Genomic DNA, 56,009 nt, shown 5'->3' with positions numbered 1-56,009 from the left:
ATGCCCGCGAAGTCGTACGCCTTTGCATAGTTTGCAATGACGGGCAGACTCTCCTCGCGTGGGATGCAGTCCACCTTGTTCACCGCGAGTAGGACGGGCACGCGCACATTTGCTAGCTGCTTTAGGATATACTGCTCGCCCGCGCCCATCTTCTCCGTCACGTCCACGACAAAGACGACGACATCGACGCCGTGCAGAGCCCCCTCCGTCGCCTTTGCCATATAGTCGCCAAGCTTGTGCTTCGGCTTGTGTACGCCCGGCGTGTCGAGGAAGATGATCTGCGCGTCCTCCTCCGTCAAGATGCAGAGGATGCGGCTGCGTGTCGTCTGCGGCTTGTCGCTCATGATGGCGATTTTCTGCCCGATGAGCGCGTTGATCAGCGTGGATTTGCCGACATTTGGCCGCCCGATCACGGCGGCGAAGCCCGATTTATGTGCATTCATCGTGTGATCCCCAGTTCCTCCATGACCGCGCGCTGCTCCTCCTCCATCTCGAGCCGCTCCTCCGCCTCCATGTGGTCGTAGCCGAGGAGGTGCAGCATCCCGTGCACCGTGAGAAAGGAGAGTTCGCGCAGCTCCGTATGCCCGTACTCCGCCGCCTGTGCCCGCATGCGCTCGAGCGATATGATGAGATCGCCGAGCACTTCATGTTCCCCACCGCCGATAATCTCGGGCTCCTCGCTCTCCGTGAGGGCAAAGGAGATGACATCCGTCGGACGGTCGACATTGCGATATTCCCTGTTGATGACGTGGATGTGCGCGTCGTCCGTGAGTGTTACGCTCACCTCGACGCCCTCCGCCCCGTAGAGGCGTCCGACCGTCTCAATCGCGCGGCGCACCGCCGCCCGCTCCTCCTCGGAGACGGGCAGTTCCTCCGGCTCCGTCCGAATCTCAATCTCCATACTTTTGTCCCCGCTTCTTCTCCCACGCGCCGTATGCCTCGACAATGCGTGTCACGACCTCGTGACGGATGATGTCCACAGGCTCAAGCCGCACAATGCCGACGCCCCGCACACCCTTTAGAATCTGGCACGCCTGCTTCAGCCCCGACACCGTGCCGCGCGGCAGATCGACCTGCTCGAGGTCGCCCGTCACCACCATGCGCGAGCCGAAGCCGAGGCGCGTGAGGAACATCTTCATCTGCGCGCCCGTCGTATTCTGCGCCTCGTCGAGGATGATGAAGGCGTCCTCGAGCGTGCGCCCGCGAATGTAGGCAAGCGGCGCAACCTCGATCAGCTGGCGGCTCATCATCTTCTGATACGCCTCCGCGCCGAGGATGTCCTGCAGGGCGTCGTAGAGCGGCCGCAGGTATGGATTGATCTTCTCCGTCAGATCGCCGGGCAGGAAGCCGAGGTGCTCGCCCGCCTCCACGGCGGGACGCGTCAGGATGATGCGGCTCACCTCGCGATTGCGCAGAGCCGCGACTGCCATCACGACCGCGAGATAGGTCTTGCCCGTGCCCGCAGGGCCGACGCCGAGGGTCACGGCATTGCGTCGGATCTTCGCAAGGTAGTCGCGCTGTCCGAGCGTCTTTGCGCGCACCTCCTTGCCCTTTGCCGTCACAAGCAGCACCTCGGCAAAAAGGGAGTGCAGTTCCTCCACGCGCCCCGCCCGCACGAGCTGCGCGCCGTAGTTCACCTCATGCGTCGTCAGCTTCGCGCCCTGCCTGTGATAGAAGAGCAGTTCCTGTATGAGCACGCGCGCGGCGGCGACATCCTCCTCCGCCCCCGTCACGGCGAGCGCCGTGCCCCGGCTCACGATGCGGCAGGCAAAGACCTCCTGCATGCACTGCAGCAGCGTATCTCGCTCCCCGAGGAGCGCCGCCGCCTCGTGCATATCCCTAAACTCAATCGTCTCCGTCGTCTCCTGCAAGAACAAACCTCCCGTCAAATAAAATACTCGATCGTATCGTCTGCCGTCCGCCTCGTCCGCTCGTCAAAGAGCAGCACCGCCTCACGGCTGTCCACCGCACCGAACGCATAGAGCTCCTGTGTCTCGCGGTTGAACACATCAAAGGGCACGATGCGGTTGTAGCTATGCGGATGCGCGAGCGTCACCGCAATGCCCGCCTGCACGAACTCCGGCTCCGCCTCCGCGAGATAGTAGGGATCGAAAAGATAGATGTGCCCCTCGGACGCACCCGTGAGCAGCGCATAGTGCTCGACCTCGTAGAAGATGCGCACGACCGCAGCACCGCCGCGTACAAGCGCGTCGTTGATATAGCTGTGCGCGCCGATGTGCACCGCGCGCCCCGAGATGTACTGACAGGTGAGCGGGAACTTCGTCGCGCGAGAAAAACCCTCGAGCCAGTTCGCGAGATACATCATCGCCATGCGCGACGTCCCCGCCTTGCACGCCGTTCCGTCCATGCCGTAGCAATCCAAGGTGTAGAGCATGACGCTGCGGATGATCTCGGGCGGCACCTCACGGCGCGGGAAGAGATAGCTCACCGCATTGAGCAGCGCCGTCGGCCCACAATCGTACTCCGACATCTGATAGCGCAGGGGAATCTTCATGTGTACCCCCATTTCCGCAGCACATTCGGCGTCAAAATCGCCGCAATGACGAGCACGATCCCAACGATCTGCATCATGACAAAATGTGTATCAAAGATGAGCCATGCAAAGATGACGCTTGCCACGGGCTCGATTGTCGCCGTGATCGCCGTCTCCTCAGGACTCAGCCAACGCAGCCCGAGGTTGAACGCAAAGAACGCGACAATCGTCCCAAAGCCAATGATGACGAGGAGATCGAGCCACGTCCCCGTCGTAAAAAAAGATCCGACATCAGCGATTGCCTGCGTCATCGGCAGGAGCGAAATGCCACCGATCAACATGCAGACGGCGAGCAGAAAGAAACGATCAAAGAGGCGTAGCAGATGCACGGGATAGAGCATGGCAAAGGTGAAGGTCGCTCCTGAGATGAGGCTCCAAACGATGCAGGACATCGGCACGGAGAGACGCCCGATATCACCGCCCGTCACGAGGAGAAACACCCCCGCCACCGCCACGATGACCGTCCCCGCCTCCGCTGTCGACGGCAGACGCCGCCAGCGCACAGCGAGGTAGAGGATCATCATCGCGGGGCTCGTATAGCCGATGACCGTCGTCGCCGCCGCATCGCCCTCCGCAATCCCCATGAAATAGGAGTACTGCACAATCATGATCCCGAGAATGCCGTGGATCGCCAGCTGCACAAGCAGACGCGGATCACGCCTCAGGAATCGGATGCCGCGCCTGAGTCCCCCGCTCCACCACGAGAGCAGGAAGAAGAGCGCGCTCGAGATGAATAGGCGCACCTGCGTCAGCTCGATGGGGACGTGTGCGGACTGCGTGTAGAAATGCTGTGCTGCCGTGCCACTCGCTGCCCACATCGTCCCTGCGAGCAGAACGAGTAGGACGGCGGAGAGATGCGACATTACGCCTCACCCTGCTCCCGCTTCACAACCTCGACGATCGCGCCGCAGACCTCCTCGAGCTGCGCCTGATCGCTGCCCTCCGCCATAACGCGGATGAGCGGCTCCGTGCCCGAGGGGCGCACGAGCACGCGCCCGTCACTGCCGAGCACGCGCTCGCCCTCCTCGATCGCAGCGCGGATCGCGGGATTCTCCTCCCAGCCCGCCTTCGTCTTCACGCGGACATTGACGAGGAGCTGCGGGTAGGTCGTCATCATCGCGTTCAGCTCCGACGCCTTCTTTCCGCTACGGCGCAGCGCCGCGAGCACCTGCAGCGCCGTGATGAGCCCGTCGCCCGTCGTCGCATGCTCGGCAAAGATGATATGCCCCGACTGCTCGCCGCCGATGCTGTAGCCGTTCGCGCGCATGGACTCGAGCACATAACGGTCGCCGACCGCCGTCACGTCGACGCGCCCGCCCAGCTCTGCGATTGCCTTGTGGAAGCCGATATTCGCCATCACCGTCGTCACGACCGTCTTGTGCGGCAGACGCCCCGTGCGAATCATCTCCGAGGCGCAGGCAACGAGGATGTGATCGCCGTCGATCAGCGCGCCCGTCTCATCGAGGCAGAGGCAGCGGTCTGCGTCCCCGTCGTGCGCAATGCCGATGTCCGCGCCGCGCTCGAGCACAGTGCGCCGCAGGGACTCGAGGTGGGTCGAGCCGCAGCCGTCGTTGATGTTCACGCCGTTCGGGAGCGCATGGATGACCTTCACCTCGGCGCCGAGGCGGCGTAGCACCTTCGGCATCGCCTCATAGGCGGCGCCGTTCGCGCAGTCGAGCACGATCTTCATGCCGTCGAACCGCTCCGTGCATGTGCTCACCACGTAGTCGATATACTGATTAAGGAGATCGTCGCGGTACTCCACGATCCCGATCGCCTTGCCCGTCGGGCGCGCTGCATCGTCATTCGTCTGCAGGCGGCGCACAAGTGCCTCGAGCTCATCCTCCACAGCATCGGGCAGCTTGTAGCCGTCCCCGCCGAAGAACTTGATCCCGTTGTCGGGAAACGGATTGTGTGAGGCGGAAATCACAATGCCTGCCTGCATCCTGTGCTCACGCGCGAGATAGGCGACCGCAGGCGTCGGAACGACACCCGCGAGGAGTGCAACGCCGCCAGCTGAGCAAATGCCCGACGTGAGCGCCGCCTCGAACATCTCGCCCGAGATGCGCGTATCGCGTCCGATCAAGATGCGCGGGCGCACCTCCGACTGCGCGCCGAAATAGAGCGTCGCCGCGCGCCCGAGATGATATGCCAGCTCCGGCGTCAGCTCTGTATTTGCCTCACCGCGCACGCCGTCCGTACCAAAAAGTCTCACCATGAACAGCCCCCTATACTATATTGTCTCTATAATCTACTGTATCTTTCCCAAAAATGCAAGCGCAGCTTTCAGCCCGTCGAGCGCCGCGCTCATAATGCCGCCCGCATAGCCCGCACCTTCACCGATCGGATACAGCCCCGCCGCCGAGACCGATGCCATCGTCTCCGCATCGCGCAGGATGCGGCAGGGCGCGGACGAACGTGACTCCACGCCCGTCATCGGCACATCGGCAGCCCCGAACCCCGGCACGCGCTCCTCCCAAAATGTAAGCGCACGCGCAAGGGATGCCGTGCACGCAGGAGGCAGCAGCGCACGCAGATCCGCGGCGCGCACACCGGGCGCATACGTCGGCGTAACGGCAAAGTCCTGGGTGCCCGTCCGCCCCGCACAGAAATCGCCAACGGACTGCACGGGCGCACAGTAATCCCCGCCGCCAAGGCGATAGGCACGCTCCTCAAGTTCCCGCTGGAAGCGGATGCCGCCGAGTACATCCCCGCCCCAATCCGAGGGGCTGACCTGCACTAGCAGGGCACTGTTCGCCACGCCCGAGTTGCGGCGATAGTTGCTCATCCCGTTCGTCACGAGCCGTCCCTCCTCAGATGTCGCCGCGACCACCATGCCGCCGGGGCACATACAGAACGAGTACACGCCACGCCCGCCCGCCTCGTCGCGGTACGTCATCGCGTAGTCCGCGACGGGGAGCCGCGGACTGCCCGCCGCCGCGCCGTACTGCATACGGTCGATGAACGTCTGCGCGTGCTCGATACGCACACCGACGGCGAATGCCTTTGCCTCCATCATAAGCCCCGCCTCATGCAACATAGCGTACGTATCGCGCGCTGAGTGCCCTATGCCGAAGAAGGCGGCATCGGCGGAAATCCGCTCCGTATCGTTCACAACGAGCGCCGCGAGCCGTCCTGCACACAGCTCCACGCCCGTCACCTGCGCGCCGAAGCGCACCTCGCCGCCCATGCGGATGATCTCGCTGCGCAGATTCTTCACCACGCGGCGCAGCACATCCGTCCCGATATGCGGCTTTTGGAGATATCGGATCTCCTCAGGCGCGCCCGCCGCGACAAATGCCTCGATGATCTCGCGCATGCGCGGGTCATTGCTGCGCGCCGTCAGCTTCCCGTCCGAGAACGTCCCTGCGCCGCCCTCGCCGAACTGCACATTCGATGCAGGGTCAAGCGCGCCCCCCTGCCAGAAACGCGCGACATCCGCCGTACGCCGATCGACATCCTGCCCACGCTCAAGCACGAGCGGTGCACAGCCCGCGCGCGCGAGCGCCCACGCAGCGAAAATCCCCGCAGGGCCGAATCCCACGACGACGGGACGTGTGCTGCTGCACCCGACGCGCGGGATCATCAGCGGCGGATCGGCGGGTACAGGCATAACTTCTTTATCGCGCCTCAGTCGCGAGAGCACCGTACGCTCCTCCTCCACCGCAACATCGAGGGTATAGAGCCACAGAATCGGCGCGCCACGCCTACGCCGCGCATCCAGAGCCTTATGAACGACAATCACCCCGTGCACGGCACAGGGTGATTGCTTGAGGCGCTCCGCTGCGATCTCCGCGAGCGGCCGCGTGCTGTCATAGGGAACGCGCAGATTTTTCACGCGAATCATTGCATTGCTCCAACTTTAATTTCCACCGTCACATTCGGGTCTGCAACCGTCACGCCCTCGGGCAGTGCGAGCTTCACCTGGCGCTTCTCCGTCTCGCGCACATGAGAGAGAGAGAATTCCTCGGTTCCGATGCTCGTGATCTTTCTGATCACATCCTCCGCACCCGCAATCTCGATGCGTGCGGGTTCCACCGTGATGCCCTCGAGCTTCAGCTGCGGCGGGAGATCGCTCTGTGCCTTTGCCTGCACCTCGACCACCTTGCGCGAGAGGCCGCGTGCAAGATTCACCGTCACCTCCATAGAGGACGGTGTCAGCGCGATCCCCGAGACCTCACGGCCATCGGCATTCAGTGCAAAGAGCGTCACATTTGACGTATAGTTACTCGACTGCCCGTTCAGATTGATGTGCCCCACAATGTGCACAACCTGATTCACGAGGCTGCGCGGTCCCTCCACCGTCGCGGCTTCGCTTTCCTGCGCAATCTTATCCACCGTAAAGCCCGTCGCGGGCGAGCCACTGAGTGTCAGCTCAGCCTTGAACGTCTTCTGAATCAGCCGGTCAAGGTTCACTGTAATCTTATCCGGCGAAACACTCACGAGCTCAAAGCCATACGGAATCGCCGTTTCCACAGTGTACTCTTTGTCCCCCTCTGTGAAGTCGGCGAGGTTCATGTGCGCATGGAAATCGTTGCGGTCTGCCGCGACAAAGAGGGAGCGCGGTCCGCGCACGCGGATCGTCACCGTGTCCGCAGCGGCATTCATCAGATAGCCATCCGGCGCATTCTCAATCGTCACAGGCACCGTATAGCTGCCGTCAATCGCGGGGTTCTGATCGTTCATCACATAGAGCCAGAGCACAATCGCCACAATGACCGCCGCAATCTTCACGGGCAGATTATGCTGCACAATACTCCGAAGCCTTGTCATCATTTCTTCCTCCAGCTCCGAACGAGTTCCCAAATGGACGAACGCGAGTTATAGGCAAAAGCGGGTGTCAGGATATGGGTCAGCTCATCCCCATCCAGATGACGGTGGATGCGCCCGTTCTCCGCAATCGAGATCGTCCCCGTCTCCTCACTCACCACGACGACGAGCGCGTCGCACTGCTCCGAGAGTCCGATCGCAGCGCGGTGACGCGTCCCGAGCTCCGTCGAGAGGCTGCGGTTTTCCGTCAGCGGCAGGAGGCAGCCCGCCGCGATGAGACGCTTCCCACGGATCACCGCCGCGCCGTCATGCAGCGGCGTATTTGGGATGAAGACATTCATCAGGAAGTCCGATGTAATGAGTCCGTCGATCTGTATGCCCGTCGCGCTGATGTCGTTCAGCCCCATATTGCGCTCAATGACGAGCAGTGCACCGATCTTGTTCGCCGAGAGGATCTTCACAGCGTTGCGGATCTCACGGATCGTGCTCTGCGCCTCCTCATCGTCGAGGAGTCCGCCCGCACGGAAAAAACGCCCCTGCCCCAGATGCTCGAGCGCGCGTCGCAGTTCCGGTTGGAACACAATCGGCAGCGCAACAAAGAGCAGGGTCACGGACTTCTGCAGGAGCCACGAGATCACATGCAGTTCGAAATAGCTCGCGATCACCGTCACGCCAAGCAGCACGAGAATGCCCTTTGCGAGCGTGATCGCGCGCGTGTCCTCGAGCATGACGTAGACGCGGTAGAGAATGAACGCCACAATCAGAATATCGAGAATATCCAACGGCGTAATCGTCGATAGGATGCCTCGAAACTGCGTCGGCACCGTAAAATCAAGCGGCATAAGAACCCCCAAGGCAAACGCTTCCCTTTGTATGTCGTCTGATACATCCCCGCAGGCAGTGATGCGCTTCCCACGCGCGCACTGCTACTATGTTAGAATTTCTCTCTGAATATCGAAAATCCTTGTGACCTGTCCCACTCTTTCAAAAAAAATTTCGTCCTCCGTCAAAAGGATTCCGAACGCATCGGAATCCCCTTGCAAAGAGAACGAAATCATTATCTGCCTCAGCAGATCTTGCGAATCCAGCCCTCGGGTGCTTCCACCGTGCCGAGCTGAATGCCGCGCAGCGTGTCATAGAGCTTCTGCAAGACAGGTCCCATATGCTCCATGCCACTCGGGAATGCGATCACATCATCGCCGTGCGTCACCGAGCCGATCGGTGAGATCACGGCCGCCGTTCCGCAGAGTCCGCCCTCGGCAAAGTCGCGCAGTTCCGCAAATGCGACGGGACGCTCCTCCACCTTCATGCCGAGGATATGCTCCGCAATATAAACGAGCGAGCGGCGCGTGATCGACGGAAGAATCGAATCCGACTTCGGTGTCACGACCGTGCCGTCCTTCGTCACGAAGAGGAAGTTCGCGCCGCCCGTCTCCTCGACATACGTGCGCGTTGCAGCATCAAGGAACATATTCTCATCAAAGCCCGCCGCATGCGCCACCATATAGGCATGCAGACTCATCGCATAGTTCAGCCCCGCCTTGATGTGCCCCGTGCCGTGCGGCGCCGCGCGGTCGAAATCGCTCACGCAGAGGCGCACCGGCTTTGCCCCGCCCTTGAAATACGGCCCCACGGGCGTTGCAAAGAGACGGAACTGGTAGGCATCCGCCGGCTTTACACCGATCACCTCGCCCGTTGCGAAGATGAGGGGACGCAGATAGAGCGAGGCATCCGAGCCGTACGGCGGCACATAATCACGATTCGCCGTGACCACCGCATCCACCGCCTCGACGAAGCGCTCCTCGGGGAACGACGGCATCTCGAGATACGCCGCCGACGCGTACATACGCGCCGCATTGAGATCGGGGCGGAACGTCACAATATGACCGTCCACCGTCTCATACGCCTTCAGCCCCTCGAAGACCTCCTGACAGTAGTGCAGAATGCCCGCACACTCACTAATCGTCACCGTCGACTCGGACGTGAGTCCGCCCGCATCCCACGCACCGTCCGCATAGTTCGACACATACCGCTCGGGCAGCGCGCGGTACGCAAACCCCAGATTTCCCCAGTCAATATCCGCTCTTGCCATAACTCTGCCTCTTTCCTACAAAAATGTAGTCCTATCATAGTACGATGATACGCACTTGTCAACGACGTAATGTCTCAGTACGAAGCATTCACATGGGACTTGCTCCGTAAACTCATACCGTTGTATTCGTCAGCTCCTTCAACGCACGCGGCAGAAGCTCCAGAATATCACCTGCCACAAGACCGTTGCCGTTGTACTCATACGCGAGATCACCCGCGCGCCCGTGTGCATACACGCCAACAATCGGCGTCATCCCGCTCTCCATCTGCCGCATCAGACCCGCGATCGTGCCTGCGAGAACATCACCCGCCCCCGCCGTCGCCATGCCTGCGTTGCCGCAAGTCGTAAAGAACGCATCCCCGTCGGGATAGACGACGACCGTACACGCGCTCTTCACCACGAAGACCGCCTGATATGCGCGCGCAGCCTCGCGCACCACGCCGAGCAAATCATCCTCGACCGCGTCCACCGTCTTGCCCAGGAGCGCCGCAAACTCTCCGAGATGCGGCGTCAGGATCGGCACCTGCGGCAGATCGCGCAGCGCGTCGAGATGTCCTTGGAACGCCGCAATTGCATCCGCATCCATCACGAGCGGTACCTTGACATCCGCCGCAAAGAGGCGCACAAATTCACTTGTCTCCGCCTTGCGCCCAAGCCCCGGCCCGATGAGCACGGTATCCATATTCTGTGCGAGCGAAAGGGCTGCCTCGAGTGCCTTCATCCCGCCGAAATATCCCGTTCCCGCATCCGGAATAGGGACTACCATGACCTCCGTCAGCTTCGCCGCGAGTACGGGATAGAGGCGCTCGGGCACGGCGAGGGTCACCAGCCCCGCCCCGATGCGCAGCGCCGCCTCCGCCGCAAGTGCCGCTGCGCCCGTCATCCCGAGCGAGCCCGCGAGCATGAGAATGCGTCCGCAGCTGCCCTTGTGCACGTCGCGCGCACGTGCGGGCAGGAGCTTCGCCGCGGCTTCACGCGTAATGAGCGACTGGCGCAGCGCCTCCCCTTCGAGCAGAGCACGGGGGATGCCGATATCATCCACGAGCAGCTGTCCCGCCGCGTTTGCCCCTGCGCCAAGGAGATGCCCGACCTTCGGCAGACCGAGCGCGAGCGTTCTATCTGCACGCACGGCGAGCGAGCCGATCCGTCCTGTATCCGCCTCCACGCCGCTCGGGATATCGATCGCCATCACAGGCCTTCCCGCAGCGTTGATTTCCTCGATAACACGCAGAACGGGCTTACGCAGCTCACCATGCGTCCCCGTACCGAGGATGCCGTCCACGACGGCATCGGTAAAGCGCAGCGAGACACGCAGGCGATCCCAGTCCCGATCACTCACGAGCGGACGGATCTCCACGCCCATTGCACGCAGCGCATCATGCATCGCACGCGCCGCCTCGCTCAGGCGCTCTTCCTCTCCTGTGAAGAAGAGTTTCACCCGCGCGCCCATATTCATAAGATGGCGCGCCGCAGCAAAGGCATCCCCTCCATTGTTGCCGCCGCCGGCAAAGACAGTGAACGTCTTATCCTCCGCGCCGCCAATCATCGCAGCGGCCTCCTCTGCCGTCCGACGCCCGGCATTCTCCATCAGAGCAATGGCGGGCAGACCGTAGTCCTTTACCACAGACTCATCAATTCGGCGCATATCCTCTGCAAACGATACATTCATCGCTGACCCTCCAATATACAATATGCCGTCGCATAGTCGCGCTCATGAGAGAGCGTGATCCACACGTGCTTTACGCCCATATCTGCCGCAAGACGCGCAAAATGTCCACTGAGGTGCACAGTGGGTGCACCGAGTGCATCAGGCAGGATCTCCACATCCTGCATCTGCCCATCGCGTAGCCCCGTGCCAAACGCCTTGAGCACGGCCTCCTTGCCCGCAAATCGCGCGGCAAGACTTGCCGCCATTCCCTTTCCCCGTGATGCAGCGTAGGCGCGTTCCTGCGCCGTGTAGACGCGTTCGAGAAAGCGCGGGGTCTCAATCGCACGCGCGACGCGCGGAATATGGATAATGTCGCTGCCGATGCCCAGAATCATACGCCCTCCGCCTGATGATACAAAAAGGAGCCATTGCGCCCGCAATAGCCCCTTTCAATTCCTTTTTCTCTTACATTCAGCGCTGTAATGGTGCCGGTACCACCCCTGGTGAGTTCGGGGTCGGTCGCTGAGCAGCACCCATGATCTCAGACGAACCTGCCTGTGCCCCCGTGCCCGTCGAGGTCGGCATTGCATTCGACGGCGCATTTGCACTCGTCTTTACCTGCCCGTCAGAGGCGCTGATCGAGTCGTCCTGGCTGAAGCGCATGCTGCGCGCAATGAAGACCTCAACACGACGATTCTGCGCACGCCCCTCCTCCGTATCATTCGATGCAATCGGACGATATTCACTATAGCCCAGCGCACTGAACCGCGCGGGATTGAGTGACGGCTGTGCGCCCATGAGACCGCGCATGAGATTCACGGCACGCGAGGAGCTCAGCTCCCAGTTCGACGGGAACTGCGCCGTAGAGATCGGCACATTATCCGTGTGTCCCGAGATGGTCACGCGCTCCGGCAGAGAGGAAAGGAGAGCCGCGATCACAGGCACAATCTGCTCCGCCTGCCCCTGCAACGATGCAGAGCCGGAGGCAAAGAGCGCCTTTTCCTTCAGTCGGATCATCAGCCCGTCCTCAGTGAGCTCCGTACTGACCTGATCCTCAAGATTGTTCTCCTTGATATACTGCTCGAGTTTCTCCTGCGCCTCACGCAGATTCTCGTTTTCTTCCATGTACGCACTGTTGGAGCTCTCAGCTCCTGAGCTCGGTGTCGACGGCATCGACATGGAGGGTCCCATACCGGAGAAGAAGGATGGCCCGCCCATATTGAACGCCGCAGTGAACGCCTGCGCGAGGGCCTGCATCTTCGACGAATCCGTCTGGGACATTGCAAAGAGAGCAATGAAGAGAGCCAGGAGCAGCGTCATTAGATCCGAATACGGGAGGAGCCAGGCCTCGCCTGCTTCTTCTTCATGCGGCTTCGCATGCTTCTTTCTCGCCATATCAGCCCTCTCCCTTCAGCGCCTCACGCTCCGTCTGCGGGATGAAGACCATGAGCTTCGCCTCGATCGCCGTTGGGGAGTCGCCCGCCTGCAGCGAGAGAATGCCCTCGATGATCATACGCTTCTGACTGACTTCCTGCTCGGACATGATCTTGAGCTTATTTGCGAACGGCATCCAGAGAACGTATCCGGTAAAGATACCCAGAATCGTCGCAACGAATGCAGCTGCAATGGAGTGACCGAGTTTATCGATATCGTTCAGGTTACCCAGAGCAGCAATCAGGCCGACAACGGCACCCAGAACGCCCAGCGTTGGTGCATACGTGCCCGCCTGTGTGAACATCGAACGCCCCTCGGCGTGGCGCTCCTGCATGATCGCCAGCTCTGCATCCAGAACATCGCCTACGAAGTCCGGATCCATGCCGTCGATGACCATGCCCAAACCCGTGCGGAAGAACGGATCCTGAATCTCCTGCGCCTTGCTCTCAAGGGCAAGGATGCCCTCACGGCGCGCAATCTGCGACAGCTCGATGAACTGCTGCACGAGCTGCCCCTTTTCCTGAAGCTGCGGAACTTGGCAGGTCTTCTTGATCAGGTTGATGAAATTTCCCAGCTGCTCCATGCGAAAACCAATGAACAGGCACGAGAACGTACCGCCAATGATGATGAGGAACGCCGCCGGATTGTTGAGCGCCGTGAGCGGTGCTCCCTTTAGGATCATGCCGACAAAGATCGAGATGACCCCCATGATAAGCCCGATGACTGTTGATTTTTCCAAAACAAAAGCCCCCATTCCATTTCTCTCGATCAGCGAACGCACACATATCCGCTCCGTCAGATACACGTCCACATCTTCCTATATTATTCCATAATTCCCTAAAAAATCCTACCTATTTTTTAAAAAAACTCAAGAAATTTTTCCAATAAATTTGCATTATCCTATCATACATTCACCGAAAATATGGTATAATAGAAAGCGCATAAAAAAAAATTATTAGGAGGATGGTCTCATGGAACTACGGCAGTTGGAATATTTCCAGATGGCGAGCCGCCTGAAAAACATCACGCGCGCCGCCGAACGCCTCCGCGTCTCCCAGCCGAATATCACTGTTGCGATCAAAAAACTGGAGGGCGAACTTGGCATACAGCTCTTTGACCGCAGTCAGAAGCAACTCTCCCTAACGCCTGAGGGTGCAGTCTTCCTCGGGCGCGTCGAGGTAGCGCTGCGCAACATACAGGACGCCGTGCTCGAGGTCAACGACTACAAGCAGCTGCAGAAGGGCACAATCAAGATCGGCATCCCGCCAATGATGGGTGCCTACCTCTTCCCAAAGATCTTCTCGAGCTTTCAGCGCCGCTATTCCCATCTCGACGTATACCTGCATGAGGAGGGTTCCGTCGCAATCCGCGAGCAGCTTGAGCGCGACGAACTGGACTTCGGCATCATCATCATCCCCGACACCTCGCCGAATCTCCAGCTCCTCCCGATGGCGCGCAGCCAAATTGTCTGCTGTGTCCCCGAGGACAGCGATCTCGCTGCACGCAAGGCGATCACGCTTCAGGACATTGAGGATCACAACCTCATCATGCTCAAAGAGGGTTCCTTCCTACGACAGACCATGCTGCAAAAGATGAAGACAGCAGGATTTACGCCGAACATTGTACTCGAATCCAATCAGGTCGTCACCATCATGGGGCTCGTCGCGAGCGGCGTCGGCAATGCCTTCCTGCTCGACATGATCGTGCGCGACACGCCGGGTATTCGCGCCATACCACTCGCTACGCCCGTATACGTCGACGTCGGTCTTGCGTGGAAGCGCGACCGCTACATTTCGCGCGCCGCGCAGTCCTTCATCGAATTCAGCAAGAACATTCTCAGCCACCAACCCGATCATACGATGCTCTGATATAGACAGAGCAAGCCTCCTCCGCAGCAAACGGAGGAGGCTTTTCTATGCGCAATTTATACTGCTCAGAAAATCAGATGTGCTACGACGTAGCCGACGCAGCAGCCCGAAATGACGCCGATCAGCCCTGGAATCATGAACGAGTGGTTCAGGATGTACTTGCCGATGCGCGTCGTGCCCGAGCGGTCAAAGCCGATGCACGCGAGGTCGGACGGGTAGGTCGGCAGGAAGAAGTAGCCGTAGCATGCCGAGATGAACGAGAGTACGAGGATCGGATCCATGCCCACATTGATCGCCATCGGCACAACGATTGCAATTGCCGCGCCCTGCGAGTTCACGAGCTTCGACGTGAGGAACGCGAGGACGGCGTACGCCCACGGATAGGTCTGCACGGCAGAGCCGAGGAACTCCTTCAGGAAGCCAATGTGGTTCATGAAGTACGTGTCCGCCATCCATGCAACACCATAGACCGAGACAAGCGCCACGACGCCCGAGCGGAACACCTGCGAGTTGCCGACATCCTTCGCCTTCACCTTGCAGCTGACCAGAATGATCGCCCCCACGAGCAGCATGACCATCTGGATGACGACAACCATCGAGATCGCCTTCGGTGCAGCATCCGGCTTCGGTGGGAACTTCGGCAGCAGTTCGGGGAAGTTGCCGAGAATCGCGATGGCAATGATACCCGCAAAGAAGATGAACATCGCGCGGTAGTATTCCTTTGGCAGCTCCTTATCGAGCAGTGTCTCCGCATCGCCGTAAACATACTTCTTGTTCTCAGGGTCACGGATGAACTCTTGGAATCGCTCATCCTGCTCGAGATCCTTTCCGCGGCGATAGCTCCAGAGCGCTGCAAAGAGTACTCCGAAGCCTGTCGCAGGAATCGAAACCGACAGCACCTGGAACACAGTGAACTCATGCCCCGAGGCGGAGAGGAAGGCAACCATAGAGACGACAGCCACGGACACAGGCGAGGCACAGATGCCCATCTGCGAGGCAACGGACGAGACCGCCATCGGACGCTCGGGACGGATGCCCTGCTTGATCGCGATATCGTAGATGATCGGGAACATCGTATAGACAACGTGCCCCGTACCGCAGAGCACCGTCAGGAACCACGTCGTGAGCGGTGCGAGAATCGTGACATGCTTCGGATTGTTGCGCAGGAACTTCTCCGCATACTTGAGCATGACAGTGAGTCCGCCGGAGGTCTGCAGGAAGCCCGCACACGTCACCACCGCGAGGATGATCAGCATGACATCGACCGGCGGCTTACCTGGCTGATAGCCAAAACCAAACGTGTAGATCACAAGGCCGAAGCCACTGATCACCGCAAGGCCAAGACCGCCGTGCCGCACACCGACAATCAGGCAGGCCAGCAGAACAATAAAGCCCAACAGCATTTCCATAAATATTATTCCCCCATTCTGATGCTTCCGCAGAGTCCCCACTCCGCACAGATATAATACATCTTGCGTCATTATACAGCATGAATGCGTTATTAGTAAAGTCTTCTAGGTATAAATGCAAACTATATCTTAAAAAACATCTGCCGCAATACAAAGAGCCGCCCATACGGGCGGCTCTTGCGCGGGAGATATTCGTTTACCGCTTCATATTGATGAGGGTCTCAAGCATCTCGTCGGATACCGTGATGATCTTCGAGTTCGACTGGAAGCCGCGCTGCGTGATGATCATGTCGGAGAACTGGTCGGCGATGTCTACGTTGGACATCTCGAGTGCCGACGTAGTGAGCTCTGTGCCGATGTCAGACGCACCGCTGATCGTACGCGTACCAGAGTTGTTCGACTCCTGATAGAGGTTGCCGCCCATCTTCGTGAGACCGGACGGGTTGTTGAACTGCGCCATTGCGATCTGCGCCTCTTTCTGGCGCACGCCGTTCGTGTACGTGCCCGTGATGACGCCCGTGCTGTCGATGTCAACACTCGAGAGCGTACCTGCCGCATTGCCGTCCGAAGTCGCCGAGATCGTCGACGTGCCTGAGTACTGAGTGATTGCCGCGAGGTTCATAGAGACCTGCTGCGGCGCCGCACCGTTCGTATAGGTGAGGTTCAGCGACGCCGAGCCGCTGACATACCCACCCGCCGTATCAAAGTTGAGGTCGGTCTTGGTCAGCGCAACCGTCGTCACCGTACCGTCCGCCTCAGTGATGTTGAATGTGTCTCCGCCACTGCCGAGCGAGAGCGTCCACTTATTGTTCGCAGCCTTCGTGTAGACAACAGGAACGGAATGTTTTGCACCAAGCGAATCATACACGGTAACCGTCGTCGCCACCGACGGATAGAAGGTATCGCCCGCGTTGTAGGACTTGCCGATCAGTCCGTCGATGGAAGTGCCACTCTTCGTATTCAGCACAACGCTGGAAACGGTTCTGCCTCCATACTCATAGAAGGCCTCTCGTGTGATCGAGGCAATCGTTCCATCTGCAGCAGTACCACCAGCTGTATGCGTGTATGCCTGATTAGGCGCCGTTACCGCTGTAACAGCATTGAGTGCCACTTGGTTGCCATCAGCAGTTGTCACCATCGCTCCAAGCTGACCTGTCACCTTGCCAATCTTGAGCTGACCTGTATACTTATCATTAACCGCATAGGTGAAGCTCGTCGGATTCGGGACACGTACGGTGATCTTAGTGCCCGGCGTAATGTTGTTGTCCTCCTTCAGCGTCACATATACCTCAGTTGACCCTGCACCGACGCTGTCAACATGGTCGATTGTTCCACTAATGTCATATTTGCCGTCAACGGAATAGGTTCCGGAAGTCAGACCAGTAAGATTTACGGGGGTAGCCATGGCTGTCGGCGTGCCTGGCCATGTAGCAGGGGGCGTATATAACCCAACAGGACTGGACGGATTTGTCGAATCAAGGCCGAGCTCCAGATCGACTGTGCCGCCTGTTTTTGCGGTAATACTAGTAATGGTCGAGGAGTAGAGCGCTCCCGTTGGATGCCCGCCAGCTGTCTGTGTAGGTGCCGTACCCGAGAGACGAATCTTGCTGCCGTCAGCCATATTCAGAACAAGCTTGCCGCGTTCTGTCGGGCTATAGTTTTGCACCGTCCCCGATGTGCCGTCCGCGTACCGCACCAGTGTGTTTGCCACCTCATAGCCCGGCGTCGATGCATTCAGATTCTTCGTATAGGATGCCGTTGCCGTCGTCGTTGCATCCATCGACTTACCTGCGGGGATCCGGATCTTCGTCGTATTGTCACCCGCGACATTGAGGACGCCGTTGTTTGCCATATAGCCCTGCACATAGAGACCCGTGCTCGGGATCGTGAGGTTGCCCTCTGCATCGAAGCCGAACGCACCGTTACGCGTGTAGAACTTCTGCTCACCGCGCGAGACAACGAAGAGCCCGTCGCCGCGCGAGATTGCAACGTCCGTGTTCTTGCCCGTCTGCTGGACGGAGCCGTTCGTGTAGATCAGATCGGTACTCGCCACACTCATGCCGAGACCGACCTGCTTCGGGTTCACGCCGCCGATCGTGCCGTTCGGCGAGGATGCACCCGAGAGGTTCTGCGAGATCATATCTGCGAACGTAACGCGGCTCGCCTTGAAGCCTGTCGTGTTGACGTTCGCAATGTTGTTGCCGATAACATCCATGCGGGTCTGATGGCCTTTGAGACCGGAAACACCCGAGAACATGGAACGCATCATAATGAATCTCTCCTTTGCTGTGTGTGACAGTGCAAAGGAAAGCCATCGCTCTGACAGGACGCAGATCTCCGCAGAGATGCCCTGCGCTCCTTTTTGAGACAATCCCCTTGTCTCTCTGCTGACCGCACCAGTCACGCGCGGTCAAAAGCCTCCCGTAGGTCCAGCTTTTCTCAGATAATGGCTGCACTGTCAATGTTCGTAAAAATACTGTCTGCCGCGGTCACGTCGTCAAGCGCCGTAATCACGGTGCGGTTCGTCACAGAGACGACCATTGCCGTACTGTCCTTCATGTAGATCAGGGCTTCCCTTGCGCCCTTCTCCCGCATGCGGTCAATCGTACTGCCGAGCTTCTCAAGCTCTGTGTGTGTGAGCATGACACCGCGCCGCTGCAAGCGTTCCTCTGCATGCTGCGAGAAACGGACGCGCTCCCTTGCCCCCTTGAGTACCTGTGCAAACGACGCTCCGCTGCTGCCCATCACATTTCGTCCGTGGTCGGTTCCCCTGCATCCTTGCCCGACCAGCGCTATCGAATCGTCTGCAATCCTCATCGCATCACCTCCTTATGTAAGGAATCGCTGATAAAATTAAGTCCGTCAGATTGGTGCAGATTTTTTGTCCTGCCAAGGAAACAAACCGGACGCATAGCAAAGGCTATGTGGAGGATTTGTTGACACAGGCAGGGCGAAAAGGATGCATCAAGATGGCGGTGCTGAATTTATCAGTGCTTCCTTATTTTTAGAATAAAACATTCCACCGTGTATATCGGTGGAATGTGGGATAAACTTAAATGGAAATAAAAATTTTTATAGCTCCATCACACCGTACGCGATGCGGCTGTACTTGCCGCCCGTGAGGGTATCGAAACCGAGGCGGGCGAACTCGGCACTCTCTCGCCGCTCCTTCATGGCGACGCGGCGGCGTGCAACGCGGCATGCCTCAGCAATCGTCTCCTCCGTGAGCGCGCGCATATCCGCGAGAACACGCAGGGCGTTCATGCCCGCGCTCTCGTGAAGCGGACGGCGGAACATGGGGTCGAAGTAGACAACATCATGACTCCCCGTCTCCTGCGTGCGCAGATAGTCGAGTGCGTCCGCATGATGCACCTCGATGCGGCGCATTGCCGCGTGCATATCGTAGTTGTCGCCCGTCGCGTGTGCGAGCCCGTCCGCAATCACCGCCGCAATCAGCGCGTTCGACTCGAGCGCCGTCACCGCACCCGACGCACCGACGGCAAAGCTCTCGACAATCGCGTCTGCCCCCGTACCGAGCGTGCAGTCAAGGACGCTCATACCCTCGGTCAGCCCAAGCGCACTCACAAGGTGGTCGCCGTGTCCGAGGAGGAGATTCTTGATCCTCAGATGCGACATGCCGGGGTGAAAAAAGAGCTCTCCCTCCGCCGTGACGAGCGTGAGGAGTCCGCGCCGCGCAACGAGCACTGCATCCACGCCGTATGCCGCGCGCATCTCCTCGAGCGAATCATTGCCGCGCGGGACGTTCGGGATGGAGAGCGCTGCCGCCGTACGCTCCGCGAGTGCACGATTCGCCTCTGTATACCGCTGTCCGCGCCGTACAGTTGTGACGATGGCGCTGATTTTGCTTTGCTCCGGCATCAGAGGTTGAACCCCGTGCGCTTGAACATCTTTGCGAGGTCGTGTGTATCGAACTTCAAAATGGTCGGGCGTCCGTGCGGGCAGGTAAAGGGGAACGGCGTACTGCGCAGCTCGTCAAGCAGGATCTCCATCTGTCGCACGTTCAGTTCCTCGCCCGCCTTGATTGCGGCGCGGCATGCCATCGTTGCAATCCCCGCCTGACGCAAATTCGCAGGTGTCGCCGCGTGCAGGTCGCCGAGCGAGACGAGGATCTCGCGAATTGTCTCCTCTGCCTCATCGAGCGGGATGTCGGCGGGCGCCTCGGTCAGGCGATATTCCCGCTCGCCCGCAGGCTCGAGATGGAAGCCGAGACGGTCAAACAACTCTGCATTCTCATCGATGTACTGCGCCTCATGCGCATCGAAGGAAAGGATCGCGTGCACGAGCATCTGCTGAGACGGGATGCCGTCCGCCTGTGCCGAGAATCGGTCAAAGAGAATGCGCTCGTGCGCTGCGTGCTGATCAACGATGTAGAGGGTCTGCGCGCTCTGTGCGATGATGTAGGTGAGATCAACCTGCCCGATGGGGAGAAGATTCCCCTCAATGCCTGTGTTCTCTGCCGATGATGCCGCCGCAAGTGTGTCGCGCTCATCCATGCGCGCCGCACCAACTGCATCTTGTGCCGCACGCAGGTCGATGCTCTGCCCGCGCCATTGCAGTGCCTCATGCACGGTCTGCGGACGGATGGGCGGCATGGCATAGTTGTGAGTGGAGTGGGACGCTGCGGGCGGTGTATTCATCTGTGGGGAAGCTGCGGCAAACGCCCCGTGTGCCCCCGTATTCATCCCTGCACCGACGTTCAGAGGGACGGCTTCATAGTGAAAGCTCGGCTTTTCGACCGCCGCCGCGATCGCCGCCGTCTCTCCCGCCGCGCTGCGGATCGCGTCGAGGACGCTCTTATAGACCGCCTTGAAGATGCGCCCCTCATCCTCGAATTTCATCTCCGTTTTCTGCGGATGCACGTTCACGTCAATCGTACGCTGGGGTACTTCGATGCGCAGGACTGCGAGCGGAAAGCCCATCTTCGGCACGAGCGCACGGTATACATTGTCAATTGCCTTTGCAATCGCACGGTTCTGTATCGTGCGCCCGTTGACGATATACGTCTGCCACGCGCGACTGCTGCGGATCATCGAGGGCTTCGAGATGTAGCCCGTGATCCGAATCTCCGCTTCCTCGTCCGCAAAGTCGAGCGGGATGAGTGCGCCCGCCGTGTCGTGCCCGTAGAGGCTCTCAATCGTACGGCGCAGGCTGTCGTCGCCCGCCGTCATGATGGTGAGGCGGTTGTTGTTGATGAACCGGAACGCGATGTCAGGACGCGAGAGTGCGAGGCGGATCACGTAGTCGCTGATTTTGCCCGCCTCGGTCGTATTCGTCTTGAGAAATTTCTTGCGCGCAGGCGTGTTGAAAAAAAGATCCTCCACGCGCACGGTTGTCCCAATCTCGCAGCCCGCGTCCTCAATCTCGGGCGTCTTACCGCCGAGGATATCCACGCGCGTGCCAAGATCATCTGACGCCTGCCGCGTAAGGAGGGAGAAACGTGAGACGGAGGCAATCGTCGGCAGTGCCTCGCCGCGAAAGCCGAGGGTTGCGACCGTTTGCAGGTCGGAGACGGACGTGATCTTGCTCGTCGCGTGGCGCAGGATCGCTGTCTCTGCATCCTCGCGCGTCATGCCGCGCCCGTTGTCCGTCACGCGAATGAAACTGACACCGCCGCCCATTATTTCGATCTCGACGGCGGCCGCGCCCGCATCCACCGCGTTCTCGCCCAGTTCCTTCACGAGGGAGGCAGGACGCCCCACGCCCTCCCCCGCCGCAATCTTGTTGATGGTCGTATCGTCCAGTACATGAATTCGCGTCATGCCTCTCCTGCCTCCTTCCGTGCCTGCTCCTGCAAACGATAGAGTGTGTTCATCGCCTCGAGCGGCGTCATGGTCATCACATCGAGCGTCCGCAGCTCTGCGAGTGTTCCGTCCGCAAAGAGGGATGCCATGCCGTCGGTGAGCGGCGTTTCCTGCGCGCTCGCGACGGGTATCTCGGCCGCCGCGCTTGCAGATTCCTTTTGCTCAAGTGCGTGCAGAATCTCCTCGGCACGCGCCGTCACTTTCGTGGGCAGTCCTGCGAGACGTGCGACGTGGATGCCGTAGGACTTGTCTGCCGCACCCGCGACAATGCGCCGCAGGAAGGCGACGTTTTTCCCCTTTTCGCGTACAGCAATGCAGTAGTTGCGGATGTGCTCATTCTCCATCTCCGTCAGCTCGTGGTAGTGGGTCGCGAAAAGCGTCTTTGCGTGGATACGTGTGTCAATGTGCTCCACGACCGCACGCGCAATACTCATACCGTCGAAGGTGCTCGTGCCGCGCCCGATCTCGTCGAGGATGACGAGGCTATCGCGCGTCGCCTCACGTAAAATCTGGGCGACCTCGTTCATCTCCACCATGAAGGTGCTCTGTCCGCTCACGAGGTCATCGCTCGCACCGATGCGCGTGAAGATGCGGTCGACGGGTGCGATCTCCGCTGTGCGCGCGGGGACGAAGCTGCCGACCTGCGCCATGAGTGTGAGGAGCGCGACCTGCCGCATATAGGTGGATTTTCCCGCCATATTCGGCCCTGTAATGAGCATCGTCTCCGTGCCGCCGTGACTGAGTTCCGTGTCGTTTGGGACGAAAATCTCACGCTCCAAGATACGCTCCACGAGTGGATGACGTCCGTCCCGTATGAGGATCGTCCCGTCCGCCGTCACCTTCGGGCGGACGTAGCGGTAGGATGCCGCCGCTTCGGCGAGGCTCTGCAGAACATCGACGCGCGCAATCGCCCGCGCGACGTTCTGTATCGGCACAAGCTGTGCCTTGACCTCGTCGCGCAGCGTCGTAAAGATATGGTACTCCAGCGCCGTGATCTTCTCCTCTGCGCCGAGAATCTTCGCCTCGAAGTCCTTCAGCTCCTCCGTGATGAAACGCTCCGTGTTCGCAAGAGTCTGCTTGCGGATGTAGTCGTCGGGCACTTGGTCGCGCCCGCTATGGCGCACCTCGATGTAGTAGCCGAAGACCTTGTTGTAGCCGATCTTGAGCGTCTTGATGCCCGTGCGCGTGCGCTCGCGCTCCTCCATCTCCTGCAAAAGACTCTTGCTGTCGTGGGAAAAGACGCGCAGTTCGTCGAGCGCCGCGTCGTAGCCCGTGCGGATGATGCCGCCGTCGCGCACGGACAGCCCCGGCTCGTCCACAATGGCGCGTTCGAGAGTGTCGCGCAGAGCGTCAAAGGTCTGAATCGAAGCGGCTGCGCGCATCAGGAGGCGGCTCGCTGCTCTGCCAAGTGCGGTGCGCACAGCGGGGAGTGCGGCGAGGGAGACGCGCAGGGCGACGAGGTCGCGTGCATTCGCCGTCTGTGTCTCGATGCGCGTCAGCAGGCGCTCAAAGTCATAGACTGAGCGCAGCTGCTCGCGCAGCGTGCCGCGCAGCCCTGCATTCTCCACGAGTTCCGCGACAGCATCAAGGCGCGCATCGATGCGGTGCGGCGTGAGCAGCGGATGCTCGAGCCACGCGCGCAGGAGGCGCGTTCCCATCGGCGTGCGCGTGAAGTCAAGGACATCGAAGAGCGTATTCTTCTTGCCGCCGTCGCGTAGGCTACGCGTGATCTCAAGGTTGCGCAGCGTGTAGGTGTCGAGCTGCATCGTCTCGCGCGTATCGAGGAAGGAGAGGCGGTTGATCTGCGAGAGATCGGTTCGGACGGTATCGTGCAGGTAGTGCAGGAGCGTCTCGACCGCCGTCTGCGCACCTGCATCCGCCGGAATCTCCGTCGCTGTGAAATGTTGCGTGAGGAGCACACCGTCCGCCTCCGCCGCAACCATCGAAACGGCACAGCGTGGGAGGCGCTGCATGAGGAAGGCGCGGACGGTATCGGAGAGAGAGAAGCCCTCAGTCAGCAGCAGCTCTGCCGTCATGCGGCGGTAGAGTTCGTCCATAATCTGCTGTGCGGCAGTCTCCCCCGCATAGGACGCATAGAACGCCTCGCCCGTCGAGATATCCGCGCCCGCGAGGACGAACTTCCCATCACCGCAGTCATGCAGGAGTGCGATGTAGATGTTCGCCGCGTCGCGCAGCACCTCATCTGAGAGGGCAGTGCCGGGCGTCACGACCTTTACCACCTCGCGGTGCGTCAATCCCTTTGCCTTCGGGTCGCCGATCTGCTCGGCGATGGCGACCTTGAACCCCTTTGCGACGAGGCGCGCGATGTAGCTGTCCGCTGCATGGTAGGGGACGCCGCACATGGGGCTCTTGTCGAGGTCGCCGCTGCGGCTCGTGAGTGTCAGCCCGAGTTCCTTTGCCGCAATTTTTGCGTCGTCAAAGAACATCTCGTAGAAGTCCCCGAGGCGAAAGAAGAGCAGTTCGCCCGGATGCGCCTCTTTTGCGCTCAGATATTGCTGCATCATCGGCGTGACGTTCTGCGCGTCCATAACGAACCTCCTGTGTTGAATGCAATTACGGAATATTAGCTTCCCCCGTCGTTACGGGGGAAGTGCCGAGCAAGGCGAGGCGATAGGGGCGCTCCGAGAGCAGCCCCCGTTTTATGACACGACTTCCCCTTTAAGCACCCATGTCTGTGGCTGCGTCACGCGCACCTGCACGAAGTCGCCCTCCTGCTCCGCGCCATGCGGGAACAGCACAATCTTGTTCGTGCGCGTGCGCCCGCTCCACACGGCGGGATCATTCTTGCTCGCTCCCTCGACCATCACCTCGAGCGTCGCACCCATCAGCCGCTCGTTGATCTCCCTGCTGATCGTGTTTTGTTCCTCCATCAGGGCGTTCAGCCGCGCGTGCTTCACCTCGTCAGGGACTTGCTCCGCCATCGTCGCGGCTGGTGTACCCGAGCGCTTTGAGTAGAGGAACGTATACGCCGAGTCGTAGCGCATCTCACGCAGGAACGCAAGCATCTCGGCAAAATCCTCGTCCGTCTCCCCCGGAAACCCGACGATGAGATCGGTCGTCAGGCTCGCACGAGGCAGTTCCTCGCGCACGCGCAGCGCACGCTCGCGGTATCTCTCCACCGTATAGCCGCGGTTCATCGCCTTCAGAATGCGGCTACTGCCGTACTGCACGGGCAGATGGATGTGCTCGCAGATATGCGTGCCGTTCTTGATCGTGTCGATCAGCTTGTCGCCGATGTCCTTCGGGTGCGAGGTCATGAAGCGCACGCGGCGAATGCCCTCCACCTCGTCCACCATGCGCAGGAGGTCAGCGAAGTCCGCACGCTTGTGGTCTTTGCCGTACGAGTTCACATTCTGCCCGAGGAGCGTCACCTCAGTATAGCCCTCCGCCACGGCACGCTGCACCTCTGCGACGACCTCCTCCGGCGCGCGACTGCGCTCGCGTCCGCGCACATATGGAACGATGCAGTAGGTGCAGTAGTTGTTGCAGCCGTACATGATCGGCACCCACGCCGAGAACTTGCCGCCGCGCGCAACGGGCAGATTCTCCGCAATCTCGCTGTCCGAGAGGGCTACATCGACCACGGGCGCGTGCTCCGACGCAATCTCTGCGATGATGCGCGTGAGTTCCTGTACCTTGCCCGTGCCGAGCACAAAGTCGATGTGCGGCGCACGGCGCATGAGGTTGTCGCCCTCTTTCTGCGCCATGCAGCCCGCGATGCCAAAGATCAGCTTCGGATTTTTTTCCTTTATTTTTTTTATTTCGCCGATCTTTCCATAGACCTTGTCCTCCGCCGTCTCACGCACGCAGCAGGTATTGATGAGGATGATGTCGGCATCCGCCGTCTCCTCCGTCCGCGTGTAGCCCGCGCCCTGCAGCTGCCCCTCCATGCGCTCGGCGTCCGCAATGTTCATCTGACATCCATAGATAAGGATTTTATACCGTCCCCGCATTCGTTCCCTCTCACCTTTATACAGTAAAAAAGTCTGGAAGAAATCCTTCCAGACCGCATTTCATATTGGAGGCGACACCCAGAATCGAACTGGGGATAAAGGTTTTGCAGACCTCGGCCTTACCACTTGGCTATGTCGCCGAAAGATGGAGCGGAAAACGAGGCTCGAACTCGCGACCCCCACCTTGGCAAGGTGGTGCTCTACCACTGAGCTACTTCCGCATGTGATCTTCCTATGCCGCCGAACGCGACACTTAGACATTATATCGATAAGGATGAATTCTGTCAAGGAGAAAATATGAAGGGCACAGAATCTGATAGGACACTATGATTCCCTCGTGAGCAGCTCGGCGCGAAGCGTATCAAATCTCTCCTGCAGGGGAGCAACATGACCGCGGCGCACATCTTCCTCCGCTTCGCCAAGGGTTTCGAGAAGTTCAATCCGCGCCTTCATCTGTTGATACTGCTCATATCCGAGCAACACGGTATCTCCGCGTCCGTTCACCGTGATGATGACGGCTGTCCGCTCATCCCGACACTGACGCGAAATCTCACTGTATCTGCTGCGCAAATCCGCCGAGGGACGGATATTTTCGGCTAATGCTGTCATGTGACTTCCTCCTATGTGGTCATATTATATACGAATTTGACCATTGTCAAGTGCTATCCTATGGGCACAAGGAAAATATAAAGTTTTCATGCATAACTGCATGCCAAACATTTGACAGCGCCCGTTTATTCTGTAATAATGAAGGATATTGCTTTTCTATCGTTTATGTGTATCAATTTTGGAGGGAATTGCCATCAACGCACTCAAAAAGAAAGACCTCTTGACGCTCGGCTTCATGATGTTCTCGATCTACTTCGGCGCGGGCAATCTGATCTTCCCGCCCGCACTCGGTCAGGCAGCGGGCGATCACACGCTGCTCGCGATGCTGGGCTTCATGACGACGGGCATCGGGCTGCCGCTCCTCGGGATCACGGCGATTGCGCTCGCGGGCGGCGAATACGTGCCGCTCCTGCGCGCGAAGACGTGGCCGATGTTCGCAACGGTACTGCTCATCATCCTCTATCTCATCATCGGCCCGCTGTTCGCCATGCCGCGTACGGGCGCTGTCTCGTTTGAGATCGGCATACGCCCCTTCCTCACGGAGGAAAATCTCGGGCTCGGCCAGCTCATCTATACGGCGATCTTCTTCGCGGCATCCTACTATCTGGCGCTGAATCCGAACAAGATCATCGACCGCGTGGGCAAGATGCTGACCCCCGCGCTCCTCATCGTGCTCGCCATTCTCTTTGTGCAGGCATTTCATTCACCGCTGGGAGACGTATTCGCGCCGACGGGCAGCTATATCGAGGCACCGTTCGCGCAGGGATTCCAGGACGGCTACCAGACGATGGATCTGCTCGCCTCGATTGCGATCGGCGCGCTCGTAACGAACGCCGTGCGGCTGCGCGGCATCACGGACACGCGCGCCATCGGAGCCGCCTGTCTCGTCTCAGGGCTTATCACGGTCACGCTGATGGCGATTGTCTACGGCTCGCTCGCCTACATCGGCGCAACAAGCGCATCGGTACTCAGTCACTCGGAAAACGGCGGTCAGATTCTCTCGGGTGCGGTCGGTATCTTCTTCGGCTCTGCGGGCAATCTCCTGCTCGCCGTCATTATCGGACTCGCGTGCCTGACGACATGCTGCGGCATTACCTCGAGTGCGGCGATGTTCTTCAACAAGCTGCTGAAGGGGCGCATCTCGTACGAGCGTCTGCTGCTCTTCTCGATTCTCTTCAGCTTTGCCGCGTCGAACGTAGGTCTGACACAGATCATTGCGCTTGCTGTTCCGTTCCTCGTTGCGATCTATCCGCTCGTCATCGTCTTCGTCATTCTCTCACTCTTTGACCGCGTGATCGGTTGGCGCAAGAGCATCTATCAGGGTGCAATGGCGCTGACACTCGTATTCTCGCTGATCGACGGGCTGCATGCGGCGGGACTCAGCAACGCGGGAATCCACGCCATGCTCGTTGCGTACATCCCATTCTATGAGATCATGATGGGCTGGGTCTGCCCCGCCATCTTCGGCGCGCTCGTCGGACTCGGTGTCTCGCTGTTCCAGACCGCACCCGCAACGGTGAAGGAAGCGTAACAGAATCAAAAAGACTGCTGTACGAAAATGCTTGTACAACAGTCTTTTTTACACTCAGCACAGATCGTGCTTCTTTTTCTTCTTCCATTTCAGATAGAAATAGCTGATTGCAATGACGGAGCAGATGATGAAGATGATGCTCGCCTCGTGCCCGTACGCCATGAGATCCGTCCAGTTCTCCCCGAGCATCATGCCCGCATAGATGATCGCCGCCGTCCACGGGAGTGAGCCCGCGATCGTGTAGGTGAAGAACCGCTTCGGATCGACGCGCGCAAAGCCCGCCGGCAGCGAGATGAACGTACGGATCACGGGCAGCATGCGGCTGAAGAAGACCGCCTTCAGCCCGTAGCGGTCAAACCAATCCTGCGCCGTATCGACGTGGGATTTTTTGATGAAGAAATACTTCCCGTACCGATCGACGAAGGGACGCCCACCGCGCGCGCCGACCTCATAGGCGAAGATCGAGCCGAGCAATCCGCCGACCATTCCCGCCAGCAGTGCGCCCTCGAATGACATATGGCCCGCAGAGATGAGATAGCCCGCAAAGCCGAGGATGAGTTCGCTCGGAATCGGGATACACGCATTTTCCGCCGCCATGAGCACCGCGACGGCAACATAGCCCCACGAGGCGATGAACGAGAGAAAAATCTGAGAGAAATATTCCACGGCAAAATCTCCTTTACAACCCCTACCCCATTATCATGCTACAAAAAAATCCCCAGTTACTTCTGTACTGGAGATTCATACCCAAGGTGGTGCCTCAGAGCGGAATCGAACCACTGACACGGGGATTTTCAGTCCCCTGCTCTACCAACTGAGCTACCGAGGCAAAAGGAAAAATGGCGACCCGGATGGGACTTGAACCCACGACCTCCGCCGTGACAGGGCGGCATTCTAACCAACTAAACTACCGGGCCGAACTTTGGTGACGCGTACGGGATTCGAACCCGTGAAGCCGCCGTGAAAGGGCGGTGTCTTAACCACTTGACCAACGCGCCGTACATCATGAACTGCGGCGGACACCCGCGGGTATCCGCCACACACTCACGAAGGCAATTATATGGGATTTTTGACCGCTTGTCAACATCTTTTATTTACGCTATAATACGTCATCAGAGGCTGACACCGCTGCCGAGATTTGCCCACTGGACATCCGAGGCATACTCCTCGAGTTCGGGCAGCTTCTCCATGAGGTAGGAGTTCGTGACGCGCACGAACGTCCCCTTCATGCCGAGCGACTTCGACTCGATGACACCTGCGGACTCGAATTTGCGGAGCGCGTTGACGATGACCGAGCGCGTGATCTTCGCCTCGTCCGCAATGCGCGACGCGATGAGTCTGCCCTCGAACTTCCCTTGGCTCGCAAGCTCCTGCAGGATCGCATGCGCCGCCTTGCGCTCGGAGTACGAGAGTGTCTCCACTGCAATGCGTACCGCCTCGCGCTGACGCGCCTCGACCTCATTGCGCTGCGCCGCATCGCGCAGCATCTCCATACCGACTACGGTTGCGCCGTACTCCGAAAGCAGGAGGTCAGGATCCCCGAACTCTTTCTTGCCGCTTGCCACAACGAGAGTCCCCAGTCTGCGCCGTGGGCCGTAGATCGGTGTGATGACAATGTTCTGCTCGCGGAAGAGCTCCGCCATCTCTTTTTCATAGGACGCCCCGTCCGCATCCACCCGGATGTTCGCGTGCGTCTCCTCCAAGCGATTGAGCCAGTCGACATACTTTCTCGGGAACTGTCCCATTTCGATCGCTTTGTTCACCATGAGGTCGTCATCATCGTCAAAGAGCGCATATCCGCAAATTTTGCCGCCCTCGTCCGTGATGTAGACGTTCGCCTCAAGGACATTGCTCAACACGCGCGAGATCCCGTCATACTCAACGCTTTCCGAACGCTGAAGCAGACGATTGATTTGCCGTGTTTTTCCCAGCAATGAAATCATCTGAATCCCCCTCTTTCTCGAACTGTCCGCACAGTCCGAAACAAATAACCACACCCCGTAAAAGACATTTTTCCTTCTATAGATATAATACTACATTTTTTCCAAATATCAAGAAAAACTTGAATGTTTTTCATCTTTGACCGATAAAATCCTACTATCGTTCCATAGGAACAGGCGATATTGCCGAAAAAATTTTTTCTGCATCTTGCCTAATGGGGGGAATCATAGTATAATAGCACGGTATTGCGCGCGACTTGAGTGAAGTGCGCGTCGAGGAGGTGTAGCAATGGCAAGTGTATGCGAGGTCTGCGGCAAGGGGCCGATGAGCGGCAACAATGTGAGCCACTCCCATGTGAAGACGAAACGCAAGTGGAAGCCGAATATTCAGCGTGTCCGCGCCCTTGTGAAGGGTGAGGTCAAACACGTCAATGTGTGCACGCGCTGCCTGCGTTCCGGCAACGTCGAGCGTGCCGTGTAACAATCAGCGCATAGAAGAAGCCGTCCGCAGTTCGGGCGGTTTTTTCTTTCGAAATGTGAAAGGGATGATGTGATGTCGAATGTGAACGAGATTCTGGCGGCGAACGAGGACTATGCTGCCGAGTTTGGGGATAAAGGCGCGCTGTCGCACGATCCGGCGCGGCGCTTTGCCATTGTCACCTGCATGGACTGTCGCCTCGACCCCGCAAAGTTCGCTGGGCTCCTCGAGGGGGATGCGCACGTCATCCGCAACGCGGGCGGGCGCGTCACGGCGGATGTGATCCGCTCGCTTCTCATCTCCTATGAGATGCTGGGGACAAATGAGTGGTTCATCATCCAGCACACGCACTGCGGCATGCAGGGCTTCACGAACGAGGAGGCACGGGCACGCTTTGCGGCGGATGCGGCGAAGCAGGGAATCGACGCCGTCGAGGCGCATTACATCGACTTCATGCCGATCAGCGGGACGATCGAGGAGAATCTCGTGCGCGATGTCAGCCACCTGCGCCATCATCCGCTCGTCCCCGCCGCGATCACGATTCACGGCTACGTCTATGACGTACACACGGGGCGCCTGATCGTCTCCGAGGAAGCGGAACGGATTGGGGCGGGAAAATAAAACAAAGCAGCAAAAAATAACGCTCCATGCGGGGCGTTATTTTTTGCTGTCAATTTTCCTCTGTGCGAGCCCACTCATTCAACCTCCTCCGCACCTCACGCCAGTCCGGAAAATACATATCCATACGAGCGTAAAAACGTGCGTCGTGTCCACGCACCCAGAGATGTGTGAGTTCGTGCGTGATGACGTAGCGGAGGGCGGGCACATCATAGCGGGCGAGGTCGAGATTGAGTGTAATTGCCGCCGTTCGGACATTGCAGCTCCCCCATCGCGTCTTCATTGCGCGGATGCGCCAGAGAGAGGCACGCTTGCCGACCGTCTGCTCACACGCAGGTGCTTCGCGCTCGATTGCCGCCGCAAGCTGCGTGCTGTAGAGCGCCATGATTGCCGCACGTCTCACGTCCGCATCTGCATCCTCGGGCACATGGAGCAAAATCTGATTCTCCACGCGTTCAGCATACGGCTTCCCGCACAGGAGTGGACGGTAAACGAGGGGATATGCCGTCCCCCAGAGAGGAATGCTCTCCCCCTCCACATACTGCGGCTCGGATTTCTCTGCATGCACAGAAAGCAGCCGCCGACGCTCATCAATCCATGTGCGCCTGCGGCTGACAAAGTGCTCAATCTCCCTCTGGGACGTCCGCTGCGGCACGCTCAGCTCGATGTGCCCGTCAGGCGGGCAGACACGGAGGTAGAGATTCTTGATATTCTTGTAGCGTATCTCAGTCGGAATGCCGTCGATGAGGAGTGATTTCTCCCGCAGGAGGCGCACCCGCTTCCTCATTTCCCCTCTTGTGCGCGCATCTCACGCATCTTTGACGCGACATTGTAGATGACGTTCAGATCCTCGCTGTCAAACGTATAAGCCTCGTTGCAGAAATGGCATTTCACCTCTGCCTCGCCGTCGTCGCGCAGTGCCCGCAAATCAGCTTCGCCGAGCGTCAGCAGACGGTCGGTGATGTAGTTCTTCGAGCAGTTGCAGCGAAAGGCGAGGTCGGTTGTCGAGAGGATCTTCACATCATCGAAGCCGCCGAGGATTTTCCCAATGATGCCCGCAGCGTCCAATCCCTCCTCCACCATATGGGAGACGGAGGAAATTCCCTTGAGGTTCTCCTCGAGACGGTCAATCACATCATCAGATGCACCCGGCAATGGCTGAATGAAGAAGCCGCCCGCGCCGAGACATTTCAGCTCGGGGCTGACGAGGACGCCGAGCCCGATCGAGGACGGCGTCTGCTCCGAGGTGTAGAGGTAGCTGATGAGATCCTCTGCGACCTCGCCGTTTGTGATGTCGACGCTGCCCGTGACCGGCTCTTTCAGCCCCGTGAAGCGCGTGACCGAGAGGATGCCACGCCCGATACCGCCGCCGACGTCAATTTTTCCGTGTGCGTTGAGCGGCAGATTGACATGCGGATGATCGACATAGCCGCGCACCGAGCCGTCTGCCGTTGCATCCGCCGTCACCGTGCCGAGAGGGCCGTCGCCCTTGAACTTAATTGTCACGGATTCCTTGTTCTTGAGGTTCGCGGCAAAGAGGAGCGCGCCCGTCATCGTGCGCCCGAGCGCCGCTGCAGCAACGGGATAGCAGTCGTGCCGACGCATCGCCTCGGCAACGACATCCGTCGTCACCGCCGCATATGCACGCAGCATCCCCTCTGCCGCCGTCGCCTTAATGAGTTGATCCATATTCTGTCCTTACCAGTCAAGTGCGAGTTCATGCAGGACCTCGCCCGTATCTATGTCAAAAATCCGAATTGCACCGTCCTCAAGGACTGCGACGGTATTGCGCCCATCGGAGCGCTTTGTGAGTGCGGCAGAGCCGGGGTTGAGGAAGACGGTATTGCCGCGCTTTTCGAGTACGTTCACATGAACGTGTCCGCTGATAAAAAGGTCGGCTTTCAGATGCTGCGCCATCGCGTCCTTCTCCGCATCTGTCATGACGGCGTCGCCGTGCGTGACGATGATGCGCCGCCCCTCCCACACAACGTAGGCATAGGGGGACATCAGAGGCACTTCGAGACAGCTCGCATCCACGTCTGAGTCGCAGTTGCCCTTCGCGATGATGACAGGGATCTCGGAGGCGTTGATGCGCTCGATCAGCCCCATCGGGTTGTAGTCCGGCTTCATCGGATTGCGTGGGCCGTGGTAGGCGACGTCGCCCGCGTGGAGGATGAGATCAGCGCCCGTGAAGAATTTCTCACAGGCGCGCACCCATGCACCTTCATGTCCGTGCGTATCGCTGAGTATTCCGATCTTCATGGTCTCACATCTTCCCGAGGAGACTTGCCATCTCCATTGCCGCCATCGCCGCATCTGCGCCCTTGTTGCCCGCCTTCGTGCCCGCGCGTTCGATTGCCTGCTCGATGTTCTCCGTCGTCACGACGCCGAAGATCGTCGGCACACCCGTCTGCAGCCCGACCTGCGCGACGCCCTTCGACACCTCATTGCAGACGTAATCGTAATGCGTTGTCGAGCCGCGAATGACCGCACCGAGGCAGAGGACGGCGTCGTACTTGCCGCTCTCCGCCATCTTCTTCGCCGCAAGCGGAATCTCGAACGCGCCCGGCACCCACGCGACGTCGATGTCCGCATCCGCCGTCTCGTGACGGTGGAGCGTATCGAGCGCACCGCTGACGAGTTTCCCTACAATGAACTCGTTGAACCGTGCGGCGACAATGCCGAATTTACGCCCTTTTCCGCTGATGTAGCCCTCGATTATGTTTGCCATGTCAGTTTCCTCCCAATTCCTCATCACTGAGGATATGTCCCATCTTTTCCTTCTTCACCGTCATATACTTGCGGTCAAAGTCATGTGTGCTCATGACGATCGGTACACGCTCGACAATCTTCAGCCCGTAGCCCTCAAGTCCCGCGCGCTTCGCAGGGTTGTTCGTCATGAGACGGATCGTCGTGAGCCCAAGATCGGCGAGAATCTGCGCACCGAGCCCATAGTCGCGCAGATCCGGTGCAAAGCCGAGCTCGACGTTCGCCTCCACCGTGTCGCGCCCCTGATCCTGCAGTGCGTAGGCACGCATCTTATTTGCAAGCCCAATGCCGCGCCCCTCCTGCCGAACGTAGAGGACGACGCCCTCGCCCTCCGCCTCAATCTGCTCGAGCGCCGCCGCCAGCTGGTCACCGCAGTCACAGCGCATCGAGCCGAGCGCATCGCCCGTCAGACACTCCGAGTGCACGCGCACGAGCACGTTCTCCTTACCGCGCACATCGCCCTTCACAACGGCGAGATCACAGCGGCTGTTGAGCGTGTTCTCATATGCAAGCAGACGAAAATGCCCATATTTGCTTGGGAAATCCACGTCCGAAATGCGATGGACAAACGTCTCCGTATGCTTGCGGTACTCGATGAGATCGGCGATGGTAATGATGTTCAGCCCGTGCTTCTTCGCAAACTCCTTCAGCTCGGGCGTGCGCATCATGTGCCCGTCATCCGCCATGATCTCGCAGCACATGCCCGCAGGGTACAGCCCCGCCATGCGAGCTAGATCGACCGTTGCCTCCGTATGCCCCGCACGACGGAGGACGCCGCCCTCAACCGTGCGCAGGGGGAAGACATGACCGGGGCGGCGGAAGCTCGACGGCTTTGCCGCAGGGTCGATGAGCATCTTTACCGTGTGGCAACGCTCGAATGCGGAGATGCCCGTCGTCGTATCGTAGGCATCGACGCTGACTGTGAACGCCGTCTCGTGGTTGTCCGTGTTGTTCTCGACCATCTGCCCGATCTCGAGCTCGTCGAGTCGGCTGCCGGCGATCGGCGTGCAGATCAGCCCGCGTGCGTGCGTCGCCATAAAGTTCATATGCTCGGGCGTGAGCTTCTCGGCGGCGACGATGATGTCACCCTCATTCTCGCGATCCTCATCGTCAACGACGACGAGCATCTTGCCGTTTTTGATGTCCTCAATCGCCTGTTCAATCGTTGCAAAATCTGACATAGTATCTCTCCTAAAATCCATTTTGCAGGAGGAAGTCCTGCGTAATGCCGCAGCTGTTCGCGGCGGATGTCCCGCCGAGCAGCTTCAGCGCATATTTGCCCAGAATGTCCGTCTCGATGTTGAGCGAACTGCCGACACGCTTGACGCCAAGGTTCGTCACCGTGCGCGTATGCGGGATGAGACTGACAGTAAAATCCCGCACCCCCACCGCCGCGACCGTGAGACTGATGCCGTCGAGCGCAACCGAGCCCTTCTCAACAATCCCGTGCAGAATTGCAGCGTCTGCCGCAACCGTCATCAAGATCGCATTGCCCTCTTCGCACATCTCCGTGATCTCACCCACACCGTCGATGTGTCCGCTGACGAAATGCCCACCGAGACGCGTCGTCGGGAGCAGGGCACGCTCGAGGTTGAGCGGTGCGCCGTGGGTCAATCCTGCGAGCGAGGTGCGCCGCAAGGTCTCCGGCATGACCGCCGCGCGGAAACCGCGCGCATCGAAGGCTGTGACAGTGAGACAGATGCCGTTGACTGCAATGCTGTCACCGATGTGTCCATCCGACTGGACAAGCTGTGCCCCGATAGAGATATTGCCGCCCGAAAGCCCCGCGAACGTGCCGACCTCCTCGATGATTCCTGTAAACACACTGTCACCCCCCTGCTGCACGCGGATAACCCGTAACGAGGATATCCGCGCCCACCTGCTCCACCGTCATATCCGTGAGACGGAGCGCCGCCTGCGGGCTGTCAAAGCCCGTGCCTCCGATGGGTGTCGGCGCTGCTGTGCCGCCCATCAGCATAGGCGCAATGAAGGCGTGTACCTTGTCCACGAAGCCCCCCGCGAGGAACGACCAGTTCACCTGCGCGCCCCCCTCGACAAAGAGTGAGGAGATTTCATGTGCGCCGAGCCAGTCAAGGAGCTGCCCGATGTCCACGCGCTCCGCGCCAAGCGTCACAACCTCCGCACCGCACGCGTGCAGGAGATTCACACGGCGATGGTCGGCGCGCTCGCTCACGGCAATCACCGTTGGCGCTGCGCCGTCCGTCAGGAGTTTTGCATCAATCGGCGTACGTGCCTCGGAGTCGAGCACGATGCGCGGGGGATTGTGTCCCGTGCGCCCCTCCAGGCGCGTCGTGAGGCTCGGATCATCCGCGAGTACCGTGCCGATGCCGACGAGGATCGCGTCCTGCACATCGCGGCATTCATGGACGCGCGCACGCGCCGCCTCGCCCGTAATCCACTGTGATGCGCCCGTATGACTTGCGATCTTCCCGTCGAGCGTCATTGCCGTCTTGAGCGTGACAAAGGGGTGCTTCGTTGTCACCCATTTCAAAAACACCTCGTTCTGCCGCCGCGCCTCTGCCTCACATACGCCGCTCACAACCTCGATTCCCGCCGCCCTGAGCAGGGAAAACCCGCGCCCCGCAACAAGCGGGTTCGGGTCGGAGAGCGCCACCACGACGCGCGCAATGCCCGCCGCAATGACCGCCTCGGCGCACGGCCCCGTGCGTCCGTGATGCGCGCACGGTTCGAGTGTCACGTAGAGCGTCGCGCCGCGCGCCAGCTCCCCCGCCATGCGCAGTGCATGAATCTCCGCGTGCGGCTCCCCCGCCGCGCGATGCCAGCCGCTCGCGACGATCGTATCATCCCGCACAATCACCGCCCCGACGAGCGGATTCGGCGACGTTCGCCCGCGCGCATACGCCGCCATGCGCAGCGCCTCGCGCATATAGGATTCGTCAATTTCCTTCATAACAATCCCATTCATAAAAAATGCCGCCGGAAGAGTTCTCCTCCGGCGGCACAAATCGTCCTAAATAGACGCGCCTTTTCCCATCCAGACTGCGGAGTTGCCTCCTTCACTGTCGGCTTCGGAATCTCACCGAATCGTGCCCCTCACAGGGGCTTGCGGGCTATACCGCCGGTGGGGATTTGCACCCCGCCTCAAAGAGCATCGTTCGTATGCTATTGTAACACTATGGGTTTACCGTGTCAATCGGCAATCTTGCGCGCGCTGCGCGTTTCCTCCGCGCGCTGTACAACCTCATCGAGATTTGCTCCGCAGACCGAGGCAATCGCCGCGACAACGCCCCCCTCGATGAGGGGACAGTCCACCATACGCAGACGACGCTCCGGCATCTCCTCCACAATCGTCTCGACCGTGAGGATAGAGCTGCCAGCATCCATGAGGATGACAACGCCGTCGTCCGTATACACCGCGTCGATGGCGGCGACGATTCGCGCATAGCTCGTACCGAAGCCGCCGTCCTCCATGCCGCCTGCGACTGCGAGGCGCACATCCTTTGCCATCATGCGGCAGGTCTCCGCAGCGCCGTGCGCGAGCGCAGCGCTGTGCGTTACAATCACAAGTCCGACCATATCAGCCTCTCTGACGCAGCCATCCGCCGATGCCGCACACTGCTCCCGCGAGTGCCGCGGGCAGGAGTGTCGCCGCCTGTGGGACAGCCTCCAATATCATCACGCCGATCGTGCGGTCATGTACGATCATCGCACCGCCCGTCCAGCCGAGAATGGCAGTACCGAGCACGACGAGCACGGGATATTTATCCATGAGTTTCCCAATGAGCTGACTCCCGCCGACCACAATAGGGATGCTGATGATAAGACCAAGCACAACGAGCAGAAAATCGCCATGCGACGCTCCGGCGATCGCAATCACGTTGTCAATGCCCATTGCCGCATCGGCAATGATGATCGTCTTGACCGCTCCTGCAAACGTCTCTGCTGCCTCAATATGCTCCTCGCCGCCCGACGGCTTCATCAGCTTCACCGCAATCGGCAGCAGCACCAGTCCCCCGAGTGCCTGCAAGTAAGGCACAGAGAGCAGCTGCACGGCGAAGTACGTCATGATCAGACGGATGATAATCGCACCCGCCGTACCGACGTAGATCGCACGCTTTCGGAGGTGTGTGGGCAAACGGTTGGATGCCATTGCAATAACGACGGCATTATCCCCCGCGAGCACGAGGTCGAGCACGATGATCGAAAAGAGTGCCACAAAGAACTGCGACGAAAAGAGTTCGACTTCCACAGCTTCTCCTTATTTTGCCATCATCTTTGCGAGCTTCTGCGCAAAGGCGACGGGATTCTCCGGCAAGATGCCCTCAATCAGCAGTGCCTGCGTATAGAGCAAGTCGCAGTAGTCCTTGAACTCCTCGCTGTCCTTGCCCGCTGCGTGCACCTCTTTCAGCTTCGCAAAGAGGTCGTGATGCGGGTTGATCTCGAGAATGCGCCGTGCCTTGAACATCGGATTGTTCATCTCGGCAAAGGTCTGCTCCATCGACAGCGACGGCCCTGCCTCATCCGCGACCAGACAGACCGCGCTCGAGCGCAGACGCTGCGAGATCTTGACCTCCGCGATCTTATCCCCGATGGCTTCCTTCACATCCTTGATGAGATCGTCGTTCGCCTTGGCGATATCCTCGGTCTCCTTCTTCGCCGCCTCGCTCTCCGCATCTCCTAGATCGAGATCGCCACGGCTGATCGAGTGGAAGTTTTTCCCCTCGTACTCATGCACCGTCTCGATTGCAAACTCATCCACGGGGTCGAGCAGGAAGAGCACCTCCAGACCGCGCTCGCGCAGCTGCTCCATCTGCGGCAGCTGTTCAATCGTCGCCTGATCCTTCGCCGTCGCATAGTAGATGCTCTTCTGGCTCTCGGGCATACGCGCAACATACTCCTTGAGGGAGACAAGCGCCCCCTCCTTCGAGCTGTGGAAGAGCAGGAGATCCTTCAGCTTGTCCACCGTGTCGCGCCCCACGTACATGCTGTTGTAGATGCCGATCTTCAGCATCCGCCCGTATTCGTTCCAGAACTTTTCGTAGTCCTCACGGTTTTTCTCAAGCTTCTTGCCGAGTGCCTTGAGCACATTTTTCTCAAGCGCACGTCCGATGGTCTTGAGCTCACGGCTCTGCTGCAGAAGTTCACGCGAGATGTTCAGCGAGAGGTCGGGAGAGTCCACGAGCCCCTTGACGAACCGCAGATAGTCCGGCAGGAGATCCTTGCACTTGTCCATGATGAAGACGTGGCGCGAGTAGAGCTGAATGCCCGGCTCATAGTCTGCCTGATAGAGGTTGAACGGCGCACGCGCAGGGATCTCAAGGAGTGCCGTGTACTCGACTGTCCCCTCCGCCTTCGTGTGGAACACCTCCATCGGTGCTTCCCACTCGTGGAACTGGTCACGGAAGAAATCGTTGTACTCCTCCGCCTTGATCTCCGACTTTGCACGCGTCCAGAGCGGCTGCATCGAGTTCAGTGTGCGCAGCTCCGTCTTCTTGATCTTCTCCGCGCCCTCGATGACCTTGCCCTCATCGTCGCGCGGCATCTCCTCCGTCGTGACATTCATGCGGATCGGATAGCGCACATAGTCCGAATACTTCTTCACGAGGCTCTCGAGCTCGAACGTATCCGTGTAGTCCGTCTCGCCCTCCGTGAACTCCTTCGCGAGGTGGATCGTCACCGTCGTGCCGCGCTGCTCCTTCTCCGCATCCTCAATCGTATAGCTGCCGTCGCCTGCCGACTCCCAGCGCGTTGCCTGCTGCTCGCCCGCACGGCGCGTCACAATCGTCACACGCTCCGCGACCATAAATGCCGAGTAGAAGCCCACGCCGAACTGCCCGATCAGCTCCTTGTCAGCTGTGCCGCCGCTCTCCTCCTTCGCCTTGGCAAGCTGCTCCATGAACGCCTTCGTGCCCGACTTTGCAATCGTACCGATGTTCTCCACAACCTCCGCACGCGACATACCGATGCCACTGTCCGAGATCGTCAGTGTCTTACTCTCCTTGTCGGGAACGAGGAAAATCTCATAGTTTTCATTCCCCTCGAGCATATCGCGGTTCGTCAGGCTCTCGAAATGCAGCTTGTCCATCGCATCCGACGCATTCGAAATCAGCTCACGCAGAAAAATCTCGCGGTTCGTATAGATCGAGTGGATCATCAGATCGAGCAACTGCTTTGTCTCGGCTTGAAACTCAAATGTTTCCTTTGCCATAGTATCATTCTCCCCTTGTATTCGATTATTTTGCATAGTTCTCTAAAGTATGCAATTCCAAACTGTGAATATAGTACACCAAAAATGACAAAAAGTCAAAAGCAAGTTATTCGCTGCAATCATTGAGGAAGCACTGATAAATTCAGCTACGCCATCTTGACGCATCTTTTTTGCCCGTACTGTGCCCGCGATCCTCCACATAGCCCTTGCTATGCGTCCGGTTTGCCTCCTTGTTCGGACGAAAAAATCTACGCCAATCTGACGGACTTCATTTTATCAGCGATTCCCTAACTTTGGATTTTAGAGGAATCATGTGGGGCAGCAACCTCACGCATCAGATTCTCCCACTTTGTCCAGATGATCTCGGGTGCATAGGCGCGCATGGAGCCACGTGCCGCTGCGCCCATCCGTACGCGGAGATCGCGGTCACGCATGAGGAGCGCCATACGTTCTGCAAGCGCATCTGCACCGTCTGCCGCAAGGAGTCCGTTATCGCCGTCACGAATCAGCTCGTTGACGGCGACACAGTTCCGATAGCCGACGACAGGAAGTCCCATGCTCATCCCCTCGGCGAGGGAGAGTCCGAAGGCCTCGTAGGCGCTCGGCATGACATAGAGATCGGCATCGGCGAGCACGGCGGGCACATTCATTGTTGTACCGCAGAACAAAATGCGCTCTGCAAGCCCTGCTCTTTCGATCATCGCCTGTAACTCTTTTTGATACCGCTTGTCGTCCTCTGCGCCCCAGAGTTCGAGCGTCCAGTCGGGGAACTCTGCGGCAATCTTGATGAACGCCTCGATGAGCAGATGCGGTCGCTTGTGGTTACGTACCATGCGCCCGACAAAGATGATTTTGTATTTTTCTTTTTCGCGCTGCAGATCCGCTTGTTCCTCATACTGTGGGACAACGTTGCCGATGACCTCGACGCGTGCCTCAGGCAGATGTGCCTTCAGATGCTCCGCAAAGCTCGGCAACAGCACCTGACAGACGGCACTCAGAGAGAGTGAGGGGAGCTCGGCGGTCGGATATGTGTGAAAATAGTCCTCGGGGTCGCCGTGCGACATCGTGATGACAGGGATCTTCGTATGCAGATCTGAGAGCAGGCTCTTTGCCGAGGCGGGCTGAAAGGAAATAATCACCTCGGGCACTGTCTCCTCGAGGATGGTCTGCACATGAGGCAGCAGATACTTCTCCGTAAAGTCATTGTTCACGGCGCGCCCGGCCTTTTGACTGAATGCGCGTAGAATCTCCCGCCGCACCTTGTAGCTCAGGGAATAGAGATGCGTCTGCCCACGAAAGTGGCGCAGATTGTAGGCCGTGACGCGCGGATCGAGCGGGTAGAAGAAGTCGCCCTCGCGGTCATCGCTGTAGGCTGTCGTCACCGCATGACCGCGCCGCACCATTTCGTTGGCAAATGCCACATTCACCTTGGCAAGACCGCCGCTGTCCCCGACCATCTTCGCAAAATTCGCCAGCAGTATACGCATCGCGGTACTCCTATCCGTTCTGTCCGTCTTGTTGTCATTTATTTTAACAAATTCAACATCCAATCGCAAACCCTCATGAGAATTTCTTTGTGGAAACGGGACGGTTCTCCTATTTGCAATTCGTGTACTTTTCGATTATACTCGAGCAGGTAATTGTTACCATTTTATGGTTTATGGGAAAGGGAGATATGATTATGGATCAGGAACAGAATGTACAGAAGCCGCAGACAATCATTGTGAAGTCGACGAAGAATGTCGGGCTTGCGGCAGGGCTTGCGCTCTTCTTCGGGCCGCTCGGCATGTGCTACTCAACACTTAAAGGTGCACTTGTGATGTTCATTGTCAATGTCGTGGTCGGCTTCCTCACGCTCGGCATGGGATGCCTCCTCACGCTCCCGATCTGCGCGATCTGGGCGTATATTGCGGCAAAGAAGTACAACGAGGAGCTGCTCGCGGGAGCCGCCTAATTCCATTCTCATTCATCTTCTGTGAGCGTATGCTATAATAAAATATAGTTTTATTAGCTACCATCAGGAGATTGGAGGATTTCTATGAAGCGTATTTCATTGGGATCGCTGGTATGTGCAGCGATTTTCGCGCTCGCGATCGTCCTGCCGACGGGTACGGCTGCGGCAGAGGAGATGATGCCGACACTCACGATGAATGGTTTCGGTGTTGCACGTATGGCGCCCGATATGGCTGAGGTCACGTTGGGCGTTATCACGGAGGCAAGGGACGCGGCAAAGGCGCACGCGGACAATGCAGCACAGGCGACGCAGGTACAGTCTGCACTAAAGGCACTTGGCATCGCAGAGCGCGATATTCAGACGACGCGCTATGATTTCTCCCCGATCTACGACGTAAAGGACAACGGGCGCAGCGTCACGACGGGCTACACAGTGACGAATGCAGTCGTCGTCAAGGTGCGTAATCTCACGAATGTGGGCAAGGTGATTGACACGGCACTCGCAAACGGCGCGAATCGCGTGGATTCCCTCGAATTCTCGGCGAGCGATCCGAGTGCGGCAAAGAACGCCGCGCTTGCCGATGCCGCGCGTGATGCACGCAGCAAGGCGGATGCCGTGGCACGTGCGCTCGGCGTACGTATTGTCCGCATTCTGAATGTCCACGCAGATACGCAGTCCCACACGTCGCACAACTATATGCCCATGATGATGGCAAAGGAGGCGTACGATGCCGCGACGCCCATTACGGCGGGCGAACTTTCCTTCGAGGCTTCGGCGAGCATCACCTATGTCATCGAGTAAACGGGGGCGGGTGTCCGCCGTTGAGGCGATTCGCGGCATCTCCATGATGGGCGTGATTGGCATTCACATCGGCGCGGAGTACCTCGCGAATCCATCGCCCAACATTCATCTTGTAGCGCTTTTTGACATCGGCACGCGCTTCAGCGTGCCGATTTTTTTCTTTATCTCGGCGTTCGGACTGTTCTATGGACAGTCGCCCTCCGCTCCCTTTTCCTATCGGGATTTCCTCGTGCGACGTGGACGCGCGGTCATGATCCCCTACCTCGTATGGTCGCTCTTCTACCTGATTCATGACGCATACGCCTACGGAGTCGGCTTTCCGCCACTCACCGCGCTGCCGGGCATCCTCTTTTTCGGAAATGCAAAGTACCAACTCTACTTCATGGTGATCCTGATCTGGTTCTACCTGCTGATGCCGCTCTGGCGGATCCTGCTCGCACGTATGACGCTGCCGTTGCTCGCCGTGATCCTGCTCGTACAGATTGGATTCGACTACTGGTCGAGCTTCAGCACGGCATTCAATCTCTACGTCTACGGGCTGCCCGAAGGGACGCTGCTGCGTGCCCTGCTGTTCTACCGACTGAACTACTGGGTGATGCACTACGTCTTTATCTTCCTGCTCGGTGGGTATGTCGCGCTCCATTTCGATGCGTTCCGTGCATGGATGGAGCGCAATACAGCGCGGCTCTATGCGCTCGGCATCGTCAGTCTCGGCGCACTCCTCGCGTGGTACTACAAGCTCATCCTCGTGGACGGATATACACCGCTCGAGGGCATCTACACAGCGCATCAGCTCTCGCCGCTCGGCATCTTCTACACGATCGGCGCAACGCTTGCACTCTTTGCGTTCTTTACCCGTCTCGGGACGGAGAATGCCCTCGGGCGTGCGTTCCAACTCCTCGGAAAACACTCCTACTTCATCTATCTCGCGCATCCCGTTGCGATCACCTATCTGCTGATGATGATTCATGGCGCGGGCTATGTACTGACTGCACCGATTGCGCTCTCCATGTATATGGCTACGCTGCTCCTCACGCTGTTAGCAGCTGTGATAGTGCGAAAGATCGGTGAGCGCATTCCGGTTGTGAATGAACTGACGATTGGGCTGAAACCAAAGAAATAAAAATAGGGGCTGTTGCACGAAACCAACGTGCAGCAGCCTCAAATTTTGTGCAAAAAACCCAGAAGCCGGTGTTTTCAAACACCGGCTTCTGGCGTAAAATATGAGTATGCAACAAATTTTACATAAGGATTATACATCCTACGGAGGCACATTTCAACCCAGCCTCCCCCTCAACTTTGAATTTCAAATCAAGAAGGACGATCCCGTTCGCCTCCTGCTCCACTGCATCCATCAAATGGATCTTACACCACTGTACAGGAGCTTTCGGCGTGCCGAGCGGAATCTCGTATCACCGCATCAGCTGCTTGCCATCCTCATCTACGCATACATGAATCAAATCTACAGTTCCCGCCGCATCGAGGAGGTATGCCTAAGGGACATCCACTTCATGTATCTGCTCGAAGGGCAACCCGCACCGGATCACACAACCATTGCCCGTTTTCGCAGGGATCACTTTGCCCCCTGCGCCAAGGAGATTCTGGCACAAATGGCACAGTTTCTTGCATCCGTTGGAGCCATCTCGTTTGAGAACCTCTTTGTCGACGGTACAAAGATCGAAGCCGTTGCGGGCAAGTACACCTTCGTTTGGAAAAAAGGCGTTGCAAAGAACCGTACCAAACTCATGGAGAAACTCGACACCTTTCTTGCCGGCGTAGAAAAAGAGTTCGGTATTCACCTGCGCCGTGGCTCTGAGATTCGCCTGCACCATCTGAAACGTCTGCGCCGACGTTTGAAACGCATCCAAAAAGAGCAAAACATCATCTTCGTTTACGGGAGTGGAAGACGAAAGACCGTGCTTCAGCGTACCATGGAGTCATTGGACTGTTACGGCAGCCGTCTGAAGGACTACACAGAGAAACTGCACATCTGTGGGGAGCGCAACAGCTTTTCCAAGACAGATTATGAAGCAACCTTCATGCGGATGAAAGAAGATGCAATGAAGAACGGTCAGTTAAAGCCGGCATATAATCTGCAATATGGCGTGGAGGCATCCTTTATCGTATGGGCAGGTGTTTACCCGAACCCAACAGATACACGGACACTCATCCCGTTTTTGGAGGATTTTCATGCACACATCGGAAAAAGGAGCCGAAAACTCGTCGCCGATGCAGGATATGAGAGTGAGGAGAACTACCTGTATTTGAGGGAAAAGGGACAGGCCTCCTACATCAAGCCGAACAACTACGAAGTGAGCAAGAAGCGCAAATGGAAGCAGGACATCGGGCGGCGGGAGAACATGAACTACCTTGCGGCGGAGGATGTCTACCGGTGCGCTGAGGGGCGGCGACTTGTTGTGACGGGGACGCGCAGGACAAAGAGTGCGCGCGGGTATGTGAGCGAAAAGACCATGTACACGTGTACCGACTGCAACGGCTGCGAAAGAAAGAAGCAGTGCATCCATGGCAACCACAGCAAGATACCAATGGAGGAACGAACCAAGAGATTGGAGGTTGCCAAGGTCTTTCAACGAGAGCGTGCAAAGAACCTTGCACGGACCAAGAGCACGGAAGGAATCGTCCTGCGGATGAACCGCAGTATCCAAGCAGAGGGTGTCTTTGCACAGATCAAGGGAGCCTTTGGATTTCGCCGCTTTCTTACGAGGGGGCGTGCGAATGTCTTGGGTGAGACGATTCTGCTGGCACTGGCACACAACGTCTTCAAACTGCATCAAAAGATACAGAGCGGCACGTTGGAGCGGCATCTGGTATCATTGAGAGAAGCGGCATAAGAAGACGTTGGAAAGAAACCAATAAGGGCACACGAATAAGGGCGAGTATTGCAATCGTCCTTATTCGTGTGCCCTATTTCTATAGAGGTACAAGTTTTCATCACCGTTGTTTCGCCGATCTGCCCCTATACGAAAAGATGGACTGTTGCACAAAGATAAATTTACCTTCGTGCAACAGCCCCTATTTTTATCTCAGCCGCCGCAACGCCTCCTCCGCCATGCACGCAAGATAGTGTGCCGTCTGCGGGATCGCGGCAGGGTCGACCGCGAATTTCGGATGATGGTTCTCGGGGGAGAGTCCTGTGCCGACGAATGCAAAGCAAGTCTCCATCGCTTCCTGATAGTAGGCGAAGTCCTCGCCCGCCATCCACGGCATGGCATCCACTACAGCAAAGTCCTCCTCTGCCGCCGTCTCCCGCGCGAGCGTGTTCCAACGCTCCGTATTCACAACAGCGGGCGGCCCTGCCGTCCATGTGACCTCTGCACGTCCGCCGAATGCTGCCGCAATCCCCTCGGCAAGTGAGGCGACGCGCTCCTTCACGAGCGCACGGTCATCCGCGTCAAAGAGGCGTATCGTCCCCTCCATCCATGCCCGCTCGGGCAGGACGTTCCACGTCGTCCCTGCCTCGATATGCGTCACGCTAACGACGGCGGGGCGCAGGGGGCTGATGTTCCGCGCCGCAATCGTCTGCGCCGCCGTCACAAACTGTGCCGCCATGACGATGGGATCACAGCCGCGATCCGGCTGTGCCGCGTGCGTGCCAACACCGTGGAATGTGATCTCGAATTTATCCACGGATGCCATCATGCCGCCCGTGCAGAGTCCGAGCGTGCCCACTGGGTAGATGGGACGCGCATGAATGCCAAAGATCGCCGCAACATCGGCGAGCGCGCCTGTATTGAGTACGGTACGCGCACCGCCCGGCGCTTCCTCTGCTGGCTGACAGACGATATAGACCGTACCCGCAAGCTCTGCCTCACGCTCCTTGAGAAGGAGCGCCGCCGCGAGTACCGACGCCATGTGAAAGTCATGCCCGCAGGCGTGCATCTTTCCCTCGTACTGCGAGCGATACGGCAGGTCTGTCTCCTCGTGAACAGGCAGCGCGTCGATATCCGTGCGCAGGGCGACGATGGGCTTTCCCGTGCCGATCGCAGAGATCAGACCCGTTGCAAGCGGCAGATCAAGTACACGAATCCCTGCATGTTCAAATGCTGCACGCAGGCGCGCCGTCGTCTCGAACTCCTCATAGGCAAGTTCGGGATGTGCGTGTAGCCACTCGAATTCACCACGCGCAAAATCCATGATTTCCGTCTCTGTCATATGTCACCTCGTTTCATAAAGGAAAGGCTGCCGCCGAATAAAATTTCGTGCGACAGCCTTATTTTATTCTGCTGTACGGCTTACAGCCCCGCTTCCTTCTTCAGCAGCTCTGCCTTATCCGTATTCTCCCACGGCAGATCGACATCCGTGCGGCCGAAATGTCCGTACGCCGCCGTCTGGCGATAGATGGGACGGCGCAGGTCGAGCATCTTGATGATGCCCGCAGGACGCAGGTCGAACGTCTTCTGCACGAGCGCGACGATCTTCTCATCGTCGATCTTGCCCGTGCCGAACGTGTCCACCATGATGGAGACGGGATGCGCCACGCCAATCGCGTACGCAAGCTGAATCTCAACGCGATCTGCAAGCCCTGCTGCAACAATGTTCTTCGCAACATAGCGCGCCGCATACGCCGCACTGCGGTCAACCTTCGTGGGATCCTTGCCCGAGAACGCACCGCCGCCGTGACGTGCCCAGCCGCCATATGTATCGACGATGATCTTGCGCCCCGTGAGCCCCGAGTCGCCGTGCGGACCGCCGATGACGAACTTGCCCGTCGGGTTGACGAAATACTTCGTCTCCGCGCGCAGCAGCTCCGCCGGAACAATCTCCTTGATGACCTTCTCGATCATATCCTTGCGGATCGTCGCGAGATCGACATCCTCGTCGTGCTGCGTCGAGATAACGACCGTGTCGACATAGACGGGCTTGCCGTCCTCATAGGCAACCGTGACCTGCGTCTTGCCGTCGGGACGCAGATACTTTAGCGAGCCGTCCTTGCGCACATCCGTGAGGCGGCGCGCAAGCTTATGGGCAAGCACCGTCGTGAGCGGCATATACTCAGGCGTCTCGTTCGTCGCATAGCCGAACATCATGCCCTGATCGCCCGCGCCGATTGCGTCAGCCGCATCCATATTGCCCTCGCGGGACTCAATCGCCTGATTGACGCCCTGTGCGATGTCCGGCGACTGCTCGTCGAGCGAGACAAGGATGCCGCAGGTATCAGCGTCAAAGCCATAGCTTGCATTCGTGTAGCCGACTTCGCGCACGGTCTGACGGATGATCTTCGGAATATCCGCATAGCAGGTCGTCGAGATCTCGCCGACCACATGTGCCTGTCCTGTCGTGACAAGCGTCTCACACGCAACGCGCCCCTGCGGATCCTGCGCGAGAATCGCATCCAGAATGCTGTCCGAAATCTGATCGGCGAGCTTATCCGGATGCCCCTCAGTGACAGACTCAGATGTAAAAAGCATCTTCTTCATTTGGAACCTCCCTTAGTTCGTAAAAACTTTGAAATCCTCATCCGCATAAGAAAAGCCTCCCCGCTAAGATAAGGGAGGCTTTTTACTGCCGCTCTCATCTCATAGGCGCTTCGCCTAAAGGAATTGGCACCGTTGGCGCAGTCGCCATGGTTGCCGCAGCTTCATCGGGCCATTCCCTCCACTGCTCTGGATGAGGTATATTCTCTTCTATACGTCGCATTGTAACGAATGTATGGGGCGTTGTCAAGGGCTATTTTCACACATTCTTCTCATTTTTGTTTTTCAGCGCTTCCTCCAGCCGATCCAATATCACACCCGCAAGCGCGGATTTCGCCATCAACGGGTGATCCTCTGCGCGCCCGTCCGCAAAGAAAATCTGTACGTGATTCGTCGGAACACCAAAGCCCGCATCCTTCTCCGCGACATTGTTCGCGACGATAAAGTCGAGGTTCTTCTTTGCGAGTTTCCCGCGCGCATACTCCGCGACATTCTGCGTCTCTGCCGCAAATCCAACGAGAATCTGATGCCGTTTCTTCTGCCCGAGCTCATAGAGGATGTCGGGATTGCGCGTGAGGGTCAGCGTGAGTTCGCCGTCCGACTTCTTGATCTTGTGCTCCGCCGTCTCTGCAGGACGGTAATCCGCGACTGCAGCCGCCTTAATGACAGCATCCATACTGTCGTACTCCGCGAACACCGCCGCATGCATATCGCGCGCACTGCGCACATTGACGCGCCGCACACCCGCAGGTGTCGCAATCGGTGTCGGCCCTGCAACGAGCACAACCTCTGCACCACGCCGTGCCGCCTCGGCGGCGACCTCGAAGCCCATGCGTCCCGTCGAGCGATTACCAAGGTAGCGCACAGGGTCGAGCGGCTCCTCCGTACCCGCCGCCGTCACGAGGATGCGACGCCCCGCAAGGCTCTGCGCACTCGCAAAATACGCCTCGACGATGCGAACGATTTCCTCAGGTTCGGGCAGACGTCCCGCGCCCGTTGTGCCGCAGGCAAGCTGTCCGACGGCGGGCGGGATGATCTGCGTGCCGCGCTCTGTGAGGCGGCGTACGTTCTCCTGCGTGACGGAGTTCTCCCACATGCCCGTATTCATCGCGGGCGCAATGACGAGCGGTGCGCGCGTGGCGAGCACACTCGTCGTCAGCATATCATCCGCAATGCCCGCCGCCGCCTTTGCGATGAAGTTCGCCGTCGCGGGCGCGACGAGGACGAGTTCTGCGAACTCTGCGAGGGCAATGTGCTCGACGTGATGATGTGGCTCGCCCCACATCGTCTCTGCGACAGGCGCACCTGTGATCTCACGGAATGTGAGCGGCGTGACAAAGGAGCACGCCGCCCGCGTCATGATGACGCGCACGTCTGCTCCCGCCTTTTTGAGGCGGCTCGCAATCTCGACCGCCTTGTATGCGGCAATGCCGCCCGTCACACCGAGGACGATGCGCCGCCCTGTGAGTACTCCCACGTCAGACGCTCTCCTTGCAGAGGTCATAGCTGATCTTGCCCTCTGCGATCTCCTCAAAGGCATTCGTCACATTCTTCGTCGAGCGTGCACGCTCGGACTTCACGGGGTCACCCTCGAGCAGCTGCCGCGCACGCTTTGCCGCGAGCACAACCACGCCGTAGCGGCTGTCCACCTTCGTCAGCAGCTCATCCGTCGAGGGATTCACCATACCGATTTCCACATTCGTCTTCATTGCTGTACCTCTATCTTTCAAATTTCAAACTGCTCAGGATCCATATCCGCACGCAGGCGCTCCGCCGCAAGGATCGTCTGAATCCGATCCGTCGCTGCCTCCACCGTATCGTTCAGCACAGCGTAGCGATAACGCTTGCCGAGCTGTATCTCATCACGCGCCGCCGCAAGACGCCGCGCGAGGCTCTCCTCCGACTCCGTCCCACGCCCCGTAATGCGACGCTGCAATTCTTCAAGCGAGGGCGGCAGGAGAAAGATGAACGTCCCGTCAGGGCAGCGCTCCATCACATTCAGCGCCCCCTGCGTGTCGATCTCGAGCAGGATGTCCTCCCCCGCCGCGCGGCGTTCCTCAATTGGGGCAAGCGGCGTGCCGTAGTAGTTGCCGTACACATCCGCGTACTCGAGGAATTCCCCCGCCGCAATCATCGCCTCGAACGCTTCGCGCGTGCGGAAATAGTATTCGCGCCCATCCATCTCACCCTCACGCGGCGCGCGTGAGGTTGCAGAGACGGAATAGGCAATGCCTGCCTCACGCGTGAGCAGCTCCTTGCAGACCGTGCCCTTGCCCGTGCCGGACGCACCCGAAATCACAATGAGAAGTCCCTTTTTCACTCTGCGTCCTCCTTCGTTGTCATGCGTCCCGCAATCGTCTCCGGCAGGAGCGCCGAGAGCACAATGTGACCGCTGTCCAGAACGATGACGGCGCGCGTCCGCCGCTTGTACGTTGCGTCAATGAGACGCCCCACATCACGCGCATCCTGCACCATGCGCTTTGCGGACATGGAAGTCGGCGCAACGATGGCGACCATGCGCCCCGCGAGGACGATGTCGCCGAATCCGATATTGACCGTCTCCATGCTCACTCCAAGTTCTGTACCTGCTCACGCAGTTTCTCGACCTCGTTCTTCATCGCGACAACGATCTGCTGTGCGGCAGCATTGTTCGCCTTCGAGCCAATCGTATTCGTCTCACGATTGATCTCCTGCAGGAGAAAGTCCAGCCGTCGCCCAACGGGCTCCGCCTCGGCGAGAATCGCGCGGAACTGGGCGAAATGGCTCGCAAGCCGTACGAGCTCCTCCGTGATGTTCACACGATCGGCATAGAGTGCCGCCTCCTGCACGATACGTGTTTCATCGGGCGTGACTTCCTTGAACTCCGCAAGCACCTCCGCGAGATGCGCACGGTAGTCCGCGACAATCGTGGGCGCGATCTCCTTCACCTGCATCCGCTGATCTTCGAGGCGTGCAAGGCGCTTCTCAAAGTCGCACGCGATATGCGCGCCCTCGGCGAGCCGCATCGCATCGAGCGCCGCAAGTGCCTGCTCTGTGGCATCCAGAAATACCGCGCGCCCCCCCACGATATCCGCCTGCTCACGCACCGAGATCACGCCCTCATACTCCGCTGTCATCCGCACGCCGTCATTCAGCGGTGCATCCACCGCGCGGGCGACCTTTCCGAGTGCCGCATAGTACGCACGCGCCAGTCCCTCATTGACATGGACATCGTACTGCTTTTCACTGCGATCCTCGAAGTTCACATAGATATCGAGCTTACCGCGGGCAACACGCGTGCGGATGAGATCACGCAAATCGTTCTCCCACGCGCCGAACGCGCGCGGCATGTGCGGTGCAATCTCAAGGAATCGTTGATTGACCGCCTTGATCTCAACCGTGACACGGTAGTCTGCTGTCTCCGCCGTGCCCGCACCGTAGCCCGTCATGCTCCTGCGCGGCGCACTCATAGCGAACCCTGCCATATACCCGTAAAGACCGGCTCGGCGGGTCCCGTCATAAGGATATGCCCGTCCGCACGCCACTCCACATGAATGATTCCGCCGTCGACCTCAATGTCCGCCGCACGGTCAAGCACATCGTTCAGCACGCCCGCCGTCAGCGTCGCGCACGTTCCTGTCCCACACGCGAGTGTAATGCCCGCGCCGCGCTCCCAGACGCGCATGCGCGCATGCGTGCGGCTCTTCACCTCGACAAACTCCGTATTGATCTTGCGCGGAAATGCAGGATGATTCTCGAACTGCGCCCCCAGTTCCGAAAGAGGGAAACCCTCTGCATCGTCCACAAAGATCACGCAATGGGGATTGCCCATCGACACACAAGTCATTCTATACTCCGTGCCATCGACCATGAGCGGCTGCGCGATAACACGTTCCGCACCGAAGCCCGCTACGGGGATTTTCTCCCCTTCGAGCACAGGCCCGCCCATATCCACCTCGACCGCCGTCACTGCACCGTCCTGCGTGATCACGCGCGGCACCATCGTCCCCGCGAGCGTCTCAATCGTGAACTGCTGCGTTTTCATGCGCCCATAGTCATAGAGATACCGCGCGAAACAGCGAATCCCGTTCCCGCACATCTCCGGCTCCGTTCCGTCCGGATTGAACTCGCGCATCCGCACATCCGCCGTCTCCGAGGGGCAGACCACCATCAGACCATCCGCACCGATGCCGAAATGCCGATCGCACATCTTCACCGCGAGTGCCGCAAAGTCAATCGGCTCTTTATCCAGGAAGTCCACGACCACGAAATCGTTGCCGCAGCCCTGCCATTTTGTAAACTTCATCTATCACACCGCCTTGCTGCACGTATTGTACTATGAAATCCCCGCGCGTGCAAGGCGCAACGCTTGCCTATTGTATGATTGACGTGTATAATTTTCTGTAGAGTATAAAAGATTACGGAGTACCAAAGCGAACCCTAGTGAAGCAAGTGAGTAAAGCGCTCGGTACGCCCCGTTGGAGTTCTTTCGTTCAAGCGAAGCGCGTTTAAGAACTCCGACGGTATTTAAGGAAGCACTGATAAATTCAGCCGCGCCGTCTTAGCACATCTTTTTCGCCCTGTCTGTGTCGACAAATCCTCCACATAGCCCTTGCTATGCGTCCGGTTTGTCTCCTTGACAGGACAAAAAATCTGCACTAATCCGACGGACTTCATTTTATCAGCGATTCCTTAAGCGTACAAGAGCGCGATCACTTGCGCAACGAGGCGTTCGCGTGGCATCCGTATGACGTTTAGAATATAAAGAGGTACTACTATGAGCCTTGACGGCTTCTCCATGTCCGCCCTCGCACGTGAACTCGCGGACGCACTCACGGGCGGGCGCATCGATAAAATTAACCAGCCAAATAAGCAGTCCATCGTCCTTTCCGTGCGCCAGCCGGGGGAAAACCTGCTTCTCTATATCAACACCAACGCAAGCAATCCATCCGCACATCTCATCGAGAATGCACCCGAGAATCCAGCCGAGCCGCCAACCTTCGTCATGCTCCTCAGGAAACAGCTCGAAACGGGACGCATCGCCGCCGTGCGGCAGGAGGGACGCGACCGCATCATTCACCTCGACATCGACGTAATCGCGGGCGGCGGGCGCATCACAACGCGCACCCTCACCCTCGAACTCATCGGCAAATACAGCAACATCATCCTCCACGAGGACGGTATCATCACCGAGGCTCTGCGCCGCATCGGCGAGAATACGAGCCGCGTGCGCACCGTCTTCAAGGGCATTCCCTATACCCTCCCGCCCGTACAGGACAAATATGATCTCTTTACGGCAGACATCGCAGACATTATCACACGCATACAGTCGGACAGTGAGGCAAAACTCTTTCAAGCCCTTATTGGCTCTGTCCTCGGCTTTGGTCCCATCTCAGCAAAGGAGATCTGCTTTCTCGCGGGACTTGCACCGAACATCAGCGTCTCCGAACTGGACGCTGCGGACTTTGCCGAGATTTCCCACGCACTCAATGAGCTGCGTACATGGATGAAAGAGCCTGTTCCCTCCCTGCGTCTTGAGGAGAACGGCAAAGTTACGGCGATGGCGGCATTCCCCCTCAGCGAACTTCCCAATACCCAGCGCAGCTCCTATCGCACGCTCAGTGCACTGATGATCGACGCAGACAAACGCCTCGGCAGCTATGTCATCCCCGACCGCGAACGCTTTCGTCGTCTCGTGCGCACCGAGCTCGCGCGCGCACGAGAGAAATATGACAAGCTTGGCGCAGAGATTGCGGCGGCTGAGAATGCCGAGGAACAGAAAATCTATGCCGACAACCTGATGACCTATCAGTATCAGTACAGTGACCACGCCGACGATGAAATCACCGTCCCGAACATCTACAGCGAGACAGGCGAAACACTGACGATTCCACTTGACCGCCGCATCGGCATCATCGCAAATATGCAGGCGTACTACAAGAAATACGACAAGCTGAAGCGTGCCCAACAGCTGCTCGCCGTCCAACAGGAGCACTGCATGGCGAACATCCGCCACCTTGAGAGCATCGAGGCATCCCTTGACTCCTCCACGCGTCTCGCCGAGATCGCAGAGATACAGGACGAGCTGATTACCTCGGGTTACCTCCACGAAAAACTGCCAAAGCGCAGCAAAGACCGCCGTGCGCATCCGTTCTCCTTTACCGCCCCCGATGGCAGCATCATTCTCGTCGGCAAGAACAATGTCCAGAACGACACACTCACATTTAAGACCGCCACCCCCACAGACGTATGGCTGCACGTCCGCGACATTCCCGGCTCGCACGTCATTCTGCGGACAAACGGAGACGAGCCGAGTGAGACATCCCTCCACCTCGCCGCGCAGATTGCCGCACATTTCAGTAAGGCGCGCGGCTCCTCGAACGTCCCCGTCGACTACACCACCGTCCGCTTCGTCAAGAAGCCCTCGGGTGCCGTCCCCGGCTTCGTCCGCTTCATCAACGAAAAGACACTCTTCGTCACCGAGGACGAGGATGTGCTTGCGCCGATTCTTGCACAGGATCCGACAGTGGGATAGTTTGGTATAGTTGGCACAGGCGCCCCTTCCACCGCTATCGCGGTCCCCCTCCCCCGTGTCGCACGGGAGAGACCATATAAAAAAGACCGCCCGCAGGCGGTCTTTTTGTGTGTCAGATCAAACGAGCTCGATGATGGCCATCGGGGCAGCATCGCCGCGACGGGGGCCGAGCTTCAAGATGCGGGTGTAGCCGCTCTTGCGATCCGTATACTTCTCTGCGATTTCACCGAAGAGCTTGCGCACGACATCCTCTTCTGCCAGAGCCGCGATGGCCTGACGACGCGCACTGAGGTCGCCGCGCTTGGCGAGCGTGATGAGACCATCGGCGAGAGAGCGGAGCTCCTTTGCCTTTGCCTCGGTCGTCTCAATGCGTCCATACTTGAAGAAGGATGTGAGGATGCTCCTGAGGAGAGCCTTGCGGGCCGCGGAATTGCGTCCGAGCTTTCTCATGTGTTTCCCACTCCTATCGTTATTCGTTTTCCTGTCTCAAGGAGAGTCCAAGCTCCTCAAGTTTTTTCTTCACTTCATCCAGAGATTTGCGCCCGAGATTGCGTACCTTCATCATGTCGTCCTCGGTCTTCTGCGCGAGATCGGCAACGGTGTTGATGCCGGCGCGCTTGAGGCAGTTGAAGGAACGGACGGAAAGATCCAGATCGTCGATGGTCATCTCGAGCACCTTGGCGCTGTCGTCGACCTCTTCGGGCGGGAAGTTCGGGACTTCCTCCTCCTCCTCGATGACCGTGCCGTCCATGTTCTGGAACAGACGCAGGTGCATGACGAGGATGGCAGCCGCCTTGCTCACGGCTTCCTCCGGACGGATGGAGCCGTTCGTCCACACGTCGAGGATGAGGCGGTCGTAGTCGGTGACGTTGCCGACGCGCGTGTCCTCTACCGTGTAGTTGACGCGCTGGACGGGGGAGAAGATGGAGTCGATGGGGATGACGCCGATGCTGTCATCCGCCTTCTTGTTCTTGTCCGCCGCCACATAGCCGCGCCCGCGCTCGACGGTCATCTCGATCTTGAGCTCGCCCGTCGCATTCAGCGTTGCAATGTGAAGATCGGGGTTCAGGATCTCGATGTCGCTGCCGCATTCGATGTCGGCTGCAGTGACCTCGCGCTCCCCCTCCGCCTCGATGCGGATGGTATGCGGCTCGCTCCCCTGCATGCGAATGCAGAGCTGCTTGAGTGCCAGTACGATGCTCGTCACATCATCCCGTACGCCCGGGATTGTGGAGAACTCGTGCAGCACGCCGTCGATTTGGATGGAGGTGACCGCCGCTCCATCCAGTGAGGAGAGCAGCATACGCCGCAGACTGTTGCCGAACGTCGTGCCGTAGCCCGGCTCGAGTGGCTCGCAGACGAAACGCCCGTAGCGTCCGTCCTCGCTGATCTCTGCGATCTCGATTTTCGGTTTCTCGATATCTGTCATCTATGTGCCTCCTCCATAATAAACGCGTAATGCAGACACATTCACATTCATTATTTGGAGTAGAGTTCGACGATGGCCTGTTCATTGACCGGAACGTCGATTTCCTCACGATGGGGGAAACGTGTGACCGTGCCCGTCAGGTTTGCCTGATCGGCGGTCAGCCATGCAGG

Annotated in this window: 56 protein-coding genes, 5 tRNA genes and 2 riboswitches (2 of these 63 running past the window's edge); of the genes, 9 read left to right on the top strand and 52 right to left on the bottom strand. The window is 58.7% G+C overall.

Annotated features, from left to right (window positions below):
- The 14 genes from era to motA form a co-directional block, all read right to left on the bottom strand.
- Positions 1–443 carry the 5' portion of a GTPase Era gene (gene era, locus H1B31_RS05425; RefSeq protein WP_009441181.1) on the bottom strand. It extends 454 nt beyond the left edge of the window, so 443 of the gene's 897 nt are visible here — the first part of the coding sequence; it begins with the start codon at positions 441–443; its stop codon lies beyond the left edge, outside the window.
- The gene (ybeY, locus tag H1B31_RS05420) at positions 440–901 is read right to left on the bottom strand and encodes an rRNA maturation RNase YbeY (RefSeq protein WP_185981172.1); all 462 of its coding nucleotides are present in this window, start codon (positions 899–901) and stop codon (positions 440–442) included. The genes era and ybeY overlap by 4 nt, the downstream gene beginning before the upstream one ends.
- Positions 891–1,871, bottom strand: a complete 981-nt coding sequence (locus H1B31_RS05415; protein ID WP_037346639.1) for a PhoH family protein — start codon at positions 1,869–1,871, stop codon at positions 891–893. Before H1B31_RS05415 ends, ybeY begins: the two co-directional genes overlap by 11 nt.
- A 14-nt stretch (positions 1,872–1,885) precedes the next feature.
- Positions 1,886–2,515: a peptidase C39 gene (locus H1B31_RS05410; RefSeq protein WP_185981171.1), complete on the bottom strand. Its 630-nt coding sequence runs from the start codon at positions 2,513–2,515 to the stop codon at positions 1,886–1,888.
- Positions 2,512–3,417 carry a DMT family transporter gene (locus tag H1B31_RS05405; RefSeq protein ID WP_185981170.1) on the bottom strand — a complete coding sequence of 302 codons (906 nt, stop codon included), beginning with the start codon at positions 3,415–3,417 and terminating at the stop codon, positions 2,512–2,514. The genes H1B31_RS05410 and H1B31_RS05405 overlap by 4 nt, the downstream gene beginning before the upstream one ends.
- Positions 3,417–4,772 (bottom strand): phosphoglucosamine mutase, encoded by a 1,356-nt coding sequence (glmM, locus tag H1B31_RS05400; protein WP_185981169.1) that lies wholly within the window; start codon positions 4,770–4,772, stop codon positions 3,417–3,419. The genes H1B31_RS05405 and glmM overlap by 1 nt, the downstream gene beginning before the upstream one ends.
- A gap of 33 nt (positions 4,773–4,805) precedes the next feature.
- Complete coding sequence (locus H1B31_RS05395) at positions 4,806–6,401, bottom strand: NAD(P)/FAD-dependent oxidoreductase (protein WP_185981168.1); 1,596 nt, start codon at positions 6,399–6,401, stop codon at positions 4,806–4,808.
- A complete protein-coding gene (locus tag H1B31_RS05390) occupies positions 6,398–7,330 on the bottom strand; it encodes a CdaR family protein (RefSeq protein WP_185981167.1) in 933 nt (310 codons plus the stop codon). Before H1B31_RS05390 ends, H1B31_RS05395 begins: the two co-directional genes overlap by 4 nt.
- Positions 7,327–8,166: a diadenylate cyclase CdaA gene (cdaA, locus tag H1B31_RS05385; protein ID WP_009441189.1), complete on the bottom strand. Its 840-nt coding sequence runs from the start codon at positions 8,164–8,166 to the stop codon at positions 7,327–7,329. Before cdaA ends, H1B31_RS05390 begins: the two co-directional genes overlap by 4 nt.
- A 224-nt stretch (positions 8,167–8,390) precedes the next feature.
- A complete protein-coding gene (locus H1B31_RS05380) occupies positions 8,391–9,416 on the bottom strand; it encodes a branched-chain amino acid aminotransferase (protein ID WP_185981166.1) in 1,026 nt (341 codons plus the stop codon).
- 112 nt (positions 9,417–9,528) lie between these two features.
- Positions 9,529–11,085, bottom strand: coding sequence for an NAD(P)H-hydrate dehydratase (locus H1B31_RS05375; protein WP_185981165.1), 1,557 nt, complete (start codon positions 11,083–11,085; stop codon positions 9,529–9,531).
- A complete protein-coding gene (gene acpS, locus H1B31_RS05370) occupies positions 11,082–11,459 on the bottom strand; it encodes a holo-ACP synthase (protein ID WP_009441193.1) in 378 nt (125 codons plus the stop codon). Before acpS ends, H1B31_RS05375 begins: the two co-directional genes overlap by 4 nt.
- Positions 11,460–11,535: 76 nt before the next feature.
- Positions 11,536–12,459, bottom strand: a complete 924-nt coding sequence (locus H1B31_RS05365; protein WP_009441194.1) for a flagellar motor protein MotB — start codon at positions 12,457–12,459, stop codon at positions 11,536–11,538.
- Between the two features lies 1 nt (position 12,460).
- The gene (gene motA / locus H1B31_RS05360) at positions 12,461–13,252 is read right to left on the bottom strand and encodes a flagellar motor stator protein MotA (RefSeq protein WP_009441195.1); all 792 of its coding nucleotides are present in this window, start codon (positions 13,250–13,252) and stop codon (positions 12,461–12,463) included.
- Positions 13,253–13,469: 217 nt separating this feature from the next.
- Here motA and H1B31_RS05355 point away from each other — a divergent pair, with 217 nt between their 5' ends.
- Positions 13,470–14,366, top strand: coding sequence for a LysR family transcriptional regulator (locus tag H1B31_RS05355; RefSeq protein WP_185981164.1), 897 nt, complete (start codon positions 13,470–13,472; stop codon positions 14,364–14,366).
- Positions 14,367–14,431: 65 nt separating this feature from the next.
- Here H1B31_RS05355 and H1B31_RS05350 read toward each other — a convergent pair whose 3' ends face one another.
- From H1B31_RS05350 to H1B31_RS05305, 10 genes are all read right to left on the bottom strand, one after another.
- Complete coding sequence (locus H1B31_RS05350) at positions 14,432–15,775, bottom strand: anaerobic C4-dicarboxylate transporter (RefSeq protein ID WP_037346642.1); 1,344 nt, start codon at positions 15,773–15,775, stop codon at positions 14,432–14,434.
- A 196-nt stretch (positions 15,776–15,971) separates the two neighbouring features.
- Entirely contained in the window at positions 15,972–18,044 is a 2,073-nt protein-coding gene (locus H1B31_RS05345) for a flagellar hook-basal body complex protein (protein ID WP_185981163.1), read from the bottom strand.
- A 170-nt stretch (positions 18,045–18,214) separates the two neighbouring features.
- Positions 18,215–18,592: a TIGR02530 family flagellar biosynthesis protein gene (locus H1B31_RS05340; protein WP_185981162.1), complete on the bottom strand. Its 378-nt coding sequence runs from the start codon at positions 18,590–18,592 to the stop codon at positions 18,215–18,217.
- A gap of 255 nt (positions 18,593–18,847) precedes the next feature.
- Positions 18,848–19,654: a class I SAM-dependent methyltransferase gene (locus tag H1B31_RS05335; RefSeq protein ID WP_185981161.1), complete on the bottom strand. Its 807-nt coding sequence runs from the start codon at positions 19,652–19,654 to the stop codon at positions 18,848–18,850.
- Positions 19,654–21,555 (bottom strand): DNA mismatch repair endonuclease MutL, encoded by a 1,902-nt coding sequence (gene mutL, locus H1B31_RS05330; protein ID WP_185981160.1) that lies wholly within the window; start codon positions 21,553–21,555, stop codon positions 19,654–19,656. Before mutL ends, H1B31_RS05335 begins: the two co-directional genes overlap by 1 nt.
- Positions 21,552–24,146 carry a DNA mismatch repair protein MutS gene (gene mutS / locus H1B31_RS05325; RefSeq protein ID WP_185981159.1) on the bottom strand — a complete coding sequence of 865 codons (2,595 nt, stop codon included), beginning with the start codon at positions 24,144–24,146 and terminating at the stop codon, positions 21,552–21,554. Before mutS ends, mutL begins: the two co-directional genes overlap by 4 nt.
- Positions 24,147–24,257: 111 nt before the next feature.
- Positions 24,258–25,571, bottom strand: a complete 1,314-nt coding sequence (miaB, locus tag H1B31_RS05320; RefSeq protein WP_185981158.1) for a tRNA (N6-isopentenyl adenosine(37)-C2)-methylthiotransferase MiaB — start codon at positions 25,569–25,571, stop codon at positions 24,258–24,260.
- A gap of 66 nt (positions 25,572–25,637) precedes the next feature.
- Positions 25,638–25,711, bottom strand: a tRNA-Cys gene (locus H1B31_RS05315).
- Between the two features lie 6 nt (positions 25,712–25,717).
- Positions 25,718–25,792, bottom strand: a tRNA-Gly gene (locus tag H1B31_RS05310).
- A 103-nt stretch (positions 25,793–25,895) separates the two neighbouring features.
- A complete protein-coding gene (locus tag H1B31_RS05305) occupies positions 25,896–26,180 on the bottom strand; it encodes a type II toxin-antitoxin system Phd/YefM family antitoxin (RefSeq protein WP_185981157.1) in 285 nt (94 codons plus the stop codon).
- A 178-nt stretch (positions 26,181–26,358) separates the two neighbouring features.
- Between H1B31_RS05305 and brnQ the strand changes: the two genes are divergently transcribed.
- Positions 26,359–27,711, top strand: coding sequence for a branched-chain amino acid transport system II carrier protein (gene brnQ / locus H1B31_RS05300; protein WP_185981156.1), 1,353 nt, complete (start codon positions 26,359–26,361; stop codon positions 27,709–27,711).
- Positions 27,712–27,765: 54 nt separating this feature from the next.
- Here the strand turns inward: brnQ and H1B31_RS05295 are convergent, their stop codons facing one another.
- From H1B31_RS05295 to codY, 5 genes are all read right to left on the bottom strand, one after another.
- Entirely contained in the window at positions 27,766–28,377 is a 612-nt protein-coding gene (locus H1B31_RS05295; protein WP_185981155.1) for a DedA family protein, read from the bottom strand.
- 87 nt (positions 28,378–28,464) lie between these two features.
- Positions 28,465–28,540: transfer RNA gene (locus tag H1B31_RS05290), tRNA-Phe, on the bottom strand.
- 11 nt (positions 28,541–28,551) lie between these two features.
- Positions 28,552–28,628 (bottom strand) — tRNA-Asp (locus H1B31_RS05285).
- Between the two features lie 6 nt (positions 28,629–28,634).
- A tRNA-Glu gene (locus tag H1B31_RS05280) sits at positions 28,635–28,709 on the bottom strand.
- Positions 28,710–28,823: 114 nt separating this feature from the next.
- Positions 28,824–29,654, bottom strand: coding sequence for a GTP-sensing pleiotropic transcriptional regulator CodY (gene codY, locus H1B31_RS05275; RefSeq protein WP_185981154.1), 831 nt, complete (start codon positions 29,652–29,654; stop codon positions 28,824–28,826).
- A 286-nt stretch (positions 29,655–29,940) separates the two neighbouring features.
- Here codY and rpmB point away from each other — a divergent pair, with 286 nt between their 5' ends.
- Both rpmB and H1B31_RS05265 read left to right on the top strand, forming a co-directional pair.
- Positions 29,941–30,132, top strand: a complete 192-nt coding sequence (gene rpmB / locus H1B31_RS05270) for a 50S ribosomal protein L28 (protein WP_006307492.1) — start codon at positions 29,941–29,943, stop codon at positions 30,130–30,132.
- A 72-nt stretch (positions 30,133–30,204) separates the two neighbouring features.
- Complete coding sequence (locus H1B31_RS05265) at positions 30,205–30,750, top strand: beta-class carbonic anhydrase (RefSeq protein WP_185981153.1); 546 nt, start codon at positions 30,205–30,207, stop codon at positions 30,748–30,750.
- A 49-nt stretch (positions 30,751–30,799) separates the two neighbouring features.
- Here the strand turns inward: H1B31_RS05265 and H1B31_RS05260 are convergent, their stop codons facing one another.
- The 11 genes from H1B31_RS05260 to H1B31_RS05210 all read right to left on the bottom strand — a co-directional run bounded on the left by H1B31_RS05260 (position 30,800) and on the right by H1B31_RS05210 (position 41,193).
- On the bottom strand, positions 30,800–31,534 hold the full coding sequence (locus tag H1B31_RS05260) for a M48 family metallopeptidase (protein WP_185981152.1): 735 nt from the start codon (positions 31,532–31,534) through the stop codon (positions 30,800–30,802).
- Positions 31,531–32,436, bottom strand: coding sequence for an Hsp33 family molecular chaperone HslO (hslO, locus tag H1B31_RS05255; protein WP_185981151.1), 906 nt, complete (start codon positions 32,434–32,436; stop codon positions 31,531–31,533). The genes H1B31_RS05260 and hslO overlap by 4 nt, the downstream gene beginning before the upstream one ends.
- Positions 32,437–32,445: 9 nt before the next feature.
- Complete coding sequence (yfcE, locus tag H1B31_RS05250; RefSeq protein ID WP_185981150.1) at positions 32,446–33,009, bottom strand: phosphodiesterase; 564 nt, start codon at positions 33,007–33,009, stop codon at positions 32,446–32,448.
- A gap of 4 nt (positions 33,010–33,013) precedes the next feature.
- Complete coding sequence (gene ribH, locus H1B31_RS05245; protein ID WP_185981149.1) at positions 33,014–33,478, bottom strand: 6,7-dimethyl-8-ribityllumazine synthase; 465 nt, start codon at positions 33,476–33,478, stop codon at positions 33,014–33,016.
- Between the two features lies 1 nt (position 33,479).
- Positions 33,480–34,697: a bifunctional 3,4-dihydroxy-2-butanone-4-phosphate synthase/GTP cyclohydrolase II gene (locus tag H1B31_RS05240; RefSeq protein WP_185981148.1), complete on the bottom strand. Its 1,218-nt coding sequence runs from the start codon at positions 34,695–34,697 to the stop codon at positions 33,480–33,482.
- A 10-nt stretch (positions 34,698–34,707) separates the two neighbouring features.
- Positions 34,708–35,340, bottom strand: a complete 633-nt coding sequence (locus H1B31_RS05235; RefSeq protein ID WP_185981147.1) for a riboflavin synthase — start codon at positions 35,338–35,340, stop codon at positions 34,708–34,710.
- A gap of 4 nt (positions 35,341–35,344) precedes the next feature.
- Complete coding sequence (gene ribD, locus H1B31_RS05230) at positions 35,345–36,448, bottom strand: bifunctional diaminohydroxyphosphoribosylaminopyrimidine deaminase/5-amino-6-(5-phosphoribosylamino)uracil reductase RibD (protein ID WP_157049436.1); 1,104 nt, start codon at positions 36,446–36,448, stop codon at positions 35,345–35,347.
- Between the two features lie 68 nt (positions 36,449–36,516).
- A riboswitch (FMN riboswitch) is annotated at positions 36,517–36,650 on the bottom strand.
- Positions 36,651–36,687: 37 nt separating this feature from the next.
- Complete coding sequence (gene dhaM / locus H1B31_RS05225; protein WP_185981146.1) at positions 36,688–37,074, bottom strand: dihydroxyacetone kinase phosphoryl donor subunit DhaM; 387 nt, start codon at positions 37,072–37,074, stop codon at positions 36,688–36,690.
- Position 37,075: 1 nt separating this feature from the next.
- Positions 37,076–37,747, bottom strand: coding sequence for a TerC family protein (locus H1B31_RS05220; protein ID WP_009441235.1), 672 nt, complete (start codon positions 37,745–37,747; stop codon positions 37,076–37,078).
- Positions 37,748–37,756: 9 nt separating this feature from the next.
- Positions 37,757–39,706, bottom strand: a complete 1,950-nt coding sequence (htpG, locus tag H1B31_RS05215; protein WP_009441236.1) for a molecular chaperone HtpG — start codon at positions 39,704–39,706, stop codon at positions 37,757–37,759.
- Between the two features lie 287 nt (positions 39,707–39,993).
- The gene (locus H1B31_RS05210) at positions 39,994–41,193 is read right to left on the bottom strand and encodes a glycosyltransferase (RefSeq protein WP_185981145.1); all 1,200 of its coding nucleotides are present in this window, start codon (positions 41,191–41,193) and stop codon (positions 39,994–39,996) included.
- A 194-nt stretch (positions 41,194–41,387) separates the two neighbouring features.
- Here H1B31_RS05210 and H1B31_RS05205 point away from each other — a divergent pair, with 194 nt between their 5' ends.
- From H1B31_RS05205 to H1B31_RS05190, 4 genes are all read left to right on the top strand, one after another.
- A complete protein-coding gene (locus tag H1B31_RS05205) occupies positions 41,388–41,660 on the top strand; it encodes a hypothetical protein (RefSeq protein WP_185981144.1) in 273 nt (90 codons plus the stop codon).
- A gap of 84 nt (positions 41,661–41,744) precedes the next feature.
- Positions 41,745–42,461 carry an SIMPL domain-containing protein gene (locus tag H1B31_RS05200; protein ID WP_185981143.1) on the top strand — a complete coding sequence of 239 codons (717 nt, stop codon included), beginning with the start codon at positions 41,745–41,747 and terminating at the stop codon, positions 42,459–42,461.
- Entirely contained in the window at positions 42,448–43,584 is a 1,137-nt protein-coding gene (locus H1B31_RS05195) for an acyltransferase (protein ID WP_185981142.1), read from the top strand. Before H1B31_RS05200 ends, H1B31_RS05195 begins: the two co-directional genes overlap by 14 nt.
- 100 nt (positions 43,585–43,684) lie before the next feature.
- On the top strand, positions 43,685–45,313 hold the full coding sequence (locus H1B31_RS05190) for an IS1182 family transposase (protein ID WP_185981141.1): 1,629 nt from the start codon (positions 43,685–43,687) through the stop codon (positions 45,311–45,313).
- 187 nt (positions 45,314–45,500) lie between these two features.
- On the opposite strand, the gene H1B31_RS05185 is transcribed toward H1B31_RS05190, so the two are convergent.
- From H1B31_RS05185 to H1B31_RS11440, 9 genes are all read right to left on the bottom strand, one after another.
- Positions 45,501–46,634 (bottom strand): amidohydrolase, encoded by a 1,134-nt coding sequence (locus H1B31_RS05185; protein WP_185981140.1) that lies wholly within the window; start codon positions 46,632–46,634, stop codon positions 45,501–45,503.
- An 80-nt stretch (positions 46,635–46,714) separates the two neighbouring features.
- On the bottom strand, positions 46,715–47,899 hold the full coding sequence (gene metK, locus H1B31_RS05180; RefSeq protein WP_185981139.1) for a methionine adenosyltransferase: 1,185 nt from the start codon (positions 47,897–47,899) through the stop codon (positions 46,715–46,717).
- Positions 47,900–47,990: 91 nt separating this feature from the next.
- Positions 47,991–48,096: riboswitch (SAM riboswitch) on the bottom strand.
- A gap of 59 nt (positions 48,097–48,155) precedes the next feature.
- Complete coding sequence (gene coaBC, locus H1B31_RS05175) at positions 48,156–49,373, bottom strand: bifunctional phosphopantothenoylcysteine decarboxylase/phosphopantothenate--cysteine ligase CoaBC (protein ID WP_185981138.1); 1,218 nt, start codon at positions 49,371–49,373, stop codon at positions 48,156–48,158.
- A gap of 1 nt (position 49,374) precedes the next feature.
- A complete protein-coding gene (rpoZ, locus tag H1B31_RS05170) occupies positions 49,375–49,605 on the bottom strand; it encodes a DNA-directed RNA polymerase subunit omega (protein WP_009441244.1) in 231 nt (76 codons plus the stop codon).
- A gap of 17 nt (positions 49,606–49,622) precedes the next feature.
- Positions 49,623–50,216 carry a guanylate kinase gene (gene gmk / locus H1B31_RS05165; RefSeq protein ID WP_185981137.1) on the bottom strand — a complete coding sequence of 198 codons (594 nt, stop codon included), beginning with the start codon at positions 50,214–50,216 and terminating at the stop codon, positions 49,623–49,625.
- Entirely contained in the window at positions 50,213–50,461 is a 249-nt protein-coding gene (locus H1B31_RS05160) for a DUF370 domain-containing protein (RefSeq protein ID WP_009441246.1), read from the bottom strand. Before H1B31_RS05160 ends, gmk begins: the two co-directional genes overlap by 4 nt.
- Before the next feature lie 2 nt (positions 50,462–50,463).
- Positions 50,464–51,345, bottom strand: a complete 882-nt coding sequence (locus H1B31_RS05155; RefSeq protein WP_185981135.1) for a YicC/YloC family endoribonuclease — start codon at positions 51,343–51,345, stop codon at positions 50,464–50,466.
- Entirely contained in the window at positions 51,342–52,181 is an 840-nt protein-coding gene (gene dapF, locus H1B31_RS05150) for a diaminopimelate epimerase (protein ID WP_185981134.1), read from the bottom strand. The genes H1B31_RS05155 and dapF overlap by 4 nt, the downstream gene beginning before the upstream one ends.
- Before the next feature lie 221 nt (positions 52,182–52,402).
- Positions 52,403–52,552, bottom strand: coding sequence for a secretion protein HlyD (locus H1B31_RS11440; protein ID WP_226372154.1), 150 nt, complete (start codon positions 52,550–52,552; stop codon positions 52,403–52,405).
- Positions 52,553–52,652: 100 nt separating this feature from the next.
- Here H1B31_RS11440 and H1B31_RS05145 point away from each other — a divergent pair, with 100 nt between their 5' ends.
- Positions 52,653–54,410, top strand: coding sequence for an Rqc2 family fibronectin-binding protein (locus H1B31_RS05145; protein ID WP_185981133.1), 1,758 nt, complete (start codon positions 52,653–52,655; stop codon positions 54,408–54,410).
- Positions 54,411–54,527: 117 nt separating this feature from the next.
- Here the strand turns inward: H1B31_RS05145 and rplQ are convergent, their stop codons facing one another.
- The 3 genes in view from rplQ to rpsD are tightly spaced (at most 50 nt apart) and all read right to left on the bottom strand, a layout consistent with a single transcriptional unit that may run on beyond the window.
- On the bottom strand, positions 54,528–54,860 hold the full coding sequence (rplQ, locus tag H1B31_RS05140) for a 50S ribosomal protein L17 (RefSeq protein WP_006694683.1): 333 nt from the start codon (positions 54,858–54,860) through the stop codon (positions 54,528–54,530).
- A 19-nt stretch (positions 54,861–54,879) separates the two neighbouring features.
- Positions 54,880–55,839 carry a DNA-directed RNA polymerase subunit alpha gene (locus tag H1B31_RS05135; protein WP_185981132.1) on the bottom strand — a complete coding sequence of 320 codons (960 nt, stop codon included), beginning with the start codon at positions 55,837–55,839 and terminating at the stop codon, positions 54,880–54,882.
- A 50-nt stretch (positions 55,840–55,889) separates the two neighbouring features.
- Positions 55,890–56,009 carry the final stretch of a 30S ribosomal protein S4 gene (gene rpsD, locus H1B31_RS05130; RefSeq protein ID WP_185981131.1) on the bottom strand. Its footprint extends 474 nt past the window's final position, so only the last 120 of its 594 coding nucleotides appear in the window; its start codon lies beyond the right edge, outside the window; the stop codon is at positions 55,890–55,892.

The organism is Selenomonas timonae, from assembly GCF_014250475.1.
Taxonomy (GTDB): Bacteria; Bacillota; Negativicutes; order Selenomonadales; family Selenomonadaceae; genus Centipeda; species Centipeda timonae.
This window is presented reverse-complemented; position numbering and strand designations above follow the sequence as displayed.

Excerpts from the sequence above, each read along its gene's own strand:
- ybeY (WP_185981172.1), bottom strand. The coding sequence starts at position 901 with ATGGAGATTGAGATTCGGACGGAGCCGGAGGAACTGCCCGTCTCCGAG.
- H1B31_RS05410 (WP_185981171.1), bottom strand. The coding sequence starts at position 2,515 with ATGAAGATTCCCCTGCGCTATCAGATGTCGGAGTACGATTGTGGGCCG.
- H1B31_RS05405 (WP_185981170.1), bottom strand. The coding sequence starts at position 3,417 with ATGTCGCATCTCTCCGCCGTCCTACTCGTTCTGCTCGCAGGGACGATG.
- glmM (WP_185981169.1), bottom strand. The coding sequence starts at position 4,772 with ATGGTGAGACTTTTTGGTACGGACGGCGTGCGCGGTGAGGCAAATACA.
- H1B31_RS05395 (WP_185981168.1), bottom strand. The coding sequence starts at position 6,401 with ATGATTCGCGTGAAAAATCTGCGCGTTCCCTATGACAGCACGCGGCCG.
- H1B31_RS05390 (WP_185981167.1), bottom strand. The coding sequence starts at position 7,330 with ATGATGACAAGGCTTCGGAGTATTGTGCAGCATAATCTGCCCGTGAAG.
- cdaA (WP_009441189.1), bottom strand. The coding sequence starts at position 8,166 with ATGCCGCTTGATTTTACGGTGCCGACGCAGTTTCGAGGCATCCTATCG.
- H1B31_RS05380 (WP_185981166.1), bottom strand. The coding sequence starts at position 9,416 with ATGGCAAGAGCGGATATTGACTGGGGAAATCTGGGGTTTGCGTACCGC.
- H1B31_RS05375 (WP_185981165.1), bottom strand. The coding sequence starts at position 11,085 with ATGAATGTATCGTTTGCAGAGGATATGCGCCGAATTGATGAGTCTGTG.
- acpS (WP_009441193.1), bottom strand. The coding sequence starts at position 11,459 with ATGATTCTGGGCATCGGCAGCGACATTATCCATATTCCGCGCGTCGCG.
- H1B31_RS05365 (WP_009441194.1), bottom strand. The coding sequence starts at position 12,459 with ATGGCGAGAAAGAAGCATGCGAAGCCGCATGAAGAAGAAGCAGGCGAG.
- motA (WP_009441195.1), bottom strand. The coding sequence starts at position 13,252 with ATGGGGGCTTTTGTTTTGGAAAAATCAACAGTCATCGGGCTTATCATG.
- H1B31_RS05355 (WP_185981164.1), top strand. The coding sequence starts at position 13,470 with ATGGAACTACGGCAGTTGGAATATTTCCAGATGGCGAGCCGCCTGAAA.
- H1B31_RS05350 (WP_037346642.1), bottom strand. The coding sequence starts at position 15,775 with ATGGAAATGCTGTTGGGCTTTATTGTTCTGCTGGCCTGCCTGATTGTC.
- H1B31_RS05345 (WP_185981163.1), bottom strand. The coding sequence starts at position 18,044 with ATGATGCGTTCCATGTTCTCGGGTGTTTCCGGTCTCAAAGGCCATCAG.
- H1B31_RS05340 (WP_185981162.1), bottom strand. The coding sequence starts at position 18,592 with ATGAGGATTGCAGACGATTCGATAGCGCTGGTCGGGCAAGGATGCAGG.
- H1B31_RS05335 (WP_185981161.1), bottom strand. The coding sequence starts at position 19,654 with ATGCCGGAGCAAAGCAAAATCAGCGCCATCGTCACAACTGTACGGCGC.
- mutL (WP_185981160.1), bottom strand. The coding sequence starts at position 21,555 with ATGACGCGAATTCATGTACTGGACGATACGACCATCAACAAGATTGCG.
- mutS (WP_185981159.1), bottom strand. The coding sequence starts at position 24,146 with ATGGACGCGCAGAACGTCACGCCGATGATGCAGCAATATCTGAGCGCA.
- miaB (WP_185981158.1), bottom strand. The coding sequence starts at position 25,571 with ATGCGGGGACGGTATAAAATCCTTATCTATGGATGTCAGATGAACATT.
- H1B31_RS05305 (WP_185981157.1), bottom strand. The coding sequence starts at position 26,180 with ATGACAGCATTAGCCGAAAATATCCGTCCCTCGGCGGATTTGCGCAGC.
- codY (WP_185981154.1), bottom strand. The coding sequence starts at position 29,654 with ATGATTTCATTGCTGGGAAAAACACGGCAAATCAATCGTCTGCTTCAG.
- rpmB (WP_006307492.1), top strand. The coding sequence starts at position 29,941 with ATGGCAAGTGTATGCGAGGTCTGCGGCAAGGGGCCGATGAGCGGCAAC.
- H1B31_RS05265 (WP_185981153.1), top strand. The coding sequence starts at position 30,205 with ATGTCGAATGTGAACGAGATTCTGGCGGCGAACGAGGACTATGCTGCC.
- H1B31_RS05260 (WP_185981152.1), bottom strand. The coding sequence starts at position 31,534 with ATGAGGAAGCGGGTGCGCCTCCTGCGGGAGAAATCACTCCTCATCGAC.
- hslO (WP_185981151.1), bottom strand. The coding sequence starts at position 32,436 with ATGGATCAACTCATTAAGGCGACGGCGGCAGAGGGGATGCTGCGTGCA.
- yfcE (WP_185981150.1), bottom strand. The coding sequence starts at position 33,009 with ATGAAGATCGGAATACTCAGCGATACGCACGGACATGAAGGTGCATGG.
- ribH (WP_185981149.1), bottom strand. The coding sequence starts at position 33,478 with ATGGCAAACATAATCGAGGGCTACATCAGCGGAAAAGGGCGTAAATTC.
- H1B31_RS05240 (WP_185981148.1), bottom strand. The coding sequence starts at position 34,697 with ATGTCAGATTTTGCAACGATTGAACAGGCGATTGAGGACATCAAAAAC.
- ribD (WP_157049436.1), bottom strand. The coding sequence starts at position 36,448 with ATGAAGGAAATTGACGAATCCTATATGCGCGAGGCGCTGCGCATGGCG.
- dhaM (WP_185981146.1), bottom strand. The coding sequence starts at position 37,074 with ATGGTCGGACTTGTGATTGTAACGCACAGCGCTGCGCTCGCGCACGGC.
- htpG (WP_009441236.1), bottom strand. The coding sequence starts at position 39,706 with ATGGCAAAGGAAACATTTGAGTTTCAAGCCGAGACAAAGCAGTTGCTC.
- H1B31_RS05210 (WP_185981145.1), bottom strand. The coding sequence starts at position 41,193 with ATGCGTATACTGCTGGCGAATTTTGCGAAGATGGTCGGGGACAGCGGC.
- H1B31_RS05205 (WP_185981144.1), top strand. The coding sequence starts at position 41,388 with ATGGATCAGGAACAGAATGTACAGAAGCCGCAGACAATCATTGTGAAG.
- H1B31_RS05200 (WP_185981143.1), top strand. The coding sequence starts at position 41,745 with ATGAAGCGTATTTCATTGGGATCGCTGGTATGTGCAGCGATTTTCGCG.
- H1B31_RS05195 (WP_185981142.1), top strand. The coding sequence starts at position 42,448 with ATGTCATCGAGTAAACGGGGGCGGGTGTCCGCCGTTGAGGCGATTCGC.
- H1B31_RS05190 (WP_185981141.1), top strand. The coding sequence starts at position 43,685 with ATGAGTATGCAACAAATTTTACATAAGGATTATACATCCTACGGAGGC.
- H1B31_RS05185 (WP_185981140.1), bottom strand. The coding sequence starts at position 46,634 with ATGACAGAGACGGAAATCATGGATTTTGCGCGTGGTGAATTCGAGTGG.
- metK (WP_185981139.1), bottom strand. The coding sequence starts at position 47,899 with ATGAAGAAGATGCTTTTTACATCTGAGTCTGTCACTGAGGGGCATCCG.
- rpoZ (WP_009441244.1), bottom strand. The coding sequence starts at position 49,605 with ATGAAGACGAATGTGGAAATCGGTATGGTGAATCCCTCGACGGATGAG.
- H1B31_RS05160 (WP_009441246.1), bottom strand. The coding sequence starts at position 50,461 with ATGGAGACGGTCAATATCGGATTCGGCGACATCGTCCTCGCGGGGCGC.
- H1B31_RS05155 (WP_185981135.1), bottom strand. The coding sequence starts at position 51,345 with ATGAGTGCGCCGCGCAGGAGCATGACGGGCTACGGTGCGGGCACGGCG.
- dapF (WP_185981134.1), bottom strand. The coding sequence starts at position 52,181 with ATGAAGTTTACAAAATGGCAGGGCTGCGGCAACGATTTCGTGGTCGTG.
- H1B31_RS11440 (WP_226372154.1), bottom strand. The coding sequence starts at position 52,552 with ATGAAGTCCGTCGGATTAGTGCAGATTTTTTGTCCTGTCAAGGAGACA.
- H1B31_RS05145 (WP_185981133.1), top strand. The coding sequence starts at position 52,653 with ATGAGCCTTGACGGCTTCTCCATGTCCGCCCTCGCACGTGAACTCGCG.
- rplQ (WP_006694683.1), bottom strand. The coding sequence starts at position 54,860 with ATGAGAAAGCTCGGACGCAATTCCGCGGCCCGCAAGGCTCTCCTCAGG.
- H1B31_RS05135 (WP_185981132.1), bottom strand. The coding sequence starts at position 55,839 with ATGACAGATATCGAGAAACCGAAAATCGAGATCGCAGAGATCAGCGAG.